The organism is Pedobacter sp. AJM (assembly GCF_002197755.1).
Taxonomy (GTDB): domain Bacteria; phylum Bacteroidota; class Bacteroidia; order Sphingobacteriales; family Sphingobacteriaceae; genus Pedobacter.
The window spans coordinates 1-57,671 of record NZ_NHOT01000016.1; the positions used below are offsets into that span (position 1 = coordinate 1).

Annotated in this window: 52 protein-coding genes (1 of these 52 running past the window's edge); 8 read left to right on the forward strand and 44 right to left on the reverse strand. The window is 39.8% G+C overall.

Annotated features, from left to right (window positions below; genetic code table 11):
• The 12 genes from CBW18_RS19765 to CBW18_RS19820 form a co-directional block, all read right to left on the reverse strand.
• Window positions 1-1,998, reverse strand: a 1,998-nt coding sequence (locus CBW18_RS19765) for a DUF6443 domain-containing protein (RefSeq protein WP_253249094.1), incomplete at its 3' end; no start/stop codon positions are given.
• A gap of 6 nt (window positions 1,999-2,004) precedes the next feature.
• Entirely contained in the window at window positions 2,005-4,953 is a 2,949-nt protein-coding gene (locus tag CBW18_RS19770) for a hypothetical protein (protein WP_088303099.1), read from the reverse strand.
• Window positions 4,954-5,360: 407 nt separating this feature from the next.
• The gene (locus CBW18_RS19775) at window positions 5,361-6,494 is read right to left on the reverse strand and encodes a type II secretion system F family protein (protein WP_088303100.1); all 1,134 of its coding nucleotides are present in this window, start codon (window positions 6,492-6,494) and stop codon (window positions 5,361-5,363) included.
• 1 nt (window position 6,495) lies between these two features.
• Window positions 6,496-6,969, reverse strand: coding sequence for a hypothetical protein (locus CBW18_RS19780; RefSeq protein ID WP_088303101.1), 474 nt, complete (start codon window positions 6,967-6,969; stop codon window positions 6,496-6,498).
• Window positions 6,953-7,318, reverse strand: a complete 366-nt coding sequence (locus CBW18_RS19785) for a type II secretion system protein J (RefSeq protein ID WP_088303102.1) — start codon at window positions 7,316-7,318, stop codon at window positions 6,953-6,955. The genes CBW18_RS19780 and CBW18_RS19785 overlap by 17 nt, the downstream gene beginning before the upstream one ends.
• Window positions 7,306-8,541 (reverse strand): hypothetical protein, encoded by a 1,236-nt coding sequence (locus tag CBW18_RS19790; RefSeq protein ID WP_088303103.1) that lies wholly within the window; start codon window positions 8,539-8,541, stop codon window positions 7,306-7,308. Before CBW18_RS19790 ends, CBW18_RS19785 begins: the two co-directional genes overlap by 13 nt.
• On the reverse strand, window positions 8,541-9,221 hold the full coding sequence (locus tag CBW18_RS19795) for a hypothetical protein (RefSeq protein WP_088303104.1): 681 nt from the start codon (window positions 9,219-9,221) through the stop codon (window positions 8,541-8,543). Before CBW18_RS19795 ends, CBW18_RS19790 begins: the two co-directional genes overlap by 1 nt.
• A gap of 14 nt (window positions 9,222-9,235) precedes the next feature.
• Window positions 9,236-10,426, reverse strand: a complete 1,191-nt coding sequence (locus CBW18_RS19800) for a hypothetical protein (protein WP_140418721.1) — start codon at window positions 10,424-10,426, stop codon at window positions 9,236-9,238.
• A gap of 124 nt (window positions 10,427-10,550) precedes the next feature.
• The gene (locus CBW18_RS19805; protein ID WP_088303106.1) at window positions 10,551-11,180 is read right to left on the reverse strand and encodes a toxin-antitoxin system YwqK family antitoxin; all 630 of its coding nucleotides are present in this window, start codon (window positions 11,178-11,180) and stop codon (window positions 10,551-10,553) included.
• A complete protein-coding gene (locus CBW18_RS19810; protein ID WP_088303107.1) occupies window positions 11,181-11,669 on the reverse strand; it encodes a hypothetical protein in 489 nt (162 codons plus the stop codon). It lies immediately after the preceding gene.
• A gap of 1 nt (window position 11,670) precedes the next feature.
• Window positions 11,671-12,615 (reverse strand): hypothetical protein, encoded by a 945-nt coding sequence (locus tag CBW18_RS19815; protein ID WP_088303108.1) that lies wholly within the window; start codon window positions 12,613-12,615, stop codon window positions 11,671-11,673.
• Window positions 12,612-13,451 (reverse strand): LytTR family DNA-binding domain-containing protein, encoded by an 840-nt coding sequence (locus tag CBW18_RS19820; protein WP_088303109.1) that lies wholly within the window; start codon window positions 13,449-13,451, stop codon window positions 12,612-12,614. Before CBW18_RS19820 ends, CBW18_RS19815 begins: the two co-directional genes overlap by 4 nt.
• A gap of 333 nt (window positions 13,452-13,784) precedes the next feature.
• Between CBW18_RS19820 and CBW18_RS19825 the strand changes: the two genes are divergently transcribed.
• The gene (locus tag CBW18_RS19825) at window positions 13,785-14,531 is read left to right on the forward strand and encodes a LytTR family DNA-binding domain-containing protein (RefSeq protein WP_088303110.1); all 747 of its coding nucleotides are present in this window, start codon (window positions 13,785-13,787) and stop codon (window positions 14,529-14,531) included.
• 26 nt (window positions 14,532-14,557) lie between these two features.
• On the opposite strand, the gene CBW18_RS19830 is transcribed toward CBW18_RS19825, so the two are convergent.
• The 11 genes from CBW18_RS19830 to CBW18_RS19880 all read right to left on the reverse strand — a co-directional run bounded on the left by CBW18_RS19830 (window position 14,558) and on the right by CBW18_RS19880 (window position 28,770).
• The gene (locus tag CBW18_RS19830) at window positions 14,558-15,400 is read right to left on the reverse strand and encodes a hypothetical protein (protein ID WP_140418722.1); all 843 of its coding nucleotides are present in this window, start codon (window positions 15,398-15,400) and stop codon (window positions 14,558-14,560) included.
• An 11-nt stretch (window positions 15,401-15,411) separates the two neighbouring features.
• On the reverse strand, window positions 15,412-16,197 hold the full coding sequence (locus CBW18_RS19835) for a hypothetical protein (protein ID WP_088303112.1): 786 nt from the start codon (window positions 16,195-16,197) through the stop codon (window positions 15,412-15,414).
• A gap of 96 nt (window positions 16,198-16,293) precedes the next feature.
• Window positions 16,294-17,175 (reverse strand): hypothetical protein, encoded by an 882-nt coding sequence (locus tag CBW18_RS19840; protein ID WP_088303113.1) that lies wholly within the window; start codon window positions 17,173-17,175, stop codon window positions 16,294-16,296.
• Window positions 17,176-17,653: 478 nt separating this feature from the next.
• Complete coding sequence (locus CBW18_RS19845; RefSeq protein WP_088303114.1) at window positions 17,654-18,295, reverse strand: DUF6266 family protein; 642 nt, start codon at window positions 18,293-18,295, stop codon at window positions 17,654-17,656.
• A 366-nt stretch (window positions 18,296-18,661) separates the two neighbouring features.
• The gene (locus tag CBW18_RS21910; protein WP_088303115.1) at window positions 18,662-18,874 is read right to left on the reverse strand and encodes an IS3 family transposase; all 213 of its coding nucleotides are present in this window, start codon (window positions 18,872-18,874) and stop codon (window positions 18,662-18,664) included.
• 8 nt (window positions 18,875-18,882) lie between these two features.
• A complete protein-coding gene (locus CBW18_RS19855) occupies window positions 18,883-19,530 on the reverse strand; it encodes an IS3 family transposase (RefSeq protein ID WP_140418723.1) in 648 nt (215 codons plus the stop codon).
• Window positions 19,497-20,015 (reverse strand): helix-turn-helix domain-containing protein, encoded by a 519-nt coding sequence (locus CBW18_RS19860; protein WP_088303117.1) that lies wholly within the window; start codon window positions 20,013-20,015, stop codon window positions 19,497-19,499. Before CBW18_RS19860 ends, CBW18_RS19855 begins: the two co-directional genes overlap by 34 nt.
• A gap of 445 nt (window positions 20,016-20,460) precedes the next feature.
• Window positions 20,461-20,748 carry a hypothetical protein gene (locus tag CBW18_RS19865; RefSeq protein WP_088303118.1) on the reverse strand — a complete coding sequence of 96 codons (288 nt, stop codon included), beginning with the start codon at window positions 20,746-20,748 and terminating at the stop codon, window positions 20,461-20,463.
• Between the two features lie 5 nt (window positions 20,749-20,753).
• Complete coding sequence (locus tag CBW18_RS19870; RefSeq protein WP_088303119.1) at window positions 20,754-24,323, reverse strand: DUF6443 domain-containing protein; 3,570 nt, start codon at window positions 24,321-24,323, stop codon at window positions 20,754-20,756.
• Window positions 24,324-24,329: 6 nt separating this feature from the next.
• Entirely contained in the window at window positions 24,330-27,590 is a 3,261-nt protein-coding gene (locus CBW18_RS19875) for a hypothetical protein (RefSeq protein ID WP_088303120.1), read from the reverse strand.
• 502 nt (window positions 27,591-28,092) lie between these two features.
• Window positions 28,093-28,770 (reverse strand): DUF4142 domain-containing protein, encoded by a 678-nt coding sequence (locus CBW18_RS19880; protein WP_088303121.1) that lies wholly within the window; start codon window positions 28,768-28,770, stop codon window positions 28,093-28,095.
• Window positions 28,771-28,952: 182 nt separating this feature from the next.
• Here CBW18_RS19880 and CBW18_RS19885 point away from each other — a divergent pair, with 182 nt between their 5' ends.
• A complete protein-coding gene (locus tag CBW18_RS19885) occupies window positions 28,953-29,315 on the forward strand; it encodes a PleD family two-component system response regulator (protein ID WP_088303122.1) in 363 nt (120 codons plus the stop codon).
• A gap of 3 nt (window positions 29,316-29,318) precedes the next feature.
• Here the strand turns inward: CBW18_RS19885 and CBW18_RS19890 are convergent, their stop codons facing one another.
• The gene (locus tag CBW18_RS19890; RefSeq protein ID WP_088303123.1) at window positions 29,319-30,173 is read right to left on the reverse strand and encodes an ion transporter; all 855 of its coding nucleotides are present in this window, start codon (window positions 30,171-30,173) and stop codon (window positions 29,319-29,321) included.
• Window positions 30,174-30,235: 62 nt separating this feature from the next.
• Entirely contained in the window at window positions 30,236-31,087 is an 852-nt protein-coding gene (locus CBW18_RS19895) for an SDR family oxidoreductase (protein ID WP_088303124.1), read from the reverse strand.
• 127 nt (window positions 31,088-31,214) lie between these two features.
• Here CBW18_RS19895 and CBW18_RS19900 point away from each other — a divergent pair, with 127 nt between their 5' ends.
• Window positions 31,215-31,934, forward strand: coding sequence for a DUF481 domain-containing protein (locus tag CBW18_RS19900; protein WP_088303125.1), 720 nt, complete (start codon window positions 31,215-31,217; stop codon window positions 31,932-31,934).
• Here CBW18_RS19900 and CBW18_RS19905 read toward each other — a convergent pair.
• Window positions 31,931-32,680, reverse strand: a complete 750-nt coding sequence (locus CBW18_RS19905) for a hypothetical protein (protein ID WP_088303126.1) — start codon at window positions 32,678-32,680, stop codon at window positions 31,931-31,933. The two genes, CBW18_RS19900 and CBW18_RS19905, sit on opposite strands and share 4 nt — an antisense overlap.
• A 204-nt stretch (window positions 32,681-32,884) precedes the next feature.
• On the opposite strand from CBW18_RS19905, the gene CBW18_RS19910 reads away from it, so the two are divergent.
• The gene (locus tag CBW18_RS19910) at window positions 32,885-33,091 is read left to right on the forward strand and encodes a hypothetical protein (protein WP_088303127.1); all 207 of its coding nucleotides are present in this window, start codon (window positions 32,885-32,887) and stop codon (window positions 33,089-33,091) included.
• A 119-nt stretch (window positions 33,092-33,210) separates the two neighbouring features.
• Here the strand turns inward: CBW18_RS19910 and CBW18_RS19915 are convergent, their stop codons facing one another.
• The 16 genes from CBW18_RS19915 to CBW18_RS19990 all read right to left on the reverse strand — a co-directional run bounded on the left by CBW18_RS19915 (window position 33,211) and on the right by CBW18_RS19990 (window position 52,972).
• Window positions 33,211-34,512 (reverse strand): PepSY domain-containing protein, encoded by a 1,302-nt coding sequence (locus CBW18_RS19915; RefSeq protein WP_088303128.1) that lies wholly within the window; start codon window positions 34,510-34,512, stop codon window positions 33,211-33,213.
• A gap of 31 nt (window positions 34,513-34,543) precedes the next feature.
• Window positions 34,544-35,785, reverse strand: a complete 1,242-nt coding sequence (locus CBW18_RS19920) for a DUF4374 domain-containing protein (protein ID WP_088303129.1) — start codon at window positions 35,783-35,785, stop codon at window positions 34,544-34,546.
• Window positions 35,786-35,803: 18 nt separating this feature from the next.
• A complete protein-coding gene (locus tag CBW18_RS19925; RefSeq protein ID WP_088303130.1) occupies window positions 35,804-38,191 on the reverse strand; it encodes a TonB-dependent receptor in 2,388 nt (795 codons plus the stop codon).
• A 382-nt stretch (window positions 38,192-38,573) separates the two neighbouring features.
• A complete protein-coding gene (locus CBW18_RS19930) occupies window positions 38,574-39,275 on the reverse strand; it encodes a sulfite exporter TauE/SafE family protein (protein ID WP_088303131.1) in 702 nt (233 codons plus the stop codon).
• Entirely contained in the window at window positions 39,272-39,706 is a 435-nt protein-coding gene (locus CBW18_RS19935) for a FixH family protein (protein ID WP_088303132.1), read from the reverse strand. Before CBW18_RS19935 ends, CBW18_RS19930 begins: the two co-directional genes overlap by 4 nt.
• Before the next feature lie 12 nt (window positions 39,707-39,718).
• Window positions 39,719-41,092, reverse strand: a complete 1,374-nt coding sequence (gene ccoG, locus CBW18_RS19940) for a cytochrome c oxidase accessory protein CcoG (protein WP_088303133.1) — start codon at window positions 41,090-41,092, stop codon at window positions 39,719-39,721.
• The gene (locus CBW18_RS19945) at window positions 41,079-42,047 is read right to left on the reverse strand and encodes a cbb3-type cytochrome c oxidase N-terminal domain-containing protein (protein ID WP_253249095.1); all 969 of its coding nucleotides are present in this window, start codon (window positions 42,045-42,047) and stop codon (window positions 41,079-41,081) included. The genes ccoG and CBW18_RS19945 overlap by 14 nt, the downstream gene beginning before the upstream one ends.
• A complete protein-coding gene (locus CBW18_RS19950; protein ID WP_088303134.1) occupies window positions 42,034-42,216 on the reverse strand; it encodes a hypothetical protein in 183 nt (60 codons plus the stop codon). Before CBW18_RS19950 ends, CBW18_RS19945 begins: the two co-directional genes overlap by 14 nt.
• 3 nt (window positions 42,217-42,219) lie before the next feature.
• Window positions 42,220-44,358: a cytochrome-c oxidase, cbb3-type subunit I gene (gene ccoN / locus CBW18_RS19955; protein ID WP_088303135.1), complete on the reverse strand. Its 2,139-nt coding sequence runs from the start codon at window positions 44,356-44,358 to the stop codon at window positions 42,220-42,222.
• 71 nt (window positions 44,359-44,429) lie between these two features.
• Complete coding sequence (gene ccoS / locus CBW18_RS19960; RefSeq protein ID WP_088303136.1) at window positions 44,430-44,612, reverse strand: cbb3-type cytochrome oxidase assembly protein CcoS; 183 nt, start codon at window positions 44,610-44,612, stop codon at window positions 44,430-44,432.
• Window positions 44,609-46,996 carry a heavy metal translocating P-type ATPase metal-binding domain-containing protein gene (locus tag CBW18_RS19965; protein WP_088303164.1) on the reverse strand — a complete coding sequence of 796 codons (2,388 nt, stop codon included), beginning with the start codon at window positions 46,994-46,996 and terminating at the stop codon, window positions 44,609-44,611. The genes ccoS and CBW18_RS19965 overlap by 4 nt, the downstream gene beginning before the upstream one ends.
• Before the next feature lie 10 nt (window positions 46,997-47,006).
• Window positions 47,007-48,353 carry an oxygen-independent coproporphyrinogen III oxidase gene (gene hemN, locus CBW18_RS19970; RefSeq protein ID WP_088303137.1) on the reverse strand — a complete coding sequence of 449 codons (1,347 nt, stop codon included), beginning with the start codon at window positions 48,351-48,353 and terminating at the stop codon, window positions 47,007-47,009.
• The gene (locus tag CBW18_RS19975; RefSeq protein ID WP_088303138.1) at window positions 48,353-48,781 is read right to left on the reverse strand and encodes a lactate dehydrogenase; all 429 of its coding nucleotides are present in this window, start codon (window positions 48,779-48,781) and stop codon (window positions 48,353-48,355) included. Before CBW18_RS19975 ends, hemN begins: the two co-directional genes overlap by 1 nt.
• 111 nt (window positions 48,782-48,892) lie before the next feature.
• On the reverse strand, window positions 48,893-49,924 hold the full coding sequence (locus CBW18_RS19980) for a response regulator (protein WP_088303139.1): 1,032 nt from the start codon (window positions 49,922-49,924) through the stop codon (window positions 48,893-48,895).
• A 26-nt stretch (window positions 49,925-49,950) separates the two neighbouring features.
• Window positions 49,951-51,138 carry a PAS domain-containing sensor histidine kinase gene (locus CBW18_RS19985; RefSeq protein ID WP_088303140.1) on the reverse strand — a complete coding sequence of 396 codons (1,188 nt, stop codon included), beginning with the start codon at window positions 51,136-51,138 and terminating at the stop codon, window positions 49,951-49,953.
• A 55-nt stretch (window positions 51,139-51,193) separates the two neighbouring features.
• Window positions 51,194-52,972 (reverse strand): hypothetical protein, encoded by a 1,779-nt coding sequence (locus CBW18_RS19990; protein WP_088303141.1) that lies wholly within the window; start codon window positions 52,970-52,972, stop codon window positions 51,194-51,196.
• Window positions 52,973-53,171: 199 nt separating this feature from the next.
• Between CBW18_RS19990 and CBW18_RS19995 the strand changes: the two genes are divergently transcribed.
• From CBW18_RS19995 to CBW18_RS20005, 3 genes are all read left to right on the forward strand, one after another.
• Entirely contained in the window at window positions 53,172-53,372 is a 201-nt protein-coding gene (locus CBW18_RS19995) for a hypothetical protein (protein ID WP_036677046.1), read from the forward strand.
• Between the two features lie 166 nt (window positions 53,373-53,538).
• Complete coding sequence (locus CBW18_RS20000; RefSeq protein ID WP_253249098.1) at window positions 53,539-54,231, forward strand: DUF421 domain-containing protein; 693 nt, start codon at window positions 53,539-53,541, stop codon at window positions 54,229-54,231.
• Between the two features lie 86 nt (window positions 54,232-54,317).
• Window positions 54,318-54,536 (forward strand): hypothetical protein, encoded by a 219-nt coding sequence (locus CBW18_RS20005; RefSeq protein WP_088303142.1) that lies wholly within the window; start codon window positions 54,318-54,320, stop codon window positions 54,534-54,536.
• Here the strand turns inward: CBW18_RS20005 and CBW18_RS20010 are convergent.
• Both CBW18_RS20010 and CBW18_RS20015 read right to left on the reverse strand, forming a co-directional pair.
• On the reverse strand, window positions 54,533-54,910 hold the full coding sequence (locus CBW18_RS20010; RefSeq protein WP_088303143.1) for a hypothetical protein: 378 nt from the start codon (window positions 54,908-54,910) through the stop codon (window positions 54,533-54,535). The two genes, CBW18_RS20005 and CBW18_RS20010, sit on opposite strands and share 4 nt — an antisense overlap.
• 93 nt (window positions 54,911-55,003) lie before the next feature.
• The gene (locus CBW18_RS20015; protein ID WP_088303144.1) at window positions 55,004-56,008 is read right to left on the reverse strand and encodes an LLM class flavin-dependent oxidoreductase; all 1,005 of its coding nucleotides are present in this window, start codon (window positions 56,006-56,008) and stop codon (window positions 55,004-55,006) included.
• A gap of 306 nt (window positions 56,009-56,314) precedes the next feature.
• On the opposite strand from CBW18_RS20015, the gene pta reads away from it, so the two are divergent.
• Window positions 56,315-57,671, forward strand: partial view of a phosphate acetyltransferase gene (gene pta, locus CBW18_RS20020; protein WP_088303145.1) — the 5' portion only. It continues 731 nt past the right edge of the window; the window shows 1,357 of its 2,088 coding nt (coding positions 1-1,357); it begins with the start codon at window positions 56,315-56,317; its stop codon lies off the right edge, out of view.

The following is a 57,671-nucleotide window of genomic DNA, read 5'->3' on the forward strand; positions in this document are numbered from 1 at the left end:
CCTGTAGCTGAAACTGTAAGGAAGACTGTTTCCCTGCCCCCAAAGCTGGTTGGCAATGTTGCCATTGAACTGCGCATCTGCCTCACCTGTGATATTCTCATTGTACCGCAGTTCCATACTGAATTCATTGCTACTGCTTCCCGTCATCCAGCCGCGTTCATTATCGGCAAATGCTGTTGACTGATGGTCGTTATGTAGTTTCTTTTCTTTCAACTGCCCTAATTCATTGTAAACCTGGTGTGCTAAAACAACCTCTGCCTGATCGTTGATCTTTTGAAAGGTAGCTAATTGGCGCCCGGTGTGATCATATTCATAACGGTCTGTAATCGTAGTGGCAGCACCATTGGCATGGTGAACCCGGGTACTTGAATTAAGCTCGCCAACAAAACTATAGCTATTGGTAATATCATCATAGTTCGATGCGCTAATGCTTCCTGAAAGGTAATGCTGTTTATAGACCTTAACCACCCTGCCTTCATTATCGTAATAGTTTACCGTCCAGAGGAAATCATCTGTCCCCAAAACCCTAACCTTTTGCGCAGTTAATAATCCTTTAGTCATACCGCTATAACTGCCAGATTCATTGTTTGGAAGATTGGGTATATTTTCATAATTATCATAATAGTTAACCACATCTACCCGCATCTTTGGCCAGTAAGCCGGCGTACTGGCATAATCATAGCCATGACCCTCAGGATTGGCTGTACTTCTCGAATCATAATAAACACCCTGGTAATTGTTGATTTCTTCCTGGATGCTCTCACGTGTTCTTCCATGGCCACTTTCTACTCCATTCATTGTTACTCTACCTAAAGCATCATATTTAGTAAATGAACGCTCCTGGCTTCCGGCCTGAATCGCATCCTGGGTAAATACCACCTGGTCAAGTGGGTTATAAATTAGTTCTTCCCATCCTTTGCCAGGCACTTTTTTCCTGATCACCCTTTTTCTGCCATCATAATGATAACCATAAATAAAATGATTAAAAGCATCCTGTGTTTCATCAAAACTGCTCACCGGATTTTGTCCGTTCTCATTTACCGCTGGAGGAAGCACATATTGCAGGTTACTAAGGTCGTCATAAACGTAATAGGTACTTAAACTTTTATTATCGCTTTCCCAGATTCGTTTAAGCACCACACGACCTTCAAAATCTTTGAATTCTTCAGTAGTGCCGGCTTTTAGATCATCTGCTTTCCAGTTCTCATCCTTGCTGATGGTCTTATATAACGTTCCGGATAGATAAACCGATGCAACCGCTCCATTGCCAACACTATTGATCTGCCAGAGTTTTACCTCATCAGTTATATTAGAACCATATTCCATTTTTAGGGTATGCCCGGTATTGTTGTTCGCCACCGGTTGCCAGTCATCGCCCGGGGCACCCTGCTCCAGTACCCGGTTTAGTGGGCTGGCCTCAAAAACCGTCAGCGAAAAAGGGCTGGCTGTCGCCTTGATTCCTGATGGTGGGTTGTTATAATAACCTGCCTGCCCGCCGCCGCTGATTGCATCAAAACGGTAGGCACCTTTGTTCTGCCATACCGAATAGGGCTGGTATTTGATTGTTTCACGGCCAAAAGCATCATAAGCAAATGGCTGAACCAAATCATGTCCTGCTAAAGTCCCATTTAACTGAACCGTTTGCAAAGGCCGGCCCAGACCGTCAAAATACTGGATCGTCTGGTTTTCCCCGCAGATTCCTCGGATAGTGCCTACATTATTATTGTTCACGTTTGGTTCGCGAAAAGTACGCGTCAGGATATAGTTCTGGTCATTACTTGGGTTTGAAACCTGCACATCGCAATTTTTATAGCTAACACCTGTAGTAAAGATCCTAACATTACCAGTCGCATGAAAACCATTTACCAGGGTAACACTATTTAGCGCACTGATTTCGGATTCATTGTTATATTGGCTTACCACCAATTGAGCATTTGTCTGTTGCATGCCGATGAGCAGGAAAAAACCTGCCATCAGCTGTTTCATTTGTATGTTCATGAGGCCTTAATTTTTGTAGTGATAGGTGTTTTCCTTTAAAATATTACCATGCTGATCCTTTACCCATTTCAGGCGTCCAAAATTATCATATTCATAGTAGCTCGTCATGCCTTTAGGATCGGTTTGACTGGTCATACCAACTAAAGGATCGTAAGTATAGGTGGTTAACTTGGCGTCTTTCGGATATATCATTACATCATCATAAGCATCGCCTCCGGTTAAAGTATAGTTAGAACCGTTATATGAGCTTAAGTAATAATTCCAGATACCATTACTCCTATACCAGTAGCTTATCATATAACTCCGGCCATTTGGTGGGGTCCAAAAAATTGAAGTTCCTGTACCATATCTTTGACCGGTATGCGCCAGGCCGGTTGTCCCGTCCGTTCTATCTTCATAACCTTCATAAAAAAACTCGCCGTTTACGGCATTTTTACATTCAACAATTGGATATTGATTGTGATAACCCCATTTATAAGACATTGAATGATTATTCTTTAAGATAATATGAACAGGATTGCCAGATTCATCATAATTGGCAATTGTTTTTTCCGGTGTTAAGTTTCCTCCATTATATGACGACTCAAATACAGAAGGTGCTATAAGATTAGACTGAAAATAATCATAACTGGTTCTATTGTGGGATAATTCTTTACTGAGATTTAAATTTGTAGTGACCTCATCAATCGGAGAAGAAATCATGTTCCTGTTGATCATCTCATTATACGGAGAAATATCACTATAATTATGGGGATATTTTATAGTGGTTTCCACAACATGACCTTGGCTATTTACAAAACTTTTTTTCGTTGGAAATAAATGGTTTGAAGAAGTGTAAGAAAAGTTCTGAACGGAAGATGTAATGGGATTTCCCTGACCATCATAATCTACGGTTGCGGTACTTTCAATCTTTTTTATTCCAACATCCACTTTTTCATCAAAGTAGAAATAGGAGTTTTTTACTGGGTTACCAACTATGTAAACAGTGTTACAGTTGCTTTTGTTGACCTTATAGCAAAATTTTGTTCCTGTAATAATCCTAGTCGTTGCTAAAGAAGTATAAGAATTTTCTATAGTACGAACTAGCTTATAAATACCATTACTTAAATTATAAACCCCCATGGATAATAAATTTCCTCGGGCCCAATTTCTTTTAACAGCATATTCAGATGAATATCTTGGATATTCGATAGTTTCTATTTGATCAGGCTCGACATCATACAAATAGCTTGTTTTGAGATTTTGGTTGTTATCTCCAATTAGGTATTCATCTACAGCCGTATAAATCACCGGACTGCCATTAAAATCTGCCAAGGGAACTATAGCATCAGACAAATATGTCGTACTCTCTCCAAAACAATTTAAATTACAATCTTGATAAACCTCTGTATACACATATCTTCCATTATTTTCAAAAGGCATTAATGAAACACCATTACCATATTCATATTTCTTTATGACCGGACTTGCTTCTGGGCTCGCTTTTGTGGTGATCTGACTTATCCTCAATCCCCCCGTAAGTAAATTAGAAATTGGATTTCCAATACTTTCTCCTATTCGATTTCCTTCATAGGCAAACGTCGTAAAGCCTCCTGTTGGATATACTATCTTTTCCAGGATACATGCCTTGGCATACCGTTCATCAGGACTTCTGTCACCAGCAGGCAAATGACTGTATGGAGTAACAGGCAATAAATTTGGATTTTGTGTTTTGCCATTGTAGTACCCCCAATAATCAAGCGCATTTAAAGCAAAAAAAGTATTATTATCAGTCGGTGAACGGTATGGGGGCAAGATATCCTGTTCATTATACTGAAAACTGTGAGAGTATTCTATACCGTCATTTCCATTTTTCGTCGTTAGCCCTGTCAGTTTCAACCGGTAATTGTAGGTGTTATCTGCATAGCCAGAATAGAAATGACCATGATTTAATACCGTCTTTTTTAAAAGGGTATTCTGGTTGGTATAAATAGAAATTTCTTTGAGTCTGCTTGCCCTTAGGTCTAGCCTATCGTTTAAATAAGAAAAGTTGAGATACCCATCCTTGAAAGTAATCTTCTTCAATAAACTCATATAAGAAGTTGCTATACTGGCGTAAGTATTGAGCGGGCCGGTATATCCATTGAAACACTCTCTGGTAACGAGAGATTGCGAGGCATATATATCGCCATAGGTATATGGGTAATTCTCATATTCAAAAGAAATGGTATCAGTACGATCTGAGGATATGATTTTTGTCAACCACCAACTTCCCGGCACCCAATTTGCAGAATTTTCAAGGGTATTTTCCTTATGATTAAATTGGTAAAATGTTCCTTTATCATCCGTTATTTCAAAAGTGTTCACTGAAGTTCTCACTATTTTATCATCACTATAGGACGTCTTTACCAAATTCTTATTTTTATCGTATACAAATCCCCCACTGAGTCCATTCCCGACAGAATAATAATAATTGTCAGATGAACTATCATAATTTCCTTCTAATTGATTTTTAGCTTTATAATATAGATCCGATGAGGCCTGTCCGTTATCAACATCTTCCAATGTGACGATCCCAACATTTAGCATCCCTCCACCTGGTGCTTCATCGGCTCTTCCTTTTATGCTTCGTGTCATAAGCCCACCCGCATTAAGTTTCCAGCCTAGCCCGACACAGCTTGCAATGTCTGAAGGCTTGATGTTCGGGTGATAATTCAAGCTGATGGGAAGTTTTAATTTTTTGCTATTGATTTCATATATCGAAATTTCAATATTTGGTGTGCCCGTAGAATAAGAAACTGGTATTTCGCCATATTTTATAAATGATTGTGCTTCCGGAGAGGGCGGAATTATTTTTGGATGGATAATAGATTCTTGAGTTTGCGCTTCACCAATTAAGGGAAAACAAAAAGCTGTAAATAAAATCATGTATACAAGAGATTTGCAATTAAATCCATTTAAGTAATTTTTCATCATTTAATTTGAATTATATAAATTTAAAATCGATTTAAAACTAAGTGCTTAAAGCGTCCTATTTTTAAATTATAACTAAGACCTTATTATTTTAAGTTTAAGTTATCCTGAGTGTTAATTTATATAGGAGAATTAGAAATGGTAAAATCTTTTTGACGAACGTGCAATATGAAGTGATATTCTATCGTTTTGGAGTGACGAACGTAAATTCACTTTTCAGAAATCTAACTTTTTTCAGGTCAATTCAAATGAAATTCCAGAATAAAAAAAGAATAGAATTAAGCTTTTTAAGGTTTAAAAAAAAATAATCTGACCTTAAAAAATTTGACTTGTTAAGGTTATTAAAGCAGCTGATCTGGTAATGAAAGACTTCAACACGACCAATTTTGAAGAATGATGGCCTTGAAACATCAAAAACTACTGCTCATCTGGAACATAGGCAGATACATGGCGATCAGGATCACACCTACAACAAGGCCCAGAAAAATTATGATTAAAGGTTCAAGCAGACCGCTGATTGCATTGGTTTTATATTCTACCTCTTCAGTATATTGTTCAGACAACTGGCCGAAAAAATATTCCAGCTTATTTACCTCTTCGGCTATCCTGATCATCTGAACGAACTTAGCCGGATAGAAATCATGTTTGGAAAGTGCTTCTGAAAGACTCTTTCCAATGAGGATATCCTGTTCTGCCTGTAAAAGTGAATGTTCTATCGGATAATAGGTGATCATCTGCCGGATGAGTGCCAGTGCCTGAAGTAAAGGTGTACTGGTTTGCGTCAGTAAACGCATGGTATTGGCAAAACGGGCCAGGTATACTTTTTTAGTGATTTCACCCACCAATGGAATACGAAGCATCAGAAGGGACATATACTTTTTAAACCATGGCTTTTTTCTGCATAACAGATAGGCTGCAACCACAGCGACCGTAAAGAAAAGCAAAACATAAATATAACGGTCGAACCAATTGGAAAAGCTTACGATCAAGGCCGTAAGAAAAGGCAGTTTTCCGCCAAAACGCGTAAATACATCAGCAAACATCGGCACTACGAACTTGATCATAAAAAATACGGCTGCGAATGAAGTAAAAAGAACCAGCAAAGGGTAAGTAATTGCCCCGATTATTTTTCGTTCCTGACTGATTTTTGCCTTGTAAAAGCCTGCCAGCTCTCCAAGCACCTCACCAAGCCGTCCGGTCTCTTCCCCTATTTTTACACTGTAGTATTCGTAGGGTGAAAATTTTGATTCTGCCTGCAGGCTTGCAGAAAGCGACCGTCCTTCAATCACCTGCTTTTGGAGTAAGGTGAAAAGTGCGATGTCTTTTTTTTGAGTATATGACCCTATGGTGAGCTCCAATGCAGAACGGATATCAATCCCCGAACGGATTAATGTACCTAACTCATTATAAAACCCTTCTTTTTTTTTGTCAGATAGTTTCGAGCTGCCGAAGGAAATATCCTTGTTGAGCAAATGAAGCAGGCCCACCTCATCCTGCTTTACAGAATGTACCTGTTTAATCTTTGTAATGTCTATCGGAGGCATATCATCTTAATAAATCCTGAGCACTGTACTGTTTACACTTGGTGATGGTAATTTTTCGTTCATCATCGATATGGATATTCAGATGCACCTGATCTATGGTATCCCTCTCCTGAACTTCATGCCCCTTAAAGCGGAAAAGAACATTTACCGGCTGAAGATGAAAGCTATCTGTATGCAGTCCTGATACGTTACGCAATACTTCCTGCTTCCTGAAGTCATAAGAAATCAGCTGACCCGGAGATTCGATGCTTAAGCCATCAGCAGTCCGAATAATATACTTTGCCCTGATAAAATCTCTGTCCATGGTTGTATTTAAGTTTAATACCTCCTGGGTAATGGCATTTTTCTTCTGGAAGTCAGTGAAATAATGGTTAATTAAACCATATGCGGAATAACAAATACTGATACAAACCGCAGCCAGCAACATGGAAACGGTTACTTCCATCAAGGTATATGCGTTAATCTTTCTTTGCATCAGGATGTATTGCCTTTAAGAATTGAATTTTCCCGGCTGATTTTCCATGGTCGGTTGCACTGATTTCTACCCGGGTAACACTTGCTGAAGCACTATCCAGAAAGGATACGTGGTATTCGATGCTATCAATGTATAGTCGTTGTTCATCAACAACGATAGTATCCAGAAAATGCAATCTCAATTCTTCCATTTGGGCATTCACCTGTATCCGCCTCATTGATACTCCACTATTCAGCACATTTGAAAAAACAGCTGTTGCAATAGTAAAAACAGCCATAATAATGACCAGTGCAATCAATACTTCCACCAGTGTTGATCCTTCCAATCTTTTATTTATTAATCCTGCCATCTGAGCACCCTGTTAATTGACTTATTTCCACCAAATATCCCCGAGCTCAAATATGCACCTGATCTGGCTTTTCGGTTGAATGTTACGTCTATTAAAAAGTTTTCATACATCGTACTGCTGGTTTGCATGATAAAGCGATTGCAGGAAACCTTTCCAAAAACATTGATGTGTTTATCCACCTTCAGCAATCCGGTAGCGTATATCTCCCCCTTTACCACTGTTCCCTCCCCCAGCACAATCATGGTTTGCAGGGCCGACCGCTTAGGTTCATGCGTAAGGATAATGCCATCAAACTGCACTTTTTTACCCAACCGGATTTTTGGCTGTACGGTTATTTCACCAGCCATCACGCCCAACACTGATGGATAGGAAAACTTTACGTCATTACCCACTACAATAGAGTCTCTGGCAAATAACTGTGCATTTCCATTAAAGCCATCATCAATTATAATACTCCGGGCAAATATCACTACGTTATCCAGTTTGATATGTTTATCAATATGAACCAGCGTATCGGAGTAAAGAATCAGGTGACCAGCCAAACTATCTGCCTGCAAATTCACATCCATAATGCTATATTTTTTTACAGGCAAAAAAAATGAAATGTGGTGATTACCTGCTGCAAGTTCCGGGTATAATTTCGGGTCTGTATGGAGTTGGCTTTTAATTTCCTCCACCCATTTTTTATCCAGCTCGGGCAATATCCTTTTACTGTTTCTGACCGCGCCAAATACGATTTTATTTCCCTTATAGGGTTTACCTTCAGCATAAGCACTTCTGATTCCTGATTTAGGTGCTTCCACATCTCCAACAATACGGGTATTACCACTTACGGACACAGGACGGTCTTCATCGCTGAGGTAGACAGCTGAAGTATCCTGATTGTGATCTGATCCCAATAAAAAAGACCTGCTTAAGGTATCCTTAAACTGAAAACAATGAATGGATGATAAGGTAAAAATACCCCAATGTTCCTTTTCAATTCGCACGCTGTCTGTTTGAGCGCCAAACAGATCAAGATAACTTTTATCTTTGCTATTTCCATCATCGTTAGCCAATGCCAGTACGATTGCGGAATCCATATTGCGGTATAGCCTGGCCATTCGCACATCTTTAAGATAATTCCCCCTGAAATGCGCCGCAATCATAATGAGTGATGCGCAGATAACGGCAATAATAAAAGCAGTAACAATAGAAAGATATAAAGCGCCTGCCTTAACCATTAATGTTTTACTGATTTATGATTTACTTTTTTTTCCAACGCACTGATCTGCTTTTGCTGATTGATCAAATAAAGTGTAAGCTCCTCAATTTTTTGAAGCAGTAATTTATTCATTTCACCAAGCACAATACCATTCTGCTGTACTTCCGCAGCAGTAGGAATTTCCGGCAGGTGGTGGTTAGCTTTAATATATTGGTCAAGATCTGAAAGAGAAGTCAATTTATATTTCCGATCAAAAACAAAATCTGCCCAGGTTCCATTATCTACCCTGATTTCCTTTGCCCTGATACTACCATTTACAGCCAATCTTTCTGCACCCAGGTTTTCAGCGCCGATACCAACCTTTCCATCTGCTCCTACAACCATATGGATATAATATTGATTGTCCTTCCAGTAGTTAGTGCCAATCACAAGCCTATCATCTCCGCTCCCGTAATCATCTCCGATATTAAAACGAAGGTCGCTAACATTGTTTGCCCTGTTAAACCGATAGATAGAGAGTTCATCGTTACCGGAAATCGCGCCCTGAAATAATATTCTTTTACCTGCGCCTAAGGTTGTTCCTTCGTCTTTTCCTACAAACAAATTACCATCAATAACCTGATCCTGGGCATAGAGGCTGCTCAATGAAACAGCGAACACCAGGGTGATCCATACTTTAGAAAAAATTTTCACTTTCATAACATCTATATATTTTAATTAATTAGTCTTTTTTTTAGTGCATCAATCTGATTCTGCTGTTTGTTATTTTCTTTTTTCATTTCAATAAGATAAATTGTCATCTCTTCAATTTTCTTTAGTAACAAGCGGTTCATATCCCCCAGTTCGATTCCTTTTTCTGCCACTTCATCTTCAGAAGGAATTTCCGGCAGATGTTTATTTTTGGAAATATAATTTTCCAATGCGGCCAGTGATGGTGGTTTATACCCTTTTTCAAAAACATAATCAGGCCAATTGGTTATTTCTACTTTCACCTCATGCGCCCTGATCTTTCCATTTACTGAAAGTTTCTCTTTTGGACTTATTGTGCCTATTCCTACATCGCCATTTCCGGTAACCCTTAATTTCTCCGTTTGATTGGTATATAAAGTTAATGCCGTATGGTTGCTATGTACGTCTTCCGCTACGCTGGCTATACCTGCCCACTTCTGAAAATCATCTTCATAACCGGAGTAAAACTTTAACCCATTAAGATTTCCCGCCTGGTGTGCCCGGCCTCTCATACTGATGAGCCAGCCGTTCTCCTGAGAATCAATGGAAAGTTTTTCTCCCGGGTTAGTTGTTCCGATTCCCACATTTCCATTGGCCGCTATTCGCACTTTTTCTGTTTTATTTGAGTAGAGCGTCAATCCTGTATGATTACTGTATATATCTTCAGCAACACTTGCTATTCCAGACCATTTTTCATAATCGTCTTCATATCCTGAATAAAATTTTATTCCATTGATATTACCGGTACTAAAAGCCCGGCCTCTTGTACTCATTAACCAACCATTATCTTGAGAATTAATCTCCAATGTTGGGTTTGGAACACCTGGTATTGGACCATTAAGGGTAAGTTGCACCGTATTTCCTGTACCCCAGGTTTGGTTTCCAGTGGCTGGGTCTCGCTCCCACCAGGTTTTCGAGTCCACGCCAGGCGTTAAAAAAGAACCATCTACACCGATACCATCAACTAAAGTGGTGCTTAACCAATCGCTACCATTAGATTTACGTTTCAGCCATTGCTTGTTCATAAAATTATTATGCGTAAAACCTGATGTAGATTTAATCTCAACGAAGTTTCCACTTGCCTCTCCTAAAGTTTGGGCAAAGGCTGCGGCAGCAAATAACTGCATGCATAAGGCTCCTATAGATAGAAAAAATATACTTTTAATCTGATTCATATGATTTTAGTTTGACTTGTTTTTAATCTGGATAAAATGCTGGATTTTTAATGAATCTTATCTGCTGATAACACTATTTTCTGACAGCAATCACTTGGTTCATTGCCCAGCATCTAACAAATGATTATTTTTTAAGGTGAACAGCTGTTACAGAATTCTTCTTTTTCCACGGAAGCCACTTGTTTAAAATCATAACCGCCTTTGATGGCCTTTTCGAATAAAGCTTTCCGTTTTTGTAACGAACAATTTGCATGCTATCCCTTGCTACCCATCTTGTAATTTTACCGTTTAACTTTCCGTTTTTATATTTCCCGTATTCCATTAAAACTCCGGCAGCATCATACCGTTCAAATTTTCCATTAGGAATACCTGATGAATAAAACAGGATAGAGTCTAAACTTCCATCTGTTCGCCAGGCCTTCCATTCGCCATCCATCAGTCCTTTTTTATAAGTTCCTTGTAATTTGAGTCCTTTTTCATTAAAGTGTTCCATATATGCTCCATCTAAGAGTCTGCCGCTAAAGCCACCTTGAGTAAAATGAATCTGATTACCACCGAACCAGGCATAATGGCGGTTAAACCTGACTTTGGTTGCCTGTTCTCCATAAGGCATGACATGGAATACAGTTTTATACAGATCATGATTGATCGTATGTGCATACGCCTCAGCATCGAAATAAGAGCGGATTCCCTGACTATCTGCAGCAAAGAAAACCAGCAAAAGCTGAAGAATTATTAAACAAAAAATTTTCATCTACTTTATGGATAAGTAAGTAATGGCATGCTGGTACTCCACTTTAATGGAGTCGCCGGTACGTTTGATAAATTTTAACCCATCGGCCCCTTCACCTTCACTGAGCATCACCTCTTTTCCATTAACAGCAATAATGGCCACATGCCTTTTCTCAGTTGTATTATAAATTTGTCCCTTGTAGGAAATACCTGACCAGTTCACTTTCGGCTTCACTATGGACTTAATTTCTAAAGGCTTAGCATAGGGCTCGTCAGCTAGGATATCCTTTTCCATTAAAGCGGTTGTCTGGAATGGGTTTCCATGAGCCATATCCAGCTTTACTTTGTCATCAGCATGATCAACCATATTAAAATAAGGTTCATGGCTAACATGCTGGGTTATTGGAAATGTATCATTATCCTGGCTGCCGAGAAATATCTGCCTGAAAATGATTCCCCAAACCAAGGCTACACAACAGATTAAAAAATACGTCATTTTCTTCCCTTTCATATCACTGGATTACGAAAGTCCTGAATTCACTATAAGTCCCGGCGTTACCGACCTGATCATAAGCCCTTACCCGCCAGGCGATGGTTTCACCCCCCATGCCCAAATTAAAAGTATGTTCGGTTGAACTTAACCTAAGCGGATAATTTTTATGGTAAATTGTCTGCTGATCAGTTTTATATACTGTAATTTCATAACTCACGGCATCAGCCACTTTATCCCAGATTAATCTGACTGGTTGAGTCACCTGCTGTTTTTCGGAAGGCGCTTTGAGGACTACAGCAGCAGGGCCTGTAATATCGTATGTGAAAGCGCTAACATTACTCCATTTAGAGTTTTCAGTAGCGTTTTCTGCCCTGATTCTATATTGGTAAGTTCCTTCTTCCAATACATTATGTAAAAAGCTAAGGTTATCTGTGGTTGAATTTAAAATCATTTTATTTTCATCCTGAAAATTATTATTATCAATTTGGATCCGATACAGCTGAGCGCCAAAAAGCCTTAACCACGCTAACTTTAGTGACTGATCTTTAATATAAATACCATTTGCCGGTGAAGTAACCTGCAAAATCTGATCTTTGAGGCTCGAAGGAAAAATCCTCAGAAAACGATCGCTGTAATTGCCGGCACTACTCCCGTTTTCTCCTCTTACCCGCCATTGGTATTTCCCGGGATCTAAAGTATATACAAACTTTTCACTCCTGATCAGTGTATCTACCAACACTTTGCTTATGCTATCAAAATTAGGAGAGACAACCTGAAGCCGGTAAGCCAGTGCATCAGCCATTGGATTCCACCAGAAGGTTTGCTGGTAACTATTTGTTTCGACGTTATTTGACGGGGCAAGCAGCGAAATATTTCTATGTTCAATAGATGGTTCAATAAAATCGTTACAGGCCCAAAATAAGGGTATTGTAAATAGGATCAGTATGTTCAATTCACGTTTCATTGGAAAAGTATAAAGGTTGATGCTTCCAGAAATTCTTCAATCAATAACCCTAAAAAGCATAAACTACCGGCAATTTGCGTATACACCACTACAGGCAAATTACTTCGCTTTTTAATCATCCTTTGATTTTTCTTTTCAAAAAATGCCTTTCTGTAAGTATTTCCGATCAGCAACCTATGATTTTCATTATTGTTTAGTATCACTACATTTCCTTCAATGGAAGTAATCTTTTGTTCATTTATAATATAAGATTTATGTATACGGCTGAAAGCCGAACCTGATAGACTATCTTCCATTTCCTTCATCGAATTATGACATGAAAAACGCAGGTTGTTTTCCATATGCAAGACCACATAATTCTGAAGAGCCTGTATATAAAGCAACTGATCACACTTAATCAGTACTTCTTTAAAACCTTTTGAATCAGCCTTTATAAAAAAAGAATCTACTACTTCCTGTTTGAAAGGTTCATATACTGATTGAGCAAGTTTGGCTAGGTGGCTGAACTTATTAATGCTTTTCATAAAACGGTTAAATGAAACAGGCTTAACCAGATAATCGAATGCAGCATGTTCAAAAGCGGCAAAAGCCTCTTCTACACATCCCGAAATGAGTATGATGGAAGAAGATAGTTTTATTTCTTCAAGCCAGAGGTCATTCTCGCTTAAAAGTGAAGTATCAACAAAAATAATGTCCCGGCGATGGGTATTAATGGTTTCTGTATTTTCAGGTATCCGGACACTATAACCGACAAATGTGGTAAATAGACAATCGTTGATGTAACGACGTAACAGCTCAATGATGCGAATATCGCCAAAAACAAAACAGTTTATCATATCAGAATTAAGATAAAGAATACGGGGAGTTGCGATCTTCAGACAACTGAAGAAAAAAGAAGCTTAAATTTAATGTACACAGCGGCCAGCTGATATTATACGCAAAGGGAATTATACAAATCTTAAGCATGAGAGTGTTATTGTCTGTGTAGTTTTATTTCTTATCGAAGATCTAAATATTGCACATTACTTTTTTAGTGTTTATACCAACCCCCCCAAAAAATTATACGAACAGCAAAACATTTAAGTTACTGAGTAAACCTATTCTATATCTTTGCACATTTAGAATCTCTTTTTTAAAATGTCATCCCCATAAGATACCTCTATGACCGAATGCCTTTTTCCTGTATAATTGTAGATCATGACCTAAATGCACTCTCCAAGCTCGCCGAATACATTAACTGTTCTCCACTTCTTAAATTGGAGAAATCGTTTGATAATGCCATTGCGGCACTTGAAGCTATTCAACTGATGAGTCACCCTGTTGATATTGTTTTTATTGAAGTAGAATTGCCCGGTTTCAGTGGATTTCAGCTTGCTCAAAACATCTACCATAAAGTAGGTTTACTTGTTCTCATGAGCAGTCAGATTCATTATGCTGCCGAAGGTTATTATTATAATGCCCGACAATTTTTGAGCAAACCATTTGACGATCAGCAGTTGAATAAAGTTATCAGTCATATTATACAACAAATCCAATCTGGCGGAGATTTTATAATGATCAGACTCAGTGGAAAGAACCAGTCGGTAAAAATAAGGCTCAAAGATATTATCAGTATACAAAGTGCATCAAATTATCTCAAAGTTCATACTGCAGATAAAACTTACATTCCGTATGGCAGCCTGCAGGCCATGCAGGAATCACTAAGCCATTCCAATCAGTTTATGCGAATCAGCCGATCCATCATCATCAATACCAGCTATATTACAAGTACAGACCGGTATCGAATTAAACTGGCTCATAATATTCAGGTCAATGTAGGTGAGTCTTATCAAAAAACTTTTGACCACTATTTCAGAAAAACCACTATGGATAATGCAACATGCTATTCCAATAACAATCAGTTGCCTGAAAAATAATCTGATCATTTAAAGTCGGTTAATGATCATTGACGCACCTGAACCTTTTTCTTATGGTTTTTCTTTAATAACTTAATTTCCTGATCCATAGCTATCAGATGGAGGGTGAGTTCCTCTATCTTTTGCAACAGCTTTTTATTCATTTCTCCCAGTAATAGCCCTTCCTTTTCCATCTTATTGGCGGGTAACATTCCAGGAAGATGATGATTTTCTTTAATGAATGCTGCAGTTTTGGGCAAACTCATATTTTCATAACCGGGTTCAAATACAAAATCGGCCCATCCATCTACCGTCACCTTTACTTCCTTTGCCATAATCTTACCATCAACAGCAAGTTTATATCCATCAACTACTTTATCCGTACCTACGGATAATGTACTTTCAGGTAATATGATATTTCCATAGAAACTGTGCGTAAAAGGTCTTATTTGCGGGTATATCTTTAATATACCGCCATTATCAGTCAAATCCGCATCCATAACTTCTCCTATTGATGAACCAATATTTTTGCTGCTGATGATGGTAAAGTTACCGGTATTGACTCCCGGATAAGCCTTTATCCAAACTTGTGATTCATTTCCATAATTGATTAGTGCGAATTGTGGAAGATTAGATTGGCTGTAACCCATCGCATGGTGTTGCTGAATCAGGATACTTTGAGAATTGATAAACTGAACCTCTCCTGTAACAATGGAAGGCTGATGTGCTGTAGTATGGGCATAAATGTACTCAAATTGAGCATGAGCACCTCCAATTGAAGCTATCCTGTACCAGTTGCCATCTCCAGTTAAATTAAAACTTTGCGCCAACAGCGATTGCGCAGATATTAATAAGCATAAAACAACGAACGGTATTCTTATCTTCTTCATTTTATTTGTATTTATTTTAATCTTTTATTTTTCTCGAGTATGTGTTTCTCCAAAGAAACCTTGCCCTGGAATTTCCTCATTTCTGCAGTGAGCTGATTATTGCGTTTCTTTTGGATTTTGATTTCTTTTTCCTGTGCATCAATTCTTTTTTCCTGAGCAATCATATGGAGAGTTAGTTCTTCAATTTTCTCCAGCAGCCTGGCCTGCATCTCGCCAACCCTGACTCCGTTTTCACTCACTTCTTTAGCCGAAGGAATGCCCGGCAGGTGTTTGTTGATGGCAATGTATCTGCCCACTTCACTTAATTTAGGTAACCTGTAACGATCATCAAATACGTGATCAGCCCAACCCATATCAGTTACCACAACCTCACGGGCTCTAATCCTGCCATCAACCGAAAACCGGTCACTAACGGGATTAGTCCCAATGCCTATATTTCCGTTCCCGTTCATCAGCATTAGTAATTTTAAATCACCATCGTTTGTATAATTATAAAAACTAAAGCCGCCAGATCCACCCGGGCCCTGATTGGATATGAAATTGGTTTCGCCCATACCTGCCGACCTGTTCCATCCAATCAGCATTTTACCAGAGTTGGAAAGATAACTAAGATCACGTAAGTCGCCGTTCCTATCCAGATTTGCACCGCCTATCAAAAATCTGCCATTTACTTCCAGGTCTGCTATTGGGTTTGGCGTACTAATGCCTACATAGCCTGAATGTTCTAGTTTATTCTGTGCAAAAAGTTGCGATGACATCAGCGTTAAGCTGAATAGCATCATATATTTTTTTATCATAATTATTTTTTTGAAATTATTTTAATGCCTGAAAACCATTTGACGCCAACTGGTTTGATACATTATGAACCATTACAGGGGCGCGTATCAGAAAATCTATCTTTTATTGATTCTTTTTTCAATGGCCTCCAGTCTTTTCTGTTGCTGGAGGTTGATAATCTGCTCATGCGTAATTTGTTTATCTTTTTCAATCAGGTGCAGGGTAAGTTCTTCAATTTTCTGCAGCAAAACCCTGTTCATTTCTCCTAAATCAATTCCGTGTTGCTGTACAGCCCTTGCATTAGGTACGCCAGGCAGGTGTCTGTTTTGTGTGATAAATTTTTTCAATTCCGGAAGTGACAGCCGTTTGTAACCGGTTGAAAAAACATAATCAGGCCAGTTATTGGTTTCTACTTTAATTTCATGCGCACGTATTTTTCCATTGACAGAAAGGCGTTCTGTAGGTGTAGCTGTTCCGATTCCGACATTTTCTGCAAATAAAGCACGGCTGCTGAGGTGAAATTCCTCCACTAATGCAAAAGATGCCGAATGAGCAGGAACAGTAGCTGCAACCAGTGCTGGCGTCCACGAGCCTGCAGAAGAATGAAGCGATAAGGTTGGATACCCGCCGGTATAACTCGGGAGTATAGCATAAAAATCCCAGGAGTTAGTACCTACCTGTACGACAGTAACATTCGACAACAGCTTTGTCCGCCCGGTACCATAAAAACTCCCCGATCCGAAAAATCCATTGTTTTCCGAAACTTCATTGCTGGTTCGGAAATGTATATAGGTTTCTCCTTGCTGGGCAAAGTTTGCATTATAGCCATTCCCGGCGAAGACCTCAATGGATGCATCTGCACCTTGCTGGTTAAGAACCAAATTACCCAGTTTATACCATCCAGGCTGATTCGCACTGTTTCCAAGGTTATATACCTGCGCAACTGCACTGCCACCGAAACAAAACATCAATAACAGTACGATCAAATTTCTTTTCATATTCTGATTTTGTGCTAAATTATTTCAAATCGCATAAAGCCTGGAAACTATTTGACGAACGATGCTTTACTGTTGACGAACAGTAGTTTTGAAGTGATATCTTTAAATTCGCTTAATGGGTTTCTGAGAAAATTTTAACGGTTAGTATAATCATACTTTTTAAGGATATGCTTTGAGAAGCTTAAGTACCTTATAATTGAAATGAAATCTTGTTTGCCCCCATCGTTCCATCCATTTTCCATTCAGACATCATCCAATAAGGGCTACCGTGATCAATATTAATACTTCTATTTATTTTGAGTACCCTGTTAGATAGACAAATCTTTTAGGAACAGACAAACCACTACTACTACTACTTCCTTTTAACCGCTTATCTTGCCGTTTATACAGCTAAAACAATAAATTATATGACTATATTATCAGTTTAAAGTTATAACTTCCTGATTATAGGTTTAATCATAAGACCGAATGATTATTTCTATTTACTCTCCATCAGACCGAGATACAAACTATTCGATATGCTGTTCCGGTCATCGGATATAAATGATATCCAGACGTGGTAATGATCGCCTGACAAATCTTTAGGAATAGCCAATTCTTCCGCTCTGGATTTCCTTCTATTGCCACTCACCAGATAACATGCATGCCCTTTTTTTTCATTAAAGGCCATCAGCATAACCTGGTCATAAGCCCTTTCCGTATTTTCTTCATAAGAATTTTCCCAGGTAAAGCGCAAACCTTTCGGACTCACTTGTACTGCCGCATTTTGCGGACCCGGTAATATGCCTTGTGTAAGCCTGACTTTAGAATAGTCGATTGTCCCCGCATCATCAAAAGCATGGAGCATATTGTATGATTTCGCCGCATTGTGAGCAGAAATTTGCCCGGCCCTGCCTTCCAGGTTGAATCCAACACGGATAAAACCAAGTACCCTGGATAAGAAATGTTGCACCTGGACAAACTTATGCCTACAGTTTTGTTGTTTGCTTGTCCCTACCCTATTTTTGATGCTTGATTTGGGTAATGACCTGATTACCCATTTACCATTAAGTTGATAACCGACTACAGTTCCAACTTTCCCGGTGAAGACACCGTTAATTCCGTCGTTTAATATTGCCATAATTTTTTAAGATTATGGGATGATTAACCTAAAGATAAGGAATACTTTCACATTAGCCTACCTTTTTTACAACATATCATGGGATTTTTAACGGAGATGAGTCGGATGGAATTGTCATAAGTCCGAACAAAGCCCGAAGGAAATCCGTATAAAGCCCGTCATAATGCTCAGGATTGGAACTGTTTGTTATCTGTGAATAACAAGTTAAACTTGGATTAATACGGAAAATAAGCCCGGTAACTTTTATAACGTCGAATATTGATTTCCATTTTTACTTCTCTTACAGCCAGATTTGAGCTTTCGCTAAGTAAATAGCAAAGCCCGACATCTCTGGACTGAACCCCAAAAGTTGGACGAAGTTAAAAATTAATTAGGATTAAGAGCCCGGTATTTTATCGGGCTCATTCCGTTTAAATTGAGTTTGATTCTGTCTTTATTATGGTATTCAATATATTCCGTTATGTCCTTTTTAAGTTCATCAACTGAGGTGTATTTTTTAAGGTAGAACATTTCGGATTTAATGATTCCGAAGAAATTCTCAATTATAGCATTATCGTAACAATTTCCTTTTCGCGACATACTCTGTGTTATCCCTTTTCACTTAGCATCTGTTTGTACCGGGCCATCCTGTACTGCCAGCCTTGATCTGAGTGTAATGTCAATTTTTCGCCCCCTTTAAGCGTTTTAAATGCATCCTCCAGCATATCAGATACCTGTTGAAAGGTAGGTGTTTCAGAAAGATTATAGCTGATAATCTCACCATTAAACAATTCTATGATCGGCGAGAGGTAAACTTTTCTGTCCTTAACCTTGAATTCAGTGACATCTGTAGCCCACTTCAAATAAGGCTTTTTAGCCGTAAAATCCTGTTTAAACAGGTTGGGCGCTGCTTCATCCCTAACACTCTTGTAGGATACATATTTCTTACTTCTGATCAGTGATTTAAGGCCTAAGCTGTCCATGATTTTTAATACAGTTTTATGGTTGATAATGCTTCCCCTGTTCTTCATTTCCAAGGTTATCCTCCGATATCCATACCTTCCCTTATGATCATCGTAGATCTTCTTTATCTCTTTCTTAGCACCTTCATGTTTGTTCAGCACAGAGCTCCTTTTCACATGATAATAGTAGCTGCTTCTGGCAATTTTTGATATACCAAGCAAAATATCTAATGGATATTGCAGCCTTAACTCACAGACCACTAACGCTTTTTCCTTTGCTGTGTTTGTTTTAATAGAGTTAAGGCATCGAGCTTTTTTAAGAAATCCATCTCGGCTTTAAGGTATAAATTCTCTCTTTCAAGCTCTTCCAGCCGGGTAAGCGGTTTGGCCTCTTTAAATATGGGATTGTCTCTTTTCATAGTTTGGGGCCTACCTTTTTTTTGCTCGTTAAGGCCGTCTAAACCCTGTTGCTCGTACTTCGCTATCCAAGAAGATATACTGCTTTGATCACGAATATTGAAATGCTGACAACAATCACATAAAGATAATCCATTATCTTTATAAGCCCTGATCACAGTCCATTTAATTCCTTTGTGTAATAAATATATTGAGCCTGACAAGCCTTTTTCACCATTTGAACGATGATGATCAATCCATTTCCTTATCACCGATGTTGATATGTCCCACTTCCTGGATAAAGAATTAATAGAGAACCCTTTTAAGTTTTCGTTGATGACTTGAAGTTTAAATCCCATTGCGTGCTTTCTGTTTTTTGCCATAAAAATGCCCCCAAATAGTGTCTAACTTTTTGGGGGCAGTGCAAGATGAAGGGCTTTACTACAAATTATTCATCTCTCATACGCGGCACGCGTGTGTCAGCTTAGGGAATATCTCTCCATTTTGTTTACAATTGTGTAAACCTATTTCAGGACGAGACATGCTACAATTATATTCATCTCTCACACGCGACACGCGTGCGCCAGCTTTGGGGTTTAGCATGGAATGAACAAGAAGATTCATTGCTTGCACAACGTTTCAGTGAAGGCACCAAGATTACCCAGCTCGCCAAACTACACTCCCGTACTTATGGAGCCATTAAAGCAAGGCTCCTCAAACTTGAACTCATACAGAAATAACAAAGCCTAACAGTTTTTAAACTGCCGGGCTTGGTTATAATCCATTTTCACACACCTCAAACGTGCGCTAGCGAAGTGAGTATGATGGCTAATTAGATATTATTTCCCTTACCTCACCTTCTCCAAAAGGTAAGGCTCCTTCTCCAAAGGTAAATTTAGAGCCAACATCAAATTTTTCTCCCAAAAACTCTCGATGCAGAAAAGCTATTTCTACAATTCCCTCTTCACCAGGACAGAAATCTGTATTTTCCTTCAAAGTAATTTGGCCGGATGTTTTCATATCTGGTATAAAATTAAATAAGGGTCTATAACCACTTTTAAATGGCGTTTTACGCTCAGTTTTATACAATTTAATTTTGGCTAATATCTTTATCATCGTTATTAAAAAATAGGACTATAGTTTAAAGCAGTTCCTCGTAGTAAACTTAAATTCTTTGCTGCTATATCTATAGCATTCATTCCATCAGCAGTAAATTTGTACGCACCATTTAGTATACTATTTGGAACTCTTACTTTCATTATTGTATTCGGAATACCATCAAGACCGAAATTATATTTTCCAAACTGAACTGCTTCTTTCAATGTAGGAGCAAAAAGTTTAGACTCATATCCACCTTCTAAAACTCTAAAACCAAAATTAGCAACATCATCTGCTTCAGCAGCTGAAACAGCCCTAAAGATCGTACTGAAGCCTCCTCCTGACTCTGCCAAGCCTGCTAAAAAACCAGCATTTCTTCCAGCTTGTCCTGCAAGATAAGCAGCTCCAATTTCACCCCCTGCGATACCACCGGCAGCAAGTCCAGCTACTATTTCCCCTGTAACTTCTGCTGCTTTAAGAGCCGGTAGCATTCCTCCTAACGCACCTTGAAAGGCACTCCATTTGGAGCCGGCCGGTGTTTTATCGCTCATGTCAGAACCTGTGTAGTTCCAGGTTTTATCAGGATTCAGGGTGATGTCATAACCACCTTTTGTTTCATACTGAACTGATTTACCGAGATAGGTTTCTCCTGCTTTTGTTGTCGCCTGTGAAGTGGCATTCTCATCCCAGTAAGGTTTGTTATTTTTGCCCATGACCCAATCCTTACCCTCCATTCCATCAGGGTCAACAAAACGTATCGGATTATTGAAACCATAATTATAAGGCGAATGCCTTCTCATCTTCTCCGCCAACGGATCCACCACATTCCACCTCCCAATCACCGGGTCATAGAACCTTGCCCCGTAATCATACTGTCCCAATTCCTCCTGCAACTCCTTGCCGTTATAAAGATATTTATTATTTCCGAATTGTGTATTTTTTCTTAATCCAAATGCATAGTAATCGTCTCTTTGCAACACTTCCAGCTGATGGGTGCTCGGGTTTTTATAAAATGTCGTCCGTACATTGCCCAAATGGTCGGACAGGTGATATTCATAGCTATAATTCCCACTGCCATTATTTCTGGCCAAACCTTCCTCCGTCTGGATGAAATCGATGCTCTTATCTGGTTTATACTGGATCCCATCAATGTAATTAATGGTTCCAGAAGATATGCTCTTTTTGAGCTTGTTACCAGCCGCATCATAAGTATAGCCTGTAACCAGGTCAATATTGTTCGCAGCCCTCACCTCATGGGGCAGGTTAAGCACATTATAATCAAAATGATATCCCGAACGCCCGTCAATTACCGCATTGCCATTCCGGTCATATTCATAGCCATTGGTTACCTCCGCCGCAAACCACAACTGGCTGCCATGGTAGTGGTACTTGTTATCCGTACCATCATCCCGCTGGAACCTGTCGATATTGCCCAGTACATCATAGGCGATGGTTTCATTCATCTTAATGCCTGTACCGATGGAACTGCTCAGCCGGTTCAGCTTATCATAACCATAAGTCATATAAATCCCCGAAGACAATGGATTTGCACCTGCAGACCAATACTGCCGTCCAATATTCCCGTTATACCAACCGCTGTTATTTTCCTGGTAATCCAGCTGCATGCTAAACTGGTCATTGATACTGCTTTTCAGCCAGCCCCGCTCATTATAGGCTAGGCCGGTGCTCTGCAGGAAGGTCACCTTATCCTCACTGTGCCGGCTTTTGTTCTTCAGCTGACCGAGTGCATTGTAATCCAGTTTTGATAATACCACCTCTCCCTTACCGTTGATCTCTTCAAAGCCCGCCAGCTTACGCCCCATATGGTCATATTCATAACGGTTGGCAATCTGCGTATCTCCGGCAGTAGTATGGTGGATCCTCAGGCTGGAGGTCAGTTCACCGACAAAACTATAGCTATTGCTGGTCTCATCATAATTGGAGGGATCGATCCCCCCCGACAGGTAATGCTGGCTGAAAGTCTTTACTACCCTGCCCTCCTCATCGTAAAAGTGTTCACTCAGCAGCATATCCGAACTGCCCAGTACGTTGACCCTGCTTCCCGTAGCAAGCCCTTTGGTCTTTTGGCTTCTTCCGCTATAGCTAAAGGTATTCCCACCCACAAAGTCATAATCATCATAATAGTTTATACTCAGGTAGGCAGAAATATCACCCTGCGGCATGGCCCTGCTGGTATAGCCCGTTACCGTGGAACTGTTGTCCCTGGCTTCCCACAATTTGATTTCCCCGTTTTCATTCTTTTGGGTATTGGCATAATCCTGCAACCCGTTTTTGTAACTCCTTTCCGGATTCACCCGGTTGGTATCCGCAACAGCCGTGTTATATTGGTATAGTCCCGTCATCACCACCCGCCCTAAGGCATCATATTTATGAAATGACCATTCCTGTGGGCTTTTGTTCCGCTGGTTACCATCCTGGCTCATCACCACCTGGTCCAGTAAATTGTAAACCATAAACTCCCAGGCCTTACCCGGGATCTTTTTCTCCGTTACCCGTTTCCTGCCATCATAACGGTAGGCATAGATATAATAATGAAATTCAACCTGGCTTTCAGTGAAGCTGCTCAAGGCAGGTGAAAAACGGTCTGTACCCTCATTCACCGCCGGGGGTAAAACATATCTTAAGTTCCCCAAATCGTCATATACATAATACGTACAGAGCCCCCTGTCATTGGTGCCCCAGGCTCTTTTCAATACCACACGACCTTCAAAATCCTTGAATTCATCGGTGGTACCCGCACGTCCGTCAGATGCCTTCCAGTTTTCATCTTTTGTGGTGGTTTTATACAGCTTGCCAGCCGGATAGTATTGGTTGTCCGTTGAGGCCCCATCTGCAGTCAGTGCCCACAACCTCACCTCATTGTCTGTATTGGTGCCATATTCCATCTTCAACGTATGGCCGGCATTGCTGTTCAACACAGGCTGCCAGGCATCCCCCGGGGCACCCTGTTCCAGTACCCGGTTCAGCGGGCTCGCCTCAAAAACCGTCTGTGAAAACGGTGTCGGGATCCTCACGATACCATTACTCATCTGTTCACCGCTTTGGTTTCCTGAAACCGTATAAAAACTCAACTGCTCACTTAATGCTGCTGACCGGTAGCTTCCATTGGTACCTGTTGCCGCATAAGGGAGGTATTTCTTATCCTCCCGGCCAAAGGCATCGTAAGCAAAGGGCTGAACCAAATCATTGAAAGCAGGGCTACCTTTTACCTGTACCGTTTGTAAAGGACGACCCAAACCATCGAAGTATTGGATGCTCTCATTCACATCACAGATGCTTCGTCCGTTCAGGTTATTTGGATCAATCCCGGGCTGCCTGAATGTTTTTGTACTGATGTAGTTCTGATTATTGCTCGCTGTGGCGCTATAGGGCTGACAATTGATATAACTCACACCCGTGGTGAAAATCCGCACATTGCCCGTGGCATGAAAACCATTTACCAGCGTAACGCTGCTGGGCGCACTAATCTGCGACTCATTGTTATATTGGCTGAGCACCAGCTGGCCACTCGCCTGTTGTATCCCCGCCAGCAGGAAAAAACCTGCCACCAGCTGTTTGATCTGTATCTTCATGAGGCCTTAATTTTTGTAGTGATAGGTTGTATTTTTAAGAATGTTTCCATTCTGATCCTTCATATTCTTTAAGCGCTGAAACTCATCATATTCATAATAAGTAGTCATGCCCTTTGGATCGGTCATGCTCGTCATCCCCACCAAAGGTTTGTAAGTGTAGGAAGTGATATGGGCATCTTTAAGGGACGTCGAATTCCTCAGTTGATTTATCCAGGACGTAATTTCTGAATCAGTAGGGTTTGCTGCTGCAATGTCTGCTACCGTTGTTGATCCTAAAATGGCTTCAACAGTAGCATAATCTGCATTCCTGATCTCAGCTATAGGGTGTTGTCCGTTATAACTCCATAAATAGGATGTTTTAGCACCGTTTACAACAGATTGTTGAAGTAAATTTCCTGTTTTATCATAATTATCAAATTGGACTCTGGGTTCCTCCGGATTTGAGTAAACACTAAGGCTATAATTTCGTGGCAGTGTCAATCCATTGGGAAAAGTATGATAAGAAATGGATACGCTTTGAAATAAATTAGAATTCTTATACGCTTTAGTTTTCAATACCGGACTTAGGATATGCTTATCAATGAGTTGTAACCTGGCACTTTCTTCATCACCACTTAAATTTACATCTTGAGGATAGTAATAAACAGATGATTCACTTTGAAGGTCACTTGTATTAGAAATTGTTTTAGTTAACTGAGCATGTTCAGGATTGGCATATTCATTTACAACAATGTTTTCGACATAATTATTTCCAGTAGCATCAAAAGTCTGAGTCTTTATACTATCAATATAAACCCACTTAATAAAATTAGAATAAGTAAATAAGTCATAAGCATCTACCTCTAAAGCAGTAGGAGGATTATTACGCAAAGTTAAATTGTATTTTTTATTTACAATGTATGCTTTAAACTCCGCATTTATCCGCTCATCTTCTTTAAAATGAGTGAACACTTTTTTAACTGGTATAGAATTATTGCCCTGCTTTTTAAAAATTTGCTGATAAAATTCTCTTGCATTTCTCCACAAATAGCTGGTAACCTGACCATTAAAAATTTTATCTTTACCAACTAACTGGTAAGCAGGGAGGTCTGGCACAGCTGTATATTGGTGTTCTATACCTCCATTTTCAAAGTTCTCGCCTAAACTTTCTATTACGCTTTTATAAGTTAATGGTGACGATTGGTTAACATAAATATTATTGACCGTATTTGAATACATACTATAAAAATCCCATTCATTTACTTTACTAGCATCTATAGCGGCTGAACAGGGTATATAAACTGTTAAAAATTTCTCATACAGTGGTGTATAATTTGTAGAATAGCCAGATGAAATTTCGGGTGAATTTAACTGGCTGTAAAAGTATTTTTTAGTAATTGATATATTGGTTATTGGATCAGATGAAATAACCTTTGCAACACGGACTCCTCCGGTATAAATATTTTTTTTCTGAGTGGTAATATTACCATTCATATAATAAATTGTTGCACTCCCAGAAACCTTTTCTCCGGAGGCACTGCATTTTATGATATAAGAGTGGCCCGCATCTAAGTTTAAAACCTCGTTAAAATATTCTCCAGGCTTAAGAGTTTTGTTGTAAACTATTGCATTACTGTTACTTTGATCAATTAAGGTAATCTGACTAACATCGTGTAATGGATCGCCACCTGTTGTACTGCTAGAAACACAGGCAACATTGAAACTCACCTCTTGAGAAAATGCAATATTTATAACGGTAGAATATGTTGTTACAGTCCCCCGTAAGTTTGGGTTAAAAGCCGTAGCACTTATTGTTGATTGCTGAGGATAGATTGTTTCTTCACCATATACCATATTCCCTTCATAAATGATACTATCCTTTCCTCCTGTTGGATATTTTATTAAAGATAGAAGCCCTTTCTTAGAAAATTCGGGATCCATTGCCCTATCGGCAGTTGCACCTAAAAGTTTATCCTTCCAGGATAGCGTTGTTGGAGCAGGAATTAATGTAGAATTATTTTTACCATTAAAAAAACCAAAATGATCCTGGGCATAAGATAATCTCGGAGGAAGAGCACCTATGTCGTTATAAGAAAAAAAATGCGTTTTAGAAGTTAAATTATTTTCATCCCGCTCGCTCAGATTAACCAGAAATGGTTTATAATTTAATTTAGAATCCCCTAAAGAATAAGTATTTTTAAAACCAGTAGCCAGGCTATTTGTGTAATTTAGTAAGAATGATTTAAATACACGCTGCGTATTAATATCACGTACTTCAATAGAATTAATTAACTTATCGTTACCATCATTTCGATCTATATATGAAAAGTTAACGCTAATTCCGTTTGAACAATTAATTTCCTGAAGTAAAACTCCATCCGTTTGAAGTATGGTTTGGCAATTTGTGTTGTTTAATACTGGATCTTGCATACTGCATTGAAGTCTTGCTAAATTACTTGCTCTTTTATAAATAGATTGCTGAATGCCTATTGAATAGGTCATGCCAAGGTATGAATATGAAAAAGTTATCAGATCTCCTTTAGGATGTATTATTTTTTTTAAATACCAGGCTGTTTTAGCAAACTTTGATATTGTTTTTCCGCATGCACTTCCGGTCACTGTTTTTTTTGTTTGCTCACTTGCATCTGCTCCTCCAAAAAAATATTGGATTCCTTCCCCATCAGTAATCTTAAAATTCCAATCAGCGGAACTAAAGTCTCTTTCAATTTTAAGGTTAGAATGTGATAGCTGGATTGGATTTAAATTGTTATCCAAAATAAATCTACCCACATACCCATTAAAATTAAAAGAAAATAAGTCTGGCTCTGCATCAGTTTGGCCAGTCTCGTTAGAAACGTATAAACCCTCCATAAAACTAATAAGGGCATCTGTTCTTGCCGGAAAATCAGATGGAACTGATACACGTTGTGAAAGTTCATCAATTGATCCAAAAACGGTCCTTGTAATAACACCCCCTGCATTTAGGCTCCATCCAACGCCTACTCTCCCAGGAATTTCATCCACTTTAAATCCATTAGTACTATAAAACAGTGAAATTGGAACTTTTAAATTACTGGAATTGCAGTCATAGAGAGGAATGCTTTTACTAACAGAACCAGTAGCGAGACTTAAATCTATTCCTCCATATTTTCCAAGTGAATTTGCATTAGGAGAAGGAGGAATTATTTCTATAGGTTTAGTGTAATCTGCTACATTTGGTTCGGATTGCGCAATTACCTGACAAGACAATAAAGTTCCAATTGCCAATAATAAAATTTTTATTTTCATAAGATGTGTTTTGTTTAAATAAAAGAAGATACTTTTAGATTTTAGTCAAACAATACATTGTAACGTGCTTTGAACAATATCTTAATTCTGCATATACCTATACTTTTTTTTTAAAATGAGTTCAGTCCATTATTAAATGAGTGTATGAGTAAATTATTTCCAATTTAAATAGCAGTATATAAAAAATAGGATCTATTTGACAAACGTTCAAAATGAGGTGACGAACGTAAGGAATCAGATGACGAAATATTTTTCGGATTTTAATGTAGACTTCAGTTTTGACCGATACGATGATAATAAAATCATCGGTCCGATCGTATGAACTGCAACTAACACAAAAGGTTTTCAACCCTTTTAATAACCAATTTATATTGACGCTATAGATTTAATGATCATTGCAGCGGAAGAAGAGGAAACAGCATAAACATAAAAGAGCGATCAGTCATGATCGCTCTTTTATGTTTATTGAAATAAAGAATATTTACCAGGCATTTACCCGATTTTATCGATTCAGCGCAGAAACTTGTTTTAAATGCGCTTTCAAATGAGGCAGATGTTTGGAAGCAAATTTTCTGATTGCGCTATCTTTTGATTTAGCCCCTTCTTCAAACAAAGCAATGGCCTTCTGGTGATCGCTTATCATGAGCTTTACATATCCCTGATCCAGCGCAGTGCCTTTCATCTGCTTTAAGTCTTCAACAGATTTTAATATTTCGGCTTCGGTATCACCATCCGGATGAGGTAAGACAGCAGACTTCATATTTCCGGCTGCTTCAGCCACATTCTGGTTTCTGGTGGTATCTTTCATGTTTTCCAATTGGGAATCTACCCGCCCATCCGGTCGCATTCCACCCGGAAGTTTACTCATCGGTAAACTCACGCTTTTAGCCTTCGCCAATAACTTTAATTCTTCATTCACCTTACTATGGTCATCGATCATCATTTTGGCAAAGGCTTTTACTTTGGGATCAGCAGATTGTTCGCTGGCTACTCCGCTTAGCTGTATTTCTTTCATGCCAGACAGCATCGCCTGCCTGATGAATACTTCTACAGGCATATCCATCATGTTGCTTTGCATGACTAATGGTTGATGATAATGGGCAGATGCCAATTGATTTAAACCGGAAACAGACAGTAAAACAACAGCTGTTTTGGCGAGGGTAGAAAAGATATTTTTCATGGTTCATTTATTTATCATTAATACAACCCTGTTGACTTTAAAAAAGTTTCATTTATATGCCATTGAATTCAGCTAAACGGAACAGTTCTGATGGCAAAGGTGAATAACCTCGGGTTTGTGAACAACTTCCGTAAACACCTGTTAATGAAAGATGTTAAGCTTGTATACCAAAACATCAAGCGATGAAAAAGTCCATCTATGTTATTGAAGATCATCCAGCCATCAGAGAAATCATCGAATTTCTACTCACGGAAGAATTATATGAAGTAAAGGCTTTTCCCAACTCGGCAGATTTCTGGAAAAGGATGCAGGATAGTATCCCTGATATGGTTATTCTGGATATCAGGCTACCTGATGCCAATGGAATAGACATTTGTAACCGGCTTAAACAAAATGCGAAAACACATCATATCCCGGTGATGATGATGTCGGCCAACAATCATTTAAGTGCGGTGAAAGCGAAATGCATGGCGGAAGATTTTATTAATAAGCCGTTTGATTTAAATGATTTCGCTATCCGGGTAGCGCATTATGTCAGCAATTAGTACCTATCGATACAGTGATGAGCCGCAAAACTTGCAGAACAGCGCATCACTGTCATGGCCTTCCCGGCTACAGTTGGGACAGGATTCCGGCAACTCTTTTTTCTGCCTGGCCGCAATTGCGATATCATGGGTAATGATACCGGTGGGTACTGCAATAATGGCGTAACCAATCAGCATCACTACAGAAGCCACAAATTTTCCCATTGGTGTAATGGGCGAAATATCGCCATAGCCTACTGTAGTAATGGTCACAATGGCCCAGTAAATACTCTCCGGAATATTGGAGAAACCATTCTCCCGCTTTTCAACCAGATACATGATCGAACCCAGAATGACCGTAATGGTTAAAACAGTAAGCAGAAAAATGCTTATTTTCCTTAAGCTGCCCTTAAGTGCCTGGGTTAAAAAGTTAATCTCTGATAAAAATTGCCCGAGTTTAAATATCCTGAATACCCGAAGCAACCGCAAAGCCCTGAACACCAGCAATGATTGTGCGCCAATAAAAAAGATGCTTAAATAAGAAGGAAGCAGCGCAATCAGATCAATAATACCCAGCGGACTCAGTACAAAAAGTAAGGGTTTTCTAACGCTAACCAACCTTAAAATATATTCTACCGTAAATAAGGCAGCAAAAATCCATTCCAGCCTGTTAAACAGCTTACCGTACTGATGGTGAATACCAATGACACTGTCCAGCATCACCACCATAATGCTGGTAAATATCGCCAGGAGCAAACCGATGTCGAAAGCTTTCCCCGCAGGGGTGTTTGATTCATATATTACCTCATGCAGCTTAAAACGCCAATCTGTTTTATCTGCGGGTTTAATATCCTTATGTTTCAATTGTTCGGCAGACATGAATGTTAAAGCGGATCAATTTCCCCTATGCATATAATGTTAGTGATTTTTTATGGATAAACCTAACCATTTACCACTTCGCCGCCATTGACATGAATCACCTGACCGGTAATGAATGAGGCATCTTCACTCGCCAGAAATACATAAGCCGGTCCCACTTCTGAGGGTTGACCTGCCCTTTCCATCGCTGTTTCTGAACCGAATGATTTAATTTTTTCCTCATCAAAGGTTGAAACGATCAGTGGTGTCCACACCGGGCCGGGAGCCACTGCATTTACACGAATGCCTGTTTTAGCCAGATTAGTAGCCAGCGACCGGGTAAAGGAAGTGATGGCACCCTTTGTAGCAGAATAATCAATGAGGTTTGGAGAAGAGCGGTAGGCCGTTACGGAGGTGGTATTGATGATGCAATCGCCTGCCTTAAAATGTTCCAATACTTCATTTGCAAAATAGAAATAACCAAAAATATTGGTCCGGAAAGTATCTTCAAGTTGTTGCTCATCTATTTTTTTAGGATCTTTTTGTGGAACCTGCATACCTGCATTATTGACCAGAATGTTAAGCTGGCCAAATGTTTTAACGGTTTTCTGCACCGCTTTTTTGCAGAACTCAGATTTCTTTACGTCGCCCTTAACCAGTATGCACTTACGGCCTTCATTTTCAATCATTTTTTTTGTTTCGTCGGCATCAGTATCCTCATTCAGGTATACAATGGCCACATGAGCACCTTCACGGGCAAAGTGAACGGCAACAGCACGTCCGATGCCACTATCACCACCGGTAATTAATGCAACCTTATCTTTCAACTTTCCTGAACCTTTATAGCTGGCTTTAATTACTTCAGGAGCAGGATGCATTACAGCTTCGATTCCGGGTTGCTGCTCCTGTTTTGCCGGGGTTTTCTGCTTTTTCATATTGTCGGTTTTTATGTTATGATGATTTAAAATAACATGAAAAGGGAAGGCATGGTTTTAATCCGGCCTGCCAATCATCATTTTATAAAAAAGCCAAACATAGCAAGCGCATTGCTGTTAACCTTAGATGCGGCTAACTTTACTCCTGATCTTAGGCACACTTCTTCATCTTAAACTGAAAGCACAATACAGCGATTCTACCAGGTACCATATCGCGCTTTCTTCTACCGGATCAGTTAACCGTACCAATGAAGACAAAGCTTATTTGTTAAACAATGCCTTGAATTTAGGAATGAAAAGGGAACATTTCGTTTTAAATTCTTCTTCCAGCTGGCTTTATGGCAAACAAAACAACAGCCTCAGTAACAATGACTTTTCCTCTACCCTAAACTTTAATCTTTATAAAACCTTTCCACATTTTTATTACTGGGGATTGCTGAATTATAATACCAGCTATTCATTAAAACTGAAAAACCAGTTGCTTGCGGGTGGCGGTATTGCCTATAGCTTTCTGGATAAACCAAATGCTTATGTCAATTTAAGTGACGGGGTATTATTTGACCAGAGTAGCCTGATCGTTGGCGAAAGCTATAATACCTATCGCAATTCCCTGCGTTTACAATATCATTTTGCCATTAAGGAAATCATTGTGATTGATGGCAGCCACTTTCTTCAAAACTCCTTTAGCCGGAAAGGCGACCATATCATCAGATCGGTGACTTCTGTTGGTTTGAAACTGCGAAAATGGATCAGCCTGACTACCGCCCTGAATTACAATAAATTGAATATTACCGGAAGAGAAAACCTGAACCTTACTTACGGACTGAGTATTGACCAGTATTTTTAGTGACTGATGTTCAGTTCCAGTCTTTTTTTAGTAAGCGGATACCGCTGCGTCAGGAAATTTTCCATTGCCGTACAAAGCATGGGATAACATGCATGGCTGCTTAAACCCTCCAGCAAAATGGCATGGCTGATGGTTCCTGCCCCCAAATGTTCAGCTATCCATTCTGAAACATACATTACCGCCTCCCATACACCTTCCATCAGAAAAAAATCAAAAGCCTTTAAAATGGTATTCCATTGCGTGTGCATGGGGCGAAGCAGAAAATGCCGGGACACCGGGAGTAAATGTTTGCTGAAGCGTACATAATCATCACCACAGCCTGAAGTAACCATCATGGCTGCATCTGATGGAAAATTAGCTTTTTCAACCCTGATGATTTCTTTTCCATATTGATGGATACTGGCCGCGCAAACGGACGAAATATCAATCAGCGCCAGGTGATCATAAATCTCCGGGTGCATGGTTTTCTTCGCATCTCTGCTGAATTTGAATCCGGCAATACCTTCCTTACCTTCCGCTTTGGGACGAAGATCGATGTATAACAATTCAAATTCCTGCTGAAAATTGAGCGCCATGATATAATGCGCGGCCTCGGTGATCACATACCGAAAATCGAGCACCGGAGCTTGTTGCCCTTGCTGAAAAGATAAAATAGACAGTTGCAAATTAATGTTGTTCGGTTTCCTTGTTGCTTTCTTACTTCGTACAAAAGCGAAGCGTAAATTTAGCATTTTGCCGCTATTCATCAAAAACCATCAGTTGGATTTTAGCGGTTAAAAAGGCTTTCCAGCTGGATAGCAGCACTTAAAAACATATCAACAAAAACAAATAAAAAATGTTGAAAAATCTCCGGCTACCTAAAACACTGAATAACAACCAGTAGTCAAATTTATTTTACTGATGTGAATAAAAGCATGATTCATTTCATATTCAAATGATAATTTTGTGTTATGGCAAATTTAAACGTAAGAAAATCGATACAAACCAAGATAGAATCTTTAAGTAAGGAGATTGAAAATCTGCAGTCGGAATTAGTAAAATGGGAAAAAATTGCAGCTGAATATGAAGTCAATTCTGAAAGCATCGATTTGATCTTATCCATACAACAACCCGAAAAAGCCGAAGGCGGACGGGCAAAAAAAGTAAAACAAGCTTAACAGCTGTTTAGAACAAGACTGCAAAATCAAATTTAATTGATTTTGCAGTCTTGTTTATGATGTTATTTGTGACATGATAACAGATCACGAATCAGGTTCGGAAGGATGATTGAGTATACTTAATTTATAACATTCTCCATTTTTCTAACAGGTATTCTAGCTCTTGGCTTACCATGCTGCAGCGGATTTGATCCCTCCGTTTTTAAAGGTTCCTTAGCCTTGCCTTTTTTCTTAAACTTACGTCCATACCAAATCAGAAAACCTGTGATTGGTAAACTCGCGCCAATCAGGGATGCCAGAAAGGCCAGTACTTTGCCCGGGAAACCCAGGATACTGCCCACATGGATATCATAATTCATTTTCCTTAACTTGCCACCAAAACCAGAAGCTTCGTAAGGCACTGAATAGACACCTTTTCCTTTTAATTCTTGTAGCGTATGCTGATCAAAAGTATAACTTTGGTTATTGTAAAACTGCCCTTTATCAGGATAAACCGTAATATTAATGGTTGCCTTTGCTTTGGAAGTATCCGGGAAATTATAATAAAAACCTTCTGATTTTGGATGTTTTTTAATTACGGTATTCCAGGCTAAATCCATTGCCTTTTCTGGTGTGTAGAATTTCCCTGCCTGTAGTGAATCAGATGCCAGGCGATCAAATTCACCCAACTTTTCGCCACCACTGGTTACCCAGTATAAGCCTTCGCTATACCACCTGATGCCATAAACCATTCCGGTTAATGCGATGAACAGTAAAAAGATGAGCGAGTAAAACCCCAATACATTATGCAAATCCAAATTAACACGTTTGAATGATGCACTCCATTTGATTTTAAAACTTTTATCACGGGTAGATTTGTTCCATTTTTTAGGATACCACCAGATCAAACCTGTAATCAATAGGATAACGAAGATGAGTGTTCCATAATTCACAATCGGCCGGCCAATGGCATAGGGCAGCCAAAGGAAACGGTGTCCGTTCAGGATAAAGCGGAAGAAATCTACCTCACCTTTTTTGTGTACCACTTTGCTGATCACCCGGCCAGTGTAAGGATTAATGGTTAAAGTTGTCCCACCACCCCTGCGGCCTTCTTCTTTTGCGCCTTTCAAATTTAAGTTAATTGCCCTTCCCTGCTGGTAATTCGCGTAAACCGGCGATTTGTCCGGAAATAAGCGGGCAGCAATCGAGGTGAGCTGAGATGGCGTGATCACTGGCTTATCTTGCTTTTGTATCTTGCTTTCAGGCTCCAGTAATCCGGTGATCTCTTCATTAAAAACCCAGATGCAGCCTGTTATACAAACCATTAAAACAATGACACCAGATACAAGACCGAGCCAGAGATGAAGCCATTTGTTAATTCTGGTAAATTGCGAATCTTTCACTTTTTTCTTCGCCGGATTAGAGTTGTTTGCTGTTGCCATTATCTTGTTAATTGAAATGAGAAATGCTTAATTAATATTGAAGCGCATTGATGGCGGTAATTGTTCCACCTTCAACCTTTAAACCTTTTTTTGCAGCGGCGATGTCGGCATCAAAAACATAAACATAACTTCCTTCGCTGGCTGTGGTGATTCCGATATAACCTGTTCTTCCATCTCTCGGGGAATAGTTATTAATTGTGGTTGTCCTTGTTATATCAGCTGGTATGCCTGTTACCCATTTAAACGTTTTGTTAATTACATCTACAATGGCAAACTTTCTGGCTGCGCCTGTAATCGAATTGGCTTGCGGGTACATCTGCACTACAAATTTACCCATGCCTACATAGCTCTGACCAGCCATGTGGTAACCGCCAGACAATTCCTGAACATTTAAAAAATAGCTTTTATCAAACTCAGTCGTTCCTTTATTAATCCGGATTACTGCAGAAGGATTTTTAGAGCTTGGCGTTCCGGAATTGGTTGCAGAAGCATAGGAGAAAGCATAAGCATCGCCATTTTCGATTTCTACTAAACCATTTACAAAGTAAGCACCGATATAACTCGTACGGTTGTCTTTTATCACTTTCTCCAGTTTTAATTCCGGGTAACTGTAAACGGCCACCCACGAACTATCAGGATAAGCAGTACCAAAAACATCCGGTGCTGCACCTTTGATGCTCATATAAGGGATAAAAAGTTTTTCACCCACTTGAGTTGCCCATGTAAAATGTGCGCGTTCCCTGTTTCCCGCTAATTTTACAATGTTCACCTGCTGCTCCCCAACAATTTGGTATTTGCGGGCATCAATCCTAAAGAAACTTGAAAATTCATTTCCTGATCTCGGTATTTTCGCAATAAATATATCATCCTTCGCTGGTGCAAAAAGCTGAACCGTTTCAGTTTGAAAATTGGTGAGTTTATTTAACTTTCCGGTACCGTCTAATCGATAAGTGGTTACTGCACCCGGATTCCCTTGTCCGTACAACAAGCTAAAAAACCGGTTTCTATGGGTTAAATAATAACGGTAAGAACCGTCTTGCTCAATGCCGTTTCCTTGTGTAGTCACCGTTCCTGCATCTAAGCTATTGGCAGTCAATAAATAATCGGCGATGCCTGTGGTACCCACAGGTGTTGCGGAAATGATAAATTTAGTTGCTCCGGTAAGCTCGTTATCCACGTCTACAACTTCTGAAGAATCCAGTTCCTTATCGCAAGCCGCAAACAAGGTAACCAACAATAAACTTAAAAATGGAAGTAAATATTTAGTTTTCATATTCGTATGTATAAAAATTTATGATCTGTTAGTACTGAAAAAATACCTCACTTTAGCATAAAATGCTCTGCCTGGTTTTTGTAATGAAAAGTTATCGTAGATGCGGTTATTCACCAGGTTTTTACATTCTAAACCAATGTTGTATTTACCACCGCCTAATGTATAAACTGCATTAACATCCTGCATCCATTGTCTCGGGATATCATACTTCGTATCAGCAGTACCCTGACTTGGCCACGATAGGTAATAAGCATGAACATACAATACATTGTAGCCAAGGGTTAAGGTATTGCCTTTCTTACCTACGTTATTGAAGAATAGCGAAGCATCAGCGTTACCAAAAAGATAAGGCATGTTAGGGATACGATCCCTGTACAAAGGACTTTCCATGGTTTGCCCCTGTTCAAAACGGGTATTGTTTCTTAAGTTCTGGTAAGTAAGATTTACCCCTGCGGTAAATAACTGCTTGTAAGAATAACGCACTTCAGATTCGAAACCTAAATTGGTTACATCAGCCAGGTTGCCATTTACCTGTTTGGTTTGATTGTTATTTAATTGCGGCCTGATAAAGTCTTTCGCATCGCGGTACATTACATTACCATCAAAGCTAAAACGGTGAATCTGATTTAGCTGTGCCTGATAGCTGAAGCCCAGGTTGTAGTTATTGCTTTGCTCAGGTTTCAGGTTGATATTTCCTTCCAGGTTTAATAAATCACCAAAAAGTTCATCCGTTTCCGGCAGTCGGTAGCTTTTTTCGAAAGAGGCTTTCAACTGAAAGTTAGGGACAATAAAATAAGTTGATGCAATGCCGTAACCTGTTTTGCTGTAGCTGTTTTCCTGCTGAAGATAGGCTACATCACCCCAGTTTCCGCTTGGATTGTAACTCTGTGCATATTTATTCGATTGATAAAACTGCTTGGCAAAAACAGAGGTGTTCCATTTTTCTGAAGGACTGAATTTATACCCTAATCCTAACACATTTTTATTGTTTTTACGGGGTTGCTCGTAATTTTGGTTTTGCGGGAAGAGTTCATCAGAACCTTTTCTGTTAAACGAATTGTAAACATTATTTAATGAAAAGGAATGACGCTCATTAAGGGTATACGTTAAGTTGGCAGTGGCCAATCCATTATTGTTACGGAATTTATACATGGAACGTTCCCTTTCGCTACCAGCACCCGGGTATTGCTTATATTCCTGGAACCAGTTGTAACGGCGATACACGGTATCGATATTTTGTTCGGTACCAAAATTGAAGTTACCATTGATACGAAGATCAAGTCCCTTTGTAAATAAATCTTTTTTCTGGTACTTCACAGTTGGCATTAAAATGCTTCCTCTTCGGTGCCAATCGCCGAAAACACTGACCATCCGGGCACCTGTTTGTACTTCTGCATAGTTCTTCCCAGCGGTTAAACCAAACATCAGCTGATCTGCGAATGATTTATTAACAACTCCTGCACCTACAATTATTGTTTCATTATGGTAAGTATCGTTAAAGCGTTTCACTACCTGATTTCTGAAGTAACGACCATCAAAAGAAGCCACATCTGTAGTTACTTTATAATCGTTATCAGAATAATTCTGGAAGGCATTCAGTTGTACCTTAAAACCTGACGGCGAAGTATAACCGGCATTGATAGCTGTTTTATGGGTATTAAATGAACCATAAGAATAAGAAGCATCAATGTAACTTTTTGTGGTATTGTCAGTTACAATGTTGATGGCGCCACCCAAAGCATCTGAGCCCAACCAAACCGGAACCACCCCTTTATACACTTCCACACGTTGTGCCAGGTTGATCGGAATATTGTTGATCTGGAAGGATGAGCCAAAATTATCCATTGGTATACCATCGATAAAAAATTTCACCTGCCGACCGGTAAATCCGTTTAACGAGAAATCCATTCTAGATCCCAATCCTCCAGCCTCTCTCACGCGGACACCAGATACACGATCGAGTGCATGAGAGATATCTAAAGTACTGTTATGTAATTTTTTGGCATCGATAGAAGTCACGTTAAAAGCCTGGCGGTTTACCTGTTGATTTGCCGTTCTGCCAATCACATTTACCGTTTCCATGTCTTCTGAAGATTCGGCAAGGCTGAAACTTAACTTTTGATCCTCATTTTCGGATACGGTTATTTCCTTTTTAATTGTTTTGAAACCAACGGCAGAAATCTGAATCTGATAATTCCCGGCTTTAACCTGAGAAATTTTGAAACTTCCCTTCTCATCAGATACCGTTACATAATTGGTTTTCTGGATCTTGACGGTAGCGCCTGAAACGGGCTGACCAGAAGCACTTTTGATTTGCCCCGAGATACCGGAAATGCGGTTTTGGGCGGAGGCAAAAATTACAAAGGCACATAGCATGCCTAATAGCAAAATTTTCTTAATTTGCATAACTTTTAATGGAGATTAAAGGTGAGCCGGTTTTCCGGTAGCCACACGGGTCTGAACCGTGTGGCATTTTTTTTATGCCGCAAATATAAATCTTATTTAGATCAAGTCCAAATAAGATGCAGACATATTTTAGTCCTTAAACCGTTTAGTATGGTAAAAAACAAAGAAAAGCAGAACATTCAACGCTTAACCGTTCGCCATATTATTTGAAATATTCCTGGTAGAACCGTATCCATAAGCTTACATATTATTTAATTTAAGCAGAAGAATAACAATGGCAGGTTGATCGACAAATCATTAATCCTAAGGATTAACTTTTTTGATGACGATCAAAAATGGTGTCGTAAATGAACTGAAATTTTTGAACGATGAGTAAAAAAAATTATTTACAATCTACCGCCTTGCCATATATCCCCATCGGTTCGGGAGATAAATAAGGAATACCAAGATTTGCAGACCGGATAATTAGCAACATCCCCATGGTAAACATCAACCAGGGAATAAGCCTTTGTGTGTTGAAAGGAATATATCTTTTGATGAAAATTCCGCCCAGTGAAACCATCAGCATCAGCGGTGTGGTTCCAATCCCGAATAAAAACATAAAAACCCCACCAGCTTTAAAACTTCCGGTATTGAGGGCGGTAGCCAGCGCCAGGTAAACCATTCCACAGGGAATAATTCCATTTATAGCGCCGGCAAAAAATCCCCAGAGCGGCAACTGGAATACGTAACCCATTAACTTACTGATAGGACGCAATAAATGATTTTGTAACGTAGCAAAACGCTTCACATACTGTGGAACTAATTGCAATAATGTAAAAAAAATCAGTAGTATGCCAATAATGGTGCTGAGTATTTGCTGATTGCTAAAAACGGCTATACTGCCACCAAGTGCGCCTGCGCATAAGCCTAAAACCACATAAACAAAAATTCTTCCGAACTGATACATGAGCAATTGGAAGGCAGCACCTAAAAAATGTTGTTTCTGAAAAGGCATGCCCAGCATAATGGGTCCGCACATGACAGCACAGTGCAAACTGCCAAACAGGCCCATTAAAAAAGCTAATGGCAGGAAATCCGTCATAGCGTGAGGTTACTTTGATACAAATAGTGCTTCCCATGACTGCGCCACTGCATATGGAGAAACCACATGCCTTTTGGTAAATGAGCGCGACTTACCAGAATCAGGTGATCAGGTCCGATGGTTTTACCATCAAACTTTAAATCTTCGGCCTTGTTTGATGGCCGCATCAATACGAGCTGGTAGCTGGCACTGTCTTTTAAACGGATAACCAATTGCTTTTGATCAACTGTAATTTTCGGCTGCGCATCATCATTCAGCATGTTTTGTGCTGCATTATAGGTGGTATTGTAGTTAATCCCTTTTTCATAATAATCCTCTTCCACTAAAGCATCGCCATCATGTTTGGCAAACATATAACCTACCATTGCTATGATGAAAAGCATGAAGCAGCCCATTCCCAATAAAATTTTAGTCCCCCAGTTCATCGTCATCTTTTTTTATTTTTATTCGTTATCAGGCGGTGCAAAAAAACTCGTGCTGGCCTGGCTTAAAACTTTTCCATCCACCACCACTTCAAATGCAGCATCTGATTTATATTCCTTAATCTGGCGGTTATCCCGGATGAGAAAAAAAGTGATTTGTGCAGATCCATCCTTCGGAAGCACATTTGCCGCCTGTATAAACTCGATCTGATCATGTTGATCTTTCGCCCTGAATTCAAACTTTACCGTTTTATTGGTTTTATTGATCAGCTCTGCATTATACAGATTGCTGGTTTGATTGCTTCCCCTGTTTTGATAAAGCGTACCACTTGCCCTTAATACAGTGGTTTCTATAGATGATCTTTTATAGATGAGGGCAGAAAAAACCATGCATACCATAACCAGGACAGCTGCATAGCCATAGGCTTTGGCCCCTATTTTAAATGGTTTCTGCTGGCTGATGTAATCCTGATTATAAAATCCAATTAGGCGTTCTGGTCGATTGATTTTTAGCATCACTTCATCACAGGCATCAATACAGGCCGTACAATTTACACATTCCAGCTGTGTTCCCTTTCTGATGTCTATGCCTGTCGGACAAACCTGTACGCATAATCCACAATCTATACAATCGCCTTTAGCTTCAGCTACATTTTGCTTCTGCATCTTTCCACGGGGTTCACCACGATTAACATCGTAGGCGACAATCAGGCTCTGGTTATCCAATAAAACACCCTGTAACCTGCCATAAGGACAAATTACCGTACAAACCACCTCACGCACATAGGCGAAAACAGCATAAAACAGAAAGGTAAAAAGCCAGATGGAAATAAAGCCTGATACATGCTGATGAACCGGTTCTGTAATGATGCTGAATAGTTTTTCGGAACCGATAAGATAGGCTAAAAAGGTATTGGCAATGGCAAATGAAATCACTAAAAAGAGAAAATGTTTAGTCGATTTTTTTAAAATCTTGTCCATATTCCAGGGCTGAGCATTCAGTTTGATTTGTTTTTGCTTATCACCCTCCATCCAGAATTCTATTCTCCGGAATACCATTTCCATAAAAATGGTTTGCGGGCAGGCCCAACCACACCAAAGCCTGCCCAAAACCACTGTAAAACAGACAATAAAAATGATGAATATGAGCATGGCCAATGCGAAAAGATAGAAATCCTGCGGAGTAAAAATCAGTCCGAAGAATACAAATTTTCGTTCGATGAAATTTAATAGCACCCACTGCTCACCATTTAATTTTAAAAAAGGACAAGAGAATAAAAGCAAAAGCAGCCCATAGCTTACCCATTTCCGGTAAGTATATAGTCTTCCCGCTGGCATTTTAGGATATAGAAAATCCCTGTCCTTACTTTCCTTTTTCTGATTATTTTGTAGCATTCGTTGTTTTCAAACTATCGGCGGGTGCTTTCATGGCATTGTCCTGTGGATCTTTTTCTTCGTACTTTTCTCCCTGTGCAGCCTTAGCCCCTGCCGGATGGGTACCGGCCAGTGATAAAATGTAGTTGGCTACGGCACTGATTTGTTTAGGGCTCAGGTTTTTCTCCCAGCTGATCATCCCTTTCTCAGGCACACCGTATTTGATGGTTTTGAAGACATTGTTAATACCTCCACCATGTAACCAGTAATCATCAGTTAAATTCGGACCGATAATTCCCTGCCCCTTATCACCATGGCATACTTTACAGTTTCCTTCGAAAATATTCTTCCCTTCAGCCAATACCGTTTCTGTGATATCAACTTTTACCGTATTTTCATCAATTGCATTTGCTGATTTCTGCAGGTATGCTGCTTTTTCAACCTGTGCCTGTGCCATTTCATTCTTATACTCCTGATCCTGGAGATCGCCATAGCCACCAATGTGGTAATAGAACAGGTAACCCGCCGCAATAATCATGGTACCAAAAAACAAGAAGTTAAACCAGGCCGGAACCGGATTATTCAGTTCTTTAATACCATCATAGGCGTGATCAATTTCCAGCTCTTTTTCCTGCTCAATCGGTTTTAAACTCAGCAATTTTTCCCAGATGGAATAGCCTTTTTTTCGCCGCTTTAACCATTCGTCGTAGTTTAATTGTTCAGCTTTCTCTGGTGATAAATAAGGTGTAGGATGAAGCTGCTCCTTATACATTACCTTGAAAGCGTTGAGTAAGGTAAGCGACACAAACACCAGTACTACAGCAAATAGTAATAAAATAACAATCAATAATTCTGATTGCGTAAGGCCAAGTGATGGCGCTGAAGGCTTTACATTTTCGGACACTGTTTTTTCATCTGCTGCAAATGCCCAGGCCTGACTAAACAGCAACAAAATAAATAAACTAATCTTCTTCATACCCTATAGATTGATTTTCCTGGATTGGCAGTTCGCTCATGACTTCGATATGCTTTTTATTTAATTTAAGGAGGTAAATGCCTACGATAATGAAAAATACCATAAACATGATCAGTGAGCTGATGAGGTAAAGTTCACCTCCGGCCAGGTCTTTTATTTGATTGAACATAATTTAGTTGCTTGGAATTTCTGTTTTATTGGCTTTAATATCAGTACCTAAGCGTTGCAGATAGGCTATAATAGCCACAATCTCCCGATCACTTTTTACCTTAATATTGTTTTGTTTTAATTCAGCGGCAATCTGATTAGCCTGAATCTTAAGATCTTCATTAGCCTTTTGGTCATATCCAGCTGCATAAGGCACACCGAGTGTTTGCATTACCTTGATCTTACTTGCCGTAGTGGTAATATCAAGTTGTTGATTCACCAACCATGGATAAGGCGGCATGATACTTCCCGGCGACATCGAAGTGGGATCTACCAGGTGATTGTAATGCCATGCATCTGAATACTTTCCGCCAATGCGATGCAAATCTGGTCCGGTTCTTTTACTTCCCCATAAAAAAGGATGATCGTAAACAAACTCACCAGCCTTACTATATTCGCCATAACGCTCTGTTTCTGAACGGAAAGGCCTCACCGTTTGTGAGTGACAGTTTACACAACCTTCGCGGATGTAAAGATCTCTTCCTTGTAATTCTAAGGCAGAATAAGGCTTCACACTGGCAATAGTGGGTACGTTAGACTGAATGGTAAAAGTTGGCATCATCTCCACCATTCCACCAATGAGAATGATAATCAATGATAAAACCATAAACTTCATTGGCTTACGCTCCAAAACCCTGTGCCATGCTTTATCCGCAGCAGAATGATCTACGATTTCTTTTGCCAGGGGCATTGCTTCTGCAGGTTCATTAGCCACCAGTTTAGCACTTCTCATCGTTTTGGCCAGGTTATAAGTCATGACGATTACACCTGCCAGATACATTGCACCACCTATTGATCGCAATACATGCATGGGAATAATCTGTAGTGTGGTGGCCAGGAAGTTTGGATACCTCAGTAAACCTTCGCTGGTAAACTCTTTCCACATTAAACCTTGTGTAAAACCTGCCCAGTACATCGGGATAGCATAAAAAAGGATGCCGAGCGTACCAATCCAGAAGTGAAAGCCGGCCAGTTTTTTAGAATATAATTCCGTTTTATAAATTCTTGGAATTAACCAGTACAGTACGCCAAAAGTTAAAAAGCCATTCCATCCTAAGGCACCAACGTGTACGTGGGCCACGATCCAATCGGTAAAGTGGGCCACACCATTAATTTGCTTTAAGGATAACATTGGCCCTTCGAAGGTGGCCATACCATAAGCTGTTAAAGCCACCACCATAAATTTCAGTGTAACATCTTCCCGAACTTTATCCCAGGCACCGCGAAGGGTCAGTAAACCATTAATCATTCCGCCCCAGCTTGGTGCAATCAGCATAATGGAAAAAGCAACGCCTAAAGATTGTGCCCAGCCGGGTAAAGAGGTATAGAGTAAATGGTGCGGACCAGCCCAGATGTAAATAAAAATCAGTGACCAAAAATGTAAAATACTCAGTTTATAGGAGTATACCGGTCTTCCGGCCATTTTGGGCAGAAAGTAATACATCATGCCTAAATAAGGGGTAGTTAAGAAAAAAGCTACTGCATTGTGTCCATACCACCATTGTACCAGTGCATCCTGAACGCCCGCATACACATAATAACTCTTTAGGAATGAAATAGGCAGCTCAAATGAATTCACAATATGCAGCACCGCTATGGTGACAAAGGTGGCGATATAGAACCAAATGGCTACATATAAATGCCGTTCCCTTCTTTTAAAAATGGTACCAAACATGTTCACTCCGAATACTACCCAAATGATGGTAATGGCAATATCTATCGGCCATTCCAGTTCGGCGTATTCATGCGAGGTGGTAAAGCCCAATGGAAGCGTAATCACCGCTGAAACGATAATCAGCTGCCAGCCCCAGAAATGAATTTTACTTAAAACATCACTAAACATCCTGGCCTTAAGCAGGCGTTGTAAAGAATAATACACCCCCATAAAAATGGCATTGCCCACAAAGGCAAAAATAACCGCATTGGTGTGTAAGGGCCTGATCCTGCCAAAGGTGGTATACTGGTTGCCTAAATTCATGGCAGGTTTGAAAAGCTGCATCGCTGCCAGCAAACCTACCGTCATCCCAATAATCCCCCAAACGAGGGTGGCAATGCCGAAGTTTCTGACAATTTTGTTATCGTAAGTAAATCGCTCTAATTGCATAAACAGAAATGTTTTGTTTGTATTGATAGGTCAAAGGTATCCTGCATGGAGGACGTAAAGGATGATGTGGCTTAGCTGGAAAAGTGATCTTCTTTACTTTTTGCTTCTTCTTCCAGCTCATCATCAAAGAGAATGCGGATGCCCGGCGTGTAAACATCATCATTTTGCCCTGTTTTGGCAGCCCAGATAAATGCACCCAGAAAAATGAGTGCCATTAAAACACTGCAGCCCACCAGAAAATAGAGAATATTCATAATAATTTATTTTTACGGGCCAGAATCCGGGTAGCGAAAGTGGTAAAACAGATGATGGTAATAGTACTAATGGGCATAAGCACCGCAGCAACCAAGGGATAAAGCGTACCCTGAACGGCATAAAAGATTCCGATAAAATTGTATGCGGTAGCAATGGCAAAGCTTGCTTTTATAATCTTTATCCCATCCTTACTCAGTCCGATAAAATCAGGTAGCATATTTAATGAATCGCCCTTTAATATGGCATCGCATCCGGGAGTAAAATTGTTAATATCATCCGTAATGGCTATGCCGAAATCACTCTGTTTCAAGGCACCTGCATCATTCAGTCCATCACCGAGCATCATGACTTTCTTTCCACGATCCTGCAATGCTGAGATGGCATTAAGCTTTTCATGCGGACTTTGCCTGAATCTGATGGTATTCCTTTCCGGAAAGATGGTTCTCAGGTGGCGTTCATCCTTGTTGGTATCGCCAGAAAGCAATTGTACATCAAATGAGCAATTTAACTGTTTAATCAGAAAATTGAGTTGCGGCCGCCACTCCTGTTCAATGACAAAATTCCCCATATAAACATCATCAATCACCACATGCACACCACTGGAAGGCTGATGAGCCACCGCTTTTAGATTTGAGGACAAACTTCCGGCATAAACACTTGAGCTGTTAATGGTTGCAGATAAACCCTTACCCGGCATTTCCTGATAATTCTTCACCTGAAAAAAATCGCCTGTTTTTAGTTGCTTTAAAATATGCCTGCTCAATGGATGCGCAGAATTTCTGAACAGTGAAGCCACTATTTTTTTCTCGTGATCATCCATTTTACCATTGAAATAAACCTGTGCATTCCGGGTAGTGGTTAATGTTCCGGTTTTATCAAAAACAATGGCATCACACTTAGCCAGCTGTTCTACAGCATCCGTATTTTTCACATAAAAGCCTTTCTTATCAAACACAGATAAAATGGCTGAAAGCGTAAATGGCGTACTCAATGCCAGTACGCATGGGCAAGCCACAATAATGACAGCCGTAAATGCCGACCAGGCCTTATGGCTATCGTGTTGTAAAAGCCAGTAAGCAGTGGCTGAAAAAGCGATGGTAAATACAGCCAGGCTAAAATACTTGGCGATGCTATCGTTAAAGTTCTGCTGATGAACATGGTCTTTGTAATGATCATGGTTCCACAAACCCGTTAGATAACTTTGTGAAACCGGCTTGATCACTTCCAGCTCTATGGCCTCTCCGGTCTGACGCCCACCAGCGTAGATAATTTCGCCTAAAACCTTATGCACAGGTTCAGATTCGCCGGTGACGAAACTCATATCCATCCAGGCATCACCTTTCATTAAAATTGCATCGGCAGGAAGTAATTCGCCGTTTCTAATCCATAAGCGGTCACCAATTTTCACATCATTGATGGAAACTGGCTTTTCCAGCCCGTTAATCAATGTGGTTACTGCAATCGGGAAATAAGAACGATAATCACGGTCGAACGAGATGTGGTTATAAGTGCGTTGTTTCAGCCATTTGCCCATTAACAGCAAAAAAACCAATCCCGTCAGGGTATCAGCAAAACCTGGTCCGATGTTCAATATAACTTCAAATGCTGTTCTTAAAAACAGAACGGCAATGATTAAAGCCAAAGGCGTATCCAGGTTCACATGCTGATGTTTTAAACTGGTTAAGGCGGAAATGAAATAATCCTTACCGCAATAAAAGGCTGCCGGAATGGAAAAAGCCAGATTAAGCCAGCCAAATAACACTTGAAATTGTTTTTCAAGGCCCGATAAACCAAAATACTCAGGAAAGCTGAAGAGCATCACATTACCCATTAAAAATCCGGCTACGGCTATTTTCAGAATCAAACCCTTATCCAGTGCCTTTTGATGTTCCTTCACCACATCCTGAAGGCTGATTAAAGGCTCATATCCAATCTGAATCAGGGTTTCTACCAGGTTCCTTAATGAGATTTCCTGATGATTAAAAGTGATGGTTACCTGCTTCCTGATAAAATCAATGCGTGAACTGAAAATGGCCGGGTTGATTTTATACAGATGCTCAAGTAACCAGATACATGAACTACAGTGAATTGCTGGAATATAAAAAGTGATGATACTTGAATCTTCACCAGTGTAATCAATAAGCTGATTGATAATTTGCTGTTCATCCAAATATTCTAAGCGGGTATCATGACGCAATCGCTGACCAGGATTACGATTATATACATAGTAATTACACAGGTTATTTTCGGAAAGGATTTGATAAACGCCCTTGCAACCGGCACAACAAAAGTTTTTGTCATCCAATTGATGAACATGATCGGTAACCTCTTCTCCACAATGGTAACAGGTGGTGTTAACAGTAGTTTGTTGTTGGTTTTTCATGGCATAAAATTTAAATGGCATCACTGAATAACCTGGTTCCAGGCTGCCTGATCCATAACTTCTCATCGAAAGCCATACACACATTTCTCAAAAATGACTTACCAGTTTGGGTAATATTGATTTTATTTCCGGAAACCCGGATCAACTGATCTTGAATGAGCGGAGCAAGCCTTTGAACTATTGCCTCAGGAATACCTTCCGGATAACTCGTATTTTCCCTGCACATCATGTTTAAAATGTGCTGACGGATTTCCAGGTCTTCAGCAGACAGCAGATGGCCTTTTTCTACGGGTAACAAACCAGCATTTATCTGATCGAGATAAGCTTCTACGGTTTTAGGATTTTGTGCGAAAGCAATCCAGCTGTCACTAATTGACGAAACACCTAAACCAATGAGCAAATGCGTATGCTGATCGGTGTAGCCCATAAAATTGCGGTGCAGTTTTTTCTTTGTACTGGCTGTAAATAGTTTATCAGTTGTTAGGGCAAAGTGATCCATACCCACATCCATATACCCAGCTTCCATCAGCATGTTTTTTCCCATTTGATAAAGCGCAAATTTTTCCTTTCCAGCAGGAAGATCCTCAACAGTATAGTGCCTTTGGCCAGGCTTGATCCAGGGCACATGGGCATAACTATAAAAAGCAATCCGATCTGGCCGCATATCAATCACTTCTTTAATTGTTTGCGATAAACCACTGATATGCTGCGCAGGTAATCCATATATCAGATCAAAATTAATAGAATCAAAACCAATTGTTCTGGCTTGACGCATGATCGCGGTTACCTGTTGTGGCGTCTGAAATCTATTGATCATCAACTGCACTTTTGGATCGAAATCCTGAATTCCCAGACTCAATCGTTTAAAGCCAAACTGATATAAGGTTTGCAGATGTGTTTCAGTGGTATTTGCCGGATGCGCTTCAAATGAAAACGTAGCATCAGCTGAAACTTCCACTTCAGTAAGAATGCCATCCATTAATACTTTCAGGTTTTCGGCTTGAAAAAAAGTAGGTGTGCCACCGCCCAGGTGTAATTCTTTTATTTTAGGCCTGCTCCCTAAGAGATGCTGATACATTTTCCATTCAGCTAAAACGGCCTCAATGTATGGTACTTCTACCGCATGGTTTTTAGTGATTCGGGTGTTGCAACCACAATAGGTACATAAACTTTCGCAAAAAGGCAGGTGAATGTAAAGACTGATTCCTTCAGTTCCATGCTCGGCATAAATGGTCTGAACAGCGTTGATCCATTTATTCTGACTAAATGTATTCTGATCCCAATATGGAACTGTGGGATAACTGGTATAACGTGGCGCAGCAACGTTATATTTCTGAAGTAATGCGGCGGTTTCCATTATTTCAAGGCTTTAGTCACACCACAATTATTCTGACAACAGCAGGCTTTGCCTACACATTTACCGGCCGCCCATTGATCCAGATTTTTAATCACCTGCTCCATTCGCAATCTGGGATCCTGGTTTTCTTCCAGCAATGGTACATTCGCTACTTTCATTCCGACCCGACCTGCGGCCAGTAAATCCAGGTGCCCTGTTTCAACAGATGAGGTGGCGATATACCGAATCCCCAATGACTTTAGCCCATCAATCATTTCCGCATCTAAGTCGTCATGATTAAAAACCAATAGCACCTCCTTACCTGCAGAAAAAGACAAAGTATCAACAGTTAAACTATTGGCTATGATCGTAATATCATGTTTTTTATAATTCGCGAGAACCAGCCATTCTTTTTCGACAGGCTTAATATTATAGGCTATTGCTTTCATGTACTTTTTTTAGAGTACACAAAAATAAAGCAGCCATCATTTGAAGAGGATGAGGCTGCTTAGGCTAAAAAGTGACATTCATTACTTTTATCAAGATATATTGCAAATCAGCTACTGCTTTACATTTTTAAGCTTTTGTAAGGATAAAATATTAATGGCGTTACCCGTTTTATCAATCAGCTTTTCCTCTTTAAAATCGGCTAACATCCGGCTGATGGTTTCACTGGCCGTCCCCACCAGCGCGGCCAGGTCATCTCTCGAGATTTTGATGGTACAACTGTCGGTCTCATGCTTGCTAAACTTTTCTGCTACCTGCACCAATGCTTCAGCTACCCTTTTTCTTACAGACGAATAAGCCAGTTGCAGCATCTGCTTCCCTTTATCCTGAACATTTTCAGACAACAGGCTGATGAACTTTTTAGATACAGACTGATGATTGAGCAGGTATTCCATAAAATCTGTTTTTGGAATCTGGATAATTTCAGATGACGCAAGTGTTGCCGCATTTTCAGCATAAGGCACACCGTTACAAAGGCTTTCATAACCGAAGAAATCACCATCATGAAATAAGCCGGAAGAAAGTTCCCGACCATCTTTAAAACGTTTATAGGTTTTAACCTGTCCTTTCACAATGTAATAAAGATGCAAGGGCTCATCATCTTCCACATAAATAATCTGTTTATTTGAAACTGATCTGGCTTTGCCCTTGGCCTTAAGTTCTTCGAAAACCGCGTCAACGCTTCCGGCAGATGCACCAATGGCTTTTGATAGCTGTTTCTTTTTAAATCGGCTTTCAATTGCCCTGAACAATTCTAAATCATCAAAAGGCTTTGTTAGATAATCATCTGCGCCCATTTCCATTCCTTTTCTCATATCTGCCCGTTCTGTTTTAGCAGTGATGAAGATGAAAGGAATATTAGCGGTTTGCGGGTTTTTATTCATCAGATACAATACACCGTATCCGTCCAGTTCAGGCATCATAATATCACAAAGAATTACATCCGGCAGGTGCTTCAAGGCCATATCCACTCCAATTTTACCGTGTTTAGCCGTAAAGGTTTTGTAGCCGGCCAGATCCAGTACCTCTGCAGTCCCTTCGCGGATATCATCGTTATCTTCTATGATTAATACTTTTTTACCCATCTGAAAATTTAAAAAGAATTTTTAATTTATTTAACCGGAAAACTCAACGTAAATAAGGTTCCGGAATGCTGCTCACTTTTACAGGATACCGCGCCATTCATTAAGCCTACATAACGACTGACAATATTCAGACCCAAACCAGTTCCCGGAATATCGCCGGTATTGTGTGCCCTGAAAAATGGCTCAAACAGGTTGTGCTGATCGGCTTCAGGAATACCTATTCCATTATCTTTCACCTCCAGGATCAGTTCATTGTCTTTTAAGATACTGTTGAATTGAATCAGCGTATCTTCACCTGAATATTTTATGGCATTGGATATTAAATTGATAATGCAGTTTTTAAGTAGATTTGGATCAAGTAACACATTAGCCTTGGTTCCGGTGTGTTCATAAATAATATGCTGGTTTTGTTTGGTCATTAACTGCATTTCTTCCGTAATTTCTTCTGCAAAGCTGATGATATTGAAAACCTGTGCGGCGGCCTGTACCTTTCCGGCTTCCAGTTTTTCCAATGATAAAAAATCATTTAAAATGGTAGTGAGGTTATTAATGGAGTTCTTGATTTTGGCCGTATGTTTTTCTACATTTACCACATCTTGTTTTACCGTATATTTATCTATCAATGAAGCTGATAACTGCATCGAGCTCAATGGCGTCCTAAACTCATGTGAAGCCATGGAAACAAACCGCGTTTTAAGCTGATTAAGCTCTTTCTCTTTTTGAAAAAGGGCACTCATATTTTCCTTTGCCGTTTCCAGCTCTGAAACCAATTTAATCAGATCGCGTGTACGTTCTTTAATTTTGCTTTCTAACTTCTCCGTATACGATTTAATCTGTTCCTCATTTGCCTTTTCTTTTGACAAATCATGAATAAAGCCGGTGTAAATTTTACGATCGCTGAATTTAACTTCACTTACGCCTAACCGGAATGGAAAAGTGGAACCATCTTTCTTTTGTCCGCGCACCTCTCTGCCAATGCCGATGATATGCTTTTTACCGGTTTCATTATAGTTTTGAATATAGCCGTCATGCCTGATTTTATCAGGTTCCGGCATCAGAACAGAAACGTTTTTGCCTACCAATTCAGTCCGCTCGTAGCCAAAAAGCTTCAGTGCCGCTGGATTTAAATGCTCAATAAAGCCTTTATCATCAATAGTAATGATACCATCAATCGCATTTTCTATAATTGCATCCAGGAATTTCGATCTGTCCATGTTATCTGCTTTGCTGAAGCCGTAAAGATAAATTTAATTGAGGCCACTTTCAATATTAATCAATTTGCAGCTGATCCAATCGGTGCTGTGAAATATTTAACTGCATCTGCAATGAATTTAAGTGATCATCTCCCTCATCGGCGATTTCATTAAACAATTGTGTATAATAGGAGATTCCTTCTGATAACTGCAATTTAAAATGCTGAAGCTGTTTCTTCTTTTTATCCGTAACATGGTGATACAACTGTTGTAACTCCCCTTGGAAATAATCGATATATAAACCAAGCTCCTTTATAAAAATATGCGGACGTTCAATTTTCTCAAGCAAGTTTAAGCGGCCATAAATGTGCCCCACCATTTCATCTAAAGCATAAATACCAGAAAAATAAGCCAGATTTGGACCCGGACAAATGGCTACGGCTTTACTTTCTTTAGGTTTAAGGATATCATATTTCAGATAGGTAGAGGCACATAAACCTTCACACAGGCAGATTTTTTCCGTCACGGCATCAAATTGTTGCTGAAATTCCTGTACCGACAGTGCCTGAGATTTCAGTTGTTTGATTTTTAAATGCTGGTACGCTCTGGATGCCGTACAAATGGGCTGTTCGGTAAACTCGGTATTGTTGCATAAATATTTTTTGGTACAGGCACTGCCCGGACGATTTTTCCCTATCCTCCCTAAGCGTTGCGCATTAATGCTGCTGTTTTTGAAATTATTAAACTGAATGCCCAATGGTGAGGAATGGCTCAGGTAATAGTCATCTTCCCTGGAATGCGCCAGAACATTCAGGGTTTCATCATCCACGTTCGTGGCTTCAGGAACCAAAAGAAAAGGACTCCCCCAACCTGTGGCATCTAAGCCATAATGACGCATTAAAAACCGGTTTTCTTCAGCAGTACCAATTCCGCCCTGCACACTGATCCGTTGTGAAGGTGGTGTAGTCATATTTATATTTCTCTGACGAATAACCGGCTCATAAAGCGCAAATAGCACTGCATGCATGTCGCTTCTTCTGGCTTTAAATTCTTCCAGAATGGGTCCAAGCAGATGGCCTTCCGTTGCAAATGCATGCCCACCGCAGTTTAATCCGGACTCAACCCGGAACTCGGCTACCCATAAGCCTTTTTTGGCCAGGAATTTTGCCTGAATTAAAGCTGACCTGAAATCACTTACTTTCAAAATGATCTTTTTACGAACATGGCCATTTTTATCTGGGAAAAAATCTTCAAACTGTGCGAGATAACTGTATAACCTCGGATTCATCCCGGCAGAAAGAATAACAGATGAAGATAATTTACTTAAGGCAAATCCACGTAAGGCTGCGAGCGCATCTGAACTTTCATCGCTGGTCAATTCAGCGTCCACATTCATCTTATCCACCTTCGCCATAATATTTACATCAATTGCTCCAGCTTTAATTTCATTCCGCAGCACCTGCTGAAACCTTTCTTTCTGTGTTCCTTCGGGATAATCCATCATTAATTCATATCCGTTTTTTAAACTGGAACCTTCTGGCAGGAGCTCAAAATACTTGCAGATATCGCTCCCGGCTTCAAATGCCTGCTTTTTAAGTTGTGCCACCTGACGGGAGACGGCATCAGCCAGGAAATTTAAATAGGCAGTGATTCTGGATGCCCGGCTGTCTCCGGCAGATTTCAGTATCGGTAAAAATGCCAAATGGAGCTGTTGTGAGTGGTATTCGCGCATCCTTTCGATCAGTTCATCATCTACAATGGATAATACAGAAGAAATGCCATAGCGGGCAACTTTTAATGGTGTGTCTATAGAATACCCCAGTCCTAAAACAGGGATATGAAAGGTATGTGGCATAATCAATTGCTTTAAAGCACAAACCTATTTAATGTGCATGAAGCAGGACCAGATTTACATTATCTTATAAAATGATGTAAGTCACTTTTTACCAGAATTAAACCTTATGGTTTTAAAACTTATAGGGTTTGATAAATGTATTTTTTTTCTAAAACCTTTACCCTATAGCGCTGTTTTTAAAATAAAAAAGATAAGAAATATGGGACTTTTAAAAACAGCAATCATCGGCGCTGCAGTGTATGCAGGCTTTAAATACATCACCAAGAAAGATCCGATTACCGGAAGATCTGTAGTAGATGATCTTAAAGATAAAGCACCGGAGTGGAAAGAAAAAGCAAAGGATTATCAACGTGAATTTGAAACGAAATTTCAAAACGTAGAGAACGATTTGACCAGATGAATAGCAGCTTGCAGTAATCGTGACCGACCGTCAGACCGCTACTTATTTCTGTAGGCATTTAACACGATCATCAATTAGATACACATCACTGGCAAAGATTTAAGGAATACACGTTCTTTAAGCCTTTGCCAGTTTTCATATTCCCGAAACTTTAAAAAAGAAACAATTGTTGGCTATAGACTGGAAACAATTTCTCATTGGTGAGGAAAATTTTGAATTTCTGATGGAAATCGCCCTGCGCACCTTCATCATGTATTTCATTATTTTATTTGGTTTGCGTTTACTGGGTAAGCGTGGCGTTCGCCAGTTATCCGTATTTGAACTGGTGGTGATCATCAGCTTAGGTTCTGCCGCCGGCGACCCTATGTTTTACAAGGAAATCGGTTTACTTACGCCTGTTGTGATCTTTCTCATTATTGTAGGTGCATACCGTTTTACTACCTTTTTAACAGCTAAAAGTGAGAAAATAGATGATTTAATTGAAGGGAAAAGCGTTTACCTGATTCGGGAAGGTGTATTTAACATTGAAGACTTTAAAAAAGAAACCCTGGCAAAAGACGAATTTTTCTCTGAATTACGCCAGCAAAGTATTTCACACCTGGGCCAGGTAAAAACGACCATTCTGGAAACATCAGGTACATTGAGTGTTTATTTTTATGCTGATGAAAACGTTAAACCAGGTCTCCCCATTTTACCTGATCTTTTTGATCAGAAAATTAAGTTGATTGACGATGAAGGTCAATATGCCTGCTCATTTTGTGGTGCGGTAGCAGAAATTAAGCTGAAGGGCAAACACAAGTGTCCGCGGTGCCAAAACGAGGAATGGGTAAAAGCAATAAATGATTGCCGGGTTAAATGATACCTTACCAGGCTGAGCATGAGTAAAATAAAAAATAGATCAGGTTTTCCGATCATTACATCAGCTTTGAGTTGTAAATTTGTAGCATGACATCACAAGAATTACAGGAGCTGGAAGATTTTTTTACCCATGCAGGCAAGCAACCTGTACCCATCTATCTCAATGAAGCCACTGTAATTACCGATTATGATTTTTTTCTCGAAAGCCATTTCCTGCCTTTGAAATTAAACCTTGACTCCAAAGTTAACCAGCCATTGCTTCATCGCTTAAAAATGCTCAAACTGCTGGTAGAAGCCAATGCCTAACGGATTGGCCTTTTTCTGTTCGGCAACTTACTGGCATTCTTCGCGGTAGCTAAACTTACTGTTAACAATGCTGTAGCTAGAAAAACACCCTGAATCAACAGCGACTTATTTTTGCGTTCAAGGCCCCTGTAGAAAGTATACAAGGCAATGCCCCCCATTCCTGCCAGTTCAATGACCCTTTTACTTTCAGTTGCTGAACCATTTCTTTTTGAAAAGGCAATCCGCAATAAGTTATCCACTAGGTTCATATTTTTGGCAACTGTATGCTGAATAGCCGGCTTGGTTGCATGAATTCCCAAACCATGTCCAACAGCTTTCATCCCGTCCAGCACCATCTCCTTTTTAAATTGATCAGTTGTATTTTTTTTCATCATAAATTCTTTTAAAAACCAACAATAAAAAAAGAGATAAGGTTTTGGTTAGTTTGATTTCAGTTCACAACCATTTAAACTGTTCATAAAAACACCTTAACCAAAAATTTCTGCAAACAATTTATTGGAATGGAGTTTGGCTTGCTGATCGTAAATATGTGAGGTACTCATCACTTCATTTACACCATATTTTTCTACAAAAGCTTCTAAATTTCTCTTGATCGTTTCTTTGCTCCCAATGAAAGAATAGTAGAGCATTTGTTCTACCGCTTCTTTTTCCATCCGATCCCAATAGCCATTAATATTATCAAAAGCAGGCTTTAGCAATTCACGCTTCCCTGTAATTACCCCAAGAAACATTCTTTTCACTGAGCTGGATAAAAACTCAGCCTGTTCATCTGTATCTGCTGCCACCACATTTACACAAGCCATCACATAAGGTTCATGTAAAAGGGCTGATGGTTTAAAGTTATTTTTATAGATGGCGATAGCTTGTTCAAAATAGGCAGGTGCGAAATGACTGGCAAAGGCATAGGGCAATCCTTTTTCAGCGGCCAGGTATGCACTGTCGGTACTCGAACCCAGTACCCAGATGGGAATATCCAATCCCTCACCCGGAAAGGCGCGTACTTTTGCCCCCCTGTTATCGGCCGAAAAAAACTGCTGAAGGCGTTCAATATCACGCGGGAAGTTATGTGCAGCGTTAAAGTTTTCCCCACGAATAGCCACTGCGGTTACCTGATCAGTTCCGGGTGCCCTGCCCAATCCCAGATCAATTCTATTTGGATGTAAAGAAGCCAGCGTTCCAAATTGTTCCGCCACAATTAAAGGGGAATGGTTAGGCAGCATAATTCCACCGGACCCTACCCGAATGGTTTGGGTTCCGCTGGCTATGAAACCAATTAAAACGGCCGTGGCCGAACTGGCCACGCCTGCCATATTGTGGTGTTCGGCAAACCAGTAACGGCGATAACCTAAACTTTCTGATTGCTGGGCCATTTCTAAACTGGTTTTGAAAGTATCGGCAGCTGTATGTCCTTCAAGTACCGTTGCCAGGTCGAGCACGGAATAAGGTATATTTTTAAGGGAATGATGATTCATGGTATTGGTTTTCTTAATCTGATCACAAAAATATCCGATAAATCAGCTACTCACGATGGCATTAAACATAAATGACTTACTGGTGATTGGTAAGGCCATATTATTATTTTCAGATAACAAAACCTGTCGGATCTGGTTTGTGCTTACATTACAGGGAACAAATACTCAGGAAGGGTAATGGCAACACCATTTATTTTCCAAAGCATTCACCATTCCAGAAACTGAATAAGTATTTTATTTATTTAAAAAATTTCCAACTATATTGGCACGAGTTCGTTAATTATTCTGATCCTTCTTTTTTTACCTATGACTAAAAATATCTTTATCGCATCTGCAGAGCCCTATACCGGGAAATCAGTGATTGCATTCGGCATGATCAACATGCTGCTGGCCAAAACGCAAAAAGTAGGTTATTTCAAGCCGATTATTGCCCATGAAGACCCTGCTAAAAAGGACGAACATGTAGAAGCGATGTTAAATTATTTTTCACTTCCTGTAAACTATGAAGACGCCTTTGCCTTTACCCGTCAGGATATGCTTCAACAGTCTGATGATCATGGCTCCATGATTAACACAATCATCAGCAAGTATAAAAAACTGGAAGACAATTACGATTTTACCGTGATTGAGGGCAGTGATTTCCTGGGTGAAGGCAGTGCTTTTGAGTTTGAATCTAATGCCTTAATGGCTAAAAACCTGGGTGCTCCGGTGCTGATCGTGGTATCAGGCAAGGGCAAATCGGCCAGTCAGTTATTTAAATCTGCCATTAACATTTACAAAAACTTTTTGCTGCGCGATGTTCAGGTACTGGGCGTGATAGCCAATATGGTTAATCCGGAAGAAGCGGAACGCATTAAACAGGCCCTGACCAACCAGTTGCCTGCTGAATTATTAATTGCCGTTATTCCGGTGGAGAGTGGTTTGCAAAGCCCCACCATGAAAGAAATTACAACGGCCCTGAACGCTGAAGTGCTATTTGGCGCAGATTTAATGGATAACCAGGTTGATAACTTTGTTACTGGTGCCATGATGCTGCCCAATTTTTTAAGGCACATTAAAGATAACCTCCTTATTGTAACACCTGGTGACCGTGGGGATATTATTATTGGTTCGCTCCAGGCCAACCTTTCGGCCAATTATCCAAAAATTGCAGGGATTGTGCTCACCGCCGGCAGTTTGCCAGATGAACCGATGATCAGGTTAATTGAAGGTTTACAAACCATCATCCCAATCATTTCAGTACAAAAAGGCACTTTTGAAACCACCACTGCCATTGGTTCCATCCACTCTAAAATTACCATCGATAATAAAAAGAAAATTGCCCTGGCAATTGATATTTTTGAAAAACACGTAGACCTTAAAGCACTTGATGATAAAATCATTACTTTTAGTTATCAGGGCATTACGCCGCACATGTTTCAGTACCAGTTAGTGAAATGGGCAAAAAGAGAAAAAAAACACATCGTTCTTCCCGAAGGAAATGATGAACGCATCTTAAAAGCGGTAGAGAAATTAATTGCGCAGGACATTGTAGACATTACCTTACTTGGCGATCCGCTGGACATTGGAAATTCGATCAAACGTCTGGGATTAAACCTGGATTCCAATGCCATTCATATCCATAATCCGGCACATTCTGAGCACTATGATAGCTATGTAGAAA

What these genes read in the sequence shown, in the direction of transcription:
- CBW18_RS19840 (WP_088303113.1), bottom strand. Translation starts at nt 17,175, where the DNA reads ATGAAAAGAAATTTGATCGTACTGTTATTGATGTTTTGTTTCGGTGGC.
- CBW18_RS20010 (WP_088303143.1), bottom strand. Translation starts at nt 54,910, where the DNA reads ATGATGAAAAAAAATACAACTGATCAATTTAAAAAGGAGATGGTGCTG.
- CBW18_RS19860 (WP_088303117.1), bottom strand. Translation starts at nt 20,015, where the DNA reads ATGGCAAAAAACAGAAAGCACGCAATGGGATTTAAACTTCAAGTCATC.
- CBW18_RS19795 (WP_088303104.1), bottom strand. Translation starts at nt 9,221, where the DNA reads ATGAAAGTGAAAATTTTTTCTAAAGTATGGATCACCCTGGTGTTCGCT.
- CBW18_RS19845 (WP_088303114.1), bottom strand. Translation starts at nt 18,295, where the DNA reads ATGGCAATATTAAACGACGGAATTAACGGTGTCTTCACCGGGAAAGTT.
- CBW18_RS19965 (WP_088303164.1), bottom strand. Translation starts at nt 46,996, where the DNA reads ATGAAAAACCAACAACAAACTACTGTTAACACCACCTGTTACCATTGT.
- CBW18_RS19980 (WP_088303139.1), bottom strand. Translation starts at nt 49,924, where the DNA reads ATGGGTAAAAAAGTATTAATCATAGAAGATAACGATGATATCCGCGAA.
- CBW18_RS19880 (WP_088303121.1), bottom strand. Translation starts at nt 28,770, where the DNA reads ATGAAAAATATCTTTTCTACCCTCGCCAAAACAGCTGTTGTTTTACTG.
- CBW18_RS19830 (WP_140418722.1), bottom strand. Translation starts at nt 15,400, where the DNA reads ATGAAGAAGATAAGAATACCGTTCGTTGTTTTATGCTTATTAATATCT.
- CBW18_RS19870 (WP_088303119.1), bottom strand. Translation starts at nt 24,323, where the DNA reads ATGAAGATACAGATCAAACAGCTGGTGGCAGGTTTTTTCCTGCTGGCG.
- CBW18_RS19820 (WP_088303109.1), bottom strand. Translation starts at nt 13,451, where the DNA reads ATGATAAACTGTTTTGTTTTTGGCGATATTCGCATCATTGAGCTGTTA.
- CBW18_RS19990 (WP_088303141.1), bottom strand. Translation starts at nt 52,972, where the DNA reads ATGCCACATACCTTTCATATCCCTGTTTTAGGACTGGGGTATTCTATA.
- CBW18_RS19910 (WP_088303127.1), top strand. Translation starts at nt 32,885, where the DNA reads ATGGCAAATTTAAACGTAAGAAAATCGATACAAACCAAGATAGAATCT.
- CBW18_RS19985 (WP_088303140.1), bottom strand. Translation starts at nt 51,138, where the DNA reads ATGGACAGATCGAAATTCCTGGATGCAATTATAGAAAATGCGATTGAT.
- CBW18_RS20015 (WP_088303144.1), bottom strand. Translation starts at nt 56,008, where the DNA reads ATGAATCATCATTCCCTTAAAAATATACCTTATTCCGTGCTCGACCTG.
- CBW18_RS19935 (WP_088303132.1), bottom strand. Translation starts at nt 39,706, where the DNA reads ATGACGATGAACTGGGGGACTAAAATTTTATTGGGAATGGGCTGCTTC.
- CBW18_RS19930 (WP_088303131.1), bottom strand. Translation starts at nt 39,275, where the DNA reads ATGACGGATTTCCTGCCATTAGCTTTTTTAATGGGCCTGTTTGGCAGT.
- CBW18_RS19875 (WP_088303120.1), bottom strand. Translation starts at nt 27,590, where the DNA reads ATGAAAATAAAAATTTTATTATTGGCAATTGGAACTTTATTGTCTTGT.
- hemN (WP_088303137.1), bottom strand. Translation starts at nt 48,353, where the DNA reads ATGGAAACCGCCGCATTACTTCAGAAATATAACGTTGCTGCGCCACGT.
- CBW18_RS19770 (WP_088303099.1), bottom strand. Translation starts at nt 4,953, where the DNA reads ATGATGAAAAATTACTTAAATGGATTTAATTGCAAATCTCTTGTATAC.
- CBW18_RS19805 (WP_088303106.1), bottom strand. Translation starts at nt 11,180, where the DNA reads ATGAAAATTTTTTGTTTAATAATTCTTCAGCTTTTGCTGGTTTTCTTT.
- CBW18_RS19815 (WP_088303108.1), bottom strand. Translation starts at nt 12,615, where the DNA reads ATGAAACGTGAATTGAACATACTGATCCTATTTACAATACCCTTATTT.
- CBW18_RS19810 (WP_088303107.1), bottom strand. Translation starts at nt 11,669, where the DNA reads ATGAAAGGGAAGAAAATGACGTATTTTTTAATCTGTTGTGTAGCCTTG.
- CBW18_RS19995 (WP_036677046.1), top strand. Translation starts at nt 53,172, where the DNA reads ATGGGACTTTTAAAAACAGCAATCATCGGCGCTGCAGTGTATGCAGGC.
- CBW18_RS19900 (WP_088303125.1), top strand. Translation starts at nt 31,215, where the DNA reads ATGCGGCTAACTTTACTCCTGATCTTAGGCACACTTCTTCATCTTAAA.
- CBW18_RS19785 (WP_088303102.1), bottom strand. Translation starts at nt 7,318, where the DNA reads ATGGCAGGATTAATAAATAAAAGATTGGAAGGATCAACACTGGTGGAA.
- CBW18_RS20005 (WP_088303142.1), top strand. Translation starts at nt 54,318, where the DNA reads ATGACATCACAAGAATTACAGGAGCTGGAAGATTTTTTTACCCATGCA.
- ccoS (WP_088303136.1), bottom strand. Translation starts at nt 44,612, where the DNA reads ATGAATATTCTCTATTTTCTGGTGGGCTGCAGTGTTTTAATGGCACTC.
- CBW18_RS19835 (WP_088303112.1), bottom strand. Translation starts at nt 16,197, where the DNA reads ATGATAAAAAAATATATGATGCTATTCAGCTTAACGCTGATGTCATCG.
- CBW18_RS19885 (WP_088303122.1), top strand. Translation starts at nt 28,953, where the DNA reads ATGAAAAAGTCCATCTATGTTATTGAAGATCATCCAGCCATCAGAGAA.
- CBW18_RS21910 (WP_088303115.1), bottom strand. Translation starts at nt 18,874, where the DNA reads ATGTCGCGAAAAGGAAATTGTTACGATAATGCTATAATTGAGAATTTC.
- ccoG (WP_088303133.1), bottom strand. Translation starts at nt 41,092, where the DNA reads ATGCTACAAAATAATCAGAAAAAGGAAAGTAAGGACAGGGATTTTCTA.
- CBW18_RS19865 (WP_088303118.1), bottom strand. Translation starts at nt 20,748, where the DNA reads ATGATAAAGATATTAGCCAAAATTAAATTGTATAAAACTGAGCGTAAA.
- CBW18_RS19945 (WP_253249095.1), bottom strand. Translation starts at nt 42,047, where the DNA reads ATGAAGAAGATTAGTTTATTTATTTTGTTGCTGTTTAGTCAGGCCTGG.
- CBW18_RS19905 (WP_088303126.1), bottom strand. Translation starts at nt 32,680, where the DNA reads ATGAATAGCGGCAAAATGCTAAATTTACGCTTCGCTTTTGTACGAAGT.
- CBW18_RS19925 (WP_088303130.1), bottom strand. Translation starts at nt 38,191, where the DNA reads ATGCAAATTAAGAAAATTTTGCTATTAGGCATGCTATGTGCCTTTGTA.
- CBW18_RS19790 (WP_088303103.1), bottom strand. Translation starts at nt 8,541, where the DNA reads ATGGTTAAGGCAGGCGCTTTATATCTTTCTATTGTTACTGCTTTTATT.
- CBW18_RS19775 (WP_088303100.1), bottom strand. Translation starts at nt 6,494, where the DNA reads ATGCCTCCGATAGACATTACAAAGATTAAACAGGTACATTCTGTAAAG.
- CBW18_RS19825 (WP_088303110.1), top strand. Translation starts at nt 13,785, where the DNA reads ATGCCTTTTTCCTGTATAATTGTAGATCATGACCTAAATGCACTCTCC.
- CBW18_RS19950 (WP_088303134.1), bottom strand. Translation starts at nt 42,216, where the DNA reads ATGTTCAATCAAATAAAAGACCTGGCCGGAGGTGAACTTTACCTCATC.
- ccoN (WP_088303135.1), bottom strand. Translation starts at nt 44,358, where the DNA reads ATGCAATTAGAGCGATTTACTTACGATAACAAAATTGTCAGAAACTTC.
- CBW18_RS19915 (WP_088303128.1), bottom strand. Translation starts at nt 34,512, where the DNA reads ATGGCAACAGCAAACAACTCTAATCCGGCGAAGAAAAAAGTGAAAGAT.
- CBW18_RS19920 (WP_088303129.1), bottom strand. Translation starts at nt 35,785, where the DNA reads ATGAAAACTAAATATTTACTTCCATTTTTAAGTTTATTGTTGGTTACC.
- CBW18_RS19890 (WP_088303123.1), bottom strand. Translation starts at nt 30,173, where the DNA reads ATGTCTGCCGAACAATTGAAACATAAGGATATTAAACCCGCAGATAAA.
- CBW18_RS19895 (WP_088303124.1), bottom strand. Translation starts at nt 31,087, where the DNA reads ATGAAAAAGCAGAAAACCCCGGCAAAACAGGAGCAGCAACCCGGAATC.
- CBW18_RS19780 (WP_088303101.1), bottom strand. Translation starts at nt 6,969, where the DNA reads ATGCAAAGAAAGATTAACGCATATACCTTGATGGAAGTAACCGTTTCC.
- CBW18_RS19975 (WP_088303138.1), bottom strand. Translation starts at nt 48,781, where the DNA reads ATGAAAGCAATAGCCTATAATATTAAGCCTGTCGAAAAAGAATGGCTG.
- CBW18_RS19800 (WP_140418721.1), bottom strand. Translation starts at nt 10,426, where the DNA reads ATGAATCAGATTAAAAGTATATTTTTTCTATCTATAGGAGCCTTATGC.